This window comes from Methylobacterium terricola, assembly GCF_006151805.1.
GTDB lineage: Bacteria > Pseudomonadota > Alphaproteobacteria > Rhizobiales > Beijerinckiaceae > Methylobacterium > Methylobacterium terricola.
Genome location: NZ_VDDA01000014.1, coordinates 1 through 57,671 on the forward strand (window position 1 = coordinate 1; position 57,671 = coordinate 57,671).

A 57,671-nucleotide genomic window follows, 5' to 3' on the forward strand; every position below is an offset into this window, starting at 1 on the left:
TCCGTCAGGTCACTCGGATAGCGACGGCCGTCGTCCTTGTAGAGATCGCGATCCGCCTGCGTCCACATCGGCTCCTCCTGCCAACGACAACGCGCGACTGGCTCAATCAGTCAAACAGGCTCTGAGTTAGATGTCTGTTTGCAGAAGCGAGCGACACTGGCCATGATTGCGTCAGCGGACTTGGTCCAGACGAACGGCTTGGGATGGGCGTTGGTCTCGGCAATGTAGTCGCAGATTGCCGTCTCCAGATCCTCTGTGCTGGTGAATGCCCCACGCTCCAGCCGACGCCGGCTCAGCACCGAGAACCAGCACTCCACCAAGTTGAGCCATGACGCGCTCGTCGGTGTGAAATGAAGATGAAACCGAGGATGCTGAACCAGCCAATCGTGCACCACCGTTGTCTTGTGCGTCTTCAGGTTGTCGAGAACCAGATGCACCTCCAGATCCGGGGCAACGGATTGCTCGACCTGATCCAAGAAAGTGCGAAACTCAGCGCTGCGATGGTGGCTCGCACACCGGCCGATGATCGTGCCGGCCTTGACGTCGAGGGCGGCGAACAGGTCGAGCGTACCATGCCGACGATCGTCGTGAGTGGTCCGTTGGACTTGACCCGGCCGGAGCGGGTGGGCCGGCGCCGGACCTTGCACGGCTTGGATCTGGGGCTTCTCATCGACGCACAGCACCAGAGCGCGGTCGGGCGGATCCAGGTAGAGGCCGACCACGTCGCGAACCTTCTCGATGCAGGCGGGATCGGACGAGAGCGTGAAGGTCTCGGTCCGATGCGGTTGCCGACCGAAGGCGCGCCAGATGCGCGAGACCGCGCTCTGGCTCAGCCCGCTCCGCTGCGCCATCGCGCGGGTGCTCCAGTGCGTGGCTTGGCGCGGAGCTTCGTCCAGGGTGAGGGTGGCGAGACGCTCGACCGCGTCGTCGTCGATACGGCGAGGGGCGCCGGACCGCGGCGCGTCAACCAACCCCTCGAGCCGGCGGGCGGCGAAGCGACCGCGCCAGAGGGCCACCGTCTGGCGGCTGACACCGAGCGCCATCGCTACGCCGAGGTTGGTGGCACCCGGTTCGGCGCAGGCCAGGATGATGCGCAGGCGCTGGCCCAGCGCCTGCCCGGTCCCGTGTCGGCGCAGCAGGCGCTGACCCTCACCCTGCTCCTGCTCGCTCAGAGCGAGGGCGACTGCCTTGAGACCACGCGACGTGGCGGACCTCCATTAGGAAGTGCCCAACAATCCGCTCATCCTACAAAACTGTCAAACCTCGGCTAACTCAGATCACTAGATGGTTGCGCATCGCCTGCAAATGCCTCTCGTGCGCGGCTTCTGCGGTGCTGCGCTCGGGTACACCGGCTCTGGTCTCCTCCAGCAGCTCGATGTGCATCAGCGAGGCGAGATGGCCACGGTGGACCACGATCGTTTGCTGTTCCAGCAAGAGATTGTCGTCGTTCGGGTCCAGCGTCGCTGCCGTCCAGAACGGGCAGCCCCTCAGAAAGAGGCTCCGTGCCAGGCCTCGAATGGCGGATTCCGGCTCTCGGGGACGTGACCCACGAGGGATGGATCCAAGCAAGTCATTTATGGGGGATAATACCGTCGCACTTAAGCACTGACGCGTGTGATGGATGGGAGGTTTGCCAGGGATCGGGTGCAGCGGCTTCCGGCGCACCGCATTGACGCGAACCAGGACCGCCGTGTGTCATGAAGCGACGGCTCGGTCGACGTCGAGCAGGACGCGGGATCGTGCCGGCGTCAACGCGCGTGAAGTTAACCCGCGTGAACGCGCGCCCGCCGGAATCCGGGATGCTGGGCGGGCCATGCGCCTCCGGCTCTCGACCGAGGACCGCCGACGAGCGGCCGCGGTCCGCCGCGCATGCGCCACAACCGTGCTTCGGGAGCAGGCTCATGCTGGTGCGACGCAACGGGAGTCGCCAGGACGCGAGCGGATCGGGGGCGGCGCGTCCGGGTGCCGTACCGCAGGACGGGAGGCCCGCCCTCGACCGCCGGAGCTTCCTCCGCCGCTCCGGCCTGACGGTCGGCGGGCTCGCGGGCCTCGGCTCGTTGCGGCTCGGCGCCGTACGCCGGGCCGAGGCCGCCGGCTCCTCGGCGAACCCCGCCGAGACGGTGATCCGCAAGAACATCTGCACCCATTGCTCGGTCGGCTGCACCGTCACGGCCGAGGTGATGAACGGCGTCTGGGTCGGCCAGGAGCCGTCCTGGGAGAGCCCGATCAACCGCGGGGCGCATTGCGCCAAGGGCGCGGCGATCCGCGAGCTCGTCACCAGCGAGCGGCGCCTGAAATACCCGTTGAAGCTCGAGAACGGCGAGTGGCGGCGACTCTCCTGGGAGCAGGCGATCGAGGAGGTCGGGACCAAGCTCCTCGCCATCCGGGCCGAGTCGGGCGCGGATTCGGTCTACTGGCTCGGCTCGGCCAAGTATACCAACGAGGCGGCCTACCTGCTGCGCAAGTTCGCGGCGTTCTGGGGTACCAACAACGTCGATCATCAGGCCCGCATCTGCCACTCGACCACGGTGGCCGGCGTCGCCAACACCTGGGGCTACGGCGCCCAGACCAACTCCTACAACGACATCCGCAACGCCAAGACGATGATCATCATGGGCGGCAACCCGGCCGAGGCCCATCCGATCTCGATGCAGCACATCCTCTCGGGCAAGGAGATCAACCGGGCGAACCTGATCGTCATCGATCCGCGCTTCACCCGCACGGCGGCGCATGCGACCGAGTACATCCGCCTGCGCTCGGGCACCGACATCCCGGTGATCTGGGGCATGCTGTGGCACATCTTCCAGAACGGCTGGGAGGACAAGGCCTTCATCGATCAGCGCGTCTACGGCATGGAGGACGTGCGCAAGGAAGTGGCGAAGTGGAACCCCGACGAGGTCGAGCGGGTCTCCGGCGTGCCGGGGGCGCAGTTGCGCCACGTCGCCGAGCTGTTCGCCAAGGAGAAGCCCGCCACCCTGATCTGGTGCATGGGCGCGACCCAGCACACCGTCGGCACCGCCAACGTGCGGGCCTTCTGCATCCTGTGCCTCGCGACCGGCAATGTCGGCAAGCCGGGGACGGGGGCCAACATCTTCCGCGGCCACACCAACGTCCAGGGCGCCACCGATATGGGGCTCGATGTGACGAGCCTGCCGCTCTATTACGGCCTCGTCGAGGGCGGCTGGCGGCATTGGGCCCGGGTCTGGGACGTCGGTTACGACTGGCTGCAATCGCGCTTCGACGAGGTGCCGGCCAGCGCCGGCCGCAAGGCCCGCACGCGCAAGGAGAACATGGAGACCCCCGGGCTCACCTCGACCCGGTGGTTCGATGCCGTGACCCTGCCGGGCGACCAGGTCGACCAGCGCAGCCGGTTGCGCGCCATGATGATCTCGGGCCACGGCGGCAACACCGTGACGCGCCTGCCGGAAGCCCTCGACGGGCTCACCACGCTCGACCTCCTGGTGGTGGCCGATCCCCATCCCACCACCTTCGCGGCGCTGAACGCCCGCCGCGACAACACCTACCTCCTGCCGATCTGCACCTCGCTGGAGATGGACGGCTGCCGCACCGCCTCGAACCGCTCGCTGCAATGGGGCGAGCAGATCGTGAAGCCGGCCTTCGAATCCAAGACCGACTACGAGTTCCTGTACCTGCTGGCGCGCAAGCTCGGCTTCGCGGACGCCCTGTTCAAGGGCATCACGATCGAGAACACCGTGCCGCGGGCGGAGGACATCCTGCGGGAGATCAACCGCGGCGGCTGGTCGACGGGTTATTGCGGCCAGAGCCCGGAGCGGCTCAAAGCCCATATCCGCAACCAGCACGTCTTCGACATCGTGACCTTGCGCGCGCCGAAGGACGCGCCCGAGGTCGGCGGCGATTATTACGGCCTGCCCTGGCCGTGCTGGGGCAAGCCGGAGATCCGGCATCCCGGCAGCGCCATCTTGTACAACACCGCGCTCCACGTGAAGGATGGCGGCGGCACCTTCCGGGCCCGGTTCGGCACCGAGCGCAACGGGCGGACGCTGCTCGCCGAGGATTCGTTCTCGCTCGGCTCCGACCTGACCGACGGCTATCCCGAGTTCAGCATGGCGGTCCTGCGCAAGCTCGGCTGGGACAAGGACCTGACGGCGGAGGAACAGGCGGTCATCGCGCAGGTCGGTGGCACCGCCGTCGACGCGGTGAACTGGGCGACCGACCTGTCGGGCGGCATCCAGCGGGTCTGCCTCGACCACGGCGTCGCGCATTACGGCAACGGCAAGGCCCGGGCCAATGCCTGGAACCTGCCCGACCCGGTGCCGGTCCACCGCGAGCCGATCTACACGCCCCGGCCCGACCTGGTGGCGCAATACCCGACCCGGCCGGACGAGCGGCAGTTCCGCATACCGAATGTCGGCTTCTCGGTGCAGCAGGCGGCGGTGGAGCGCGGCATCGCCCGCGACTTCCCGATCATCCTGACCTCCGGCCGCCTCGTCGAGTACGAGGGCGGCGGCGAGGAGACCCGGTCGAATCCGTGGCTCGCCGAGCTGCAGCAGGACATGTTCGTCGAGGTCAACACCCAGGATGCCGCCGAGCGCGGCATCGAGGACGGCCAGTTCGTCTGGGTCTACGGCCCGGAGAACGCCGCCAGGACCAAGGTCAAGGCGCTCGTCACCGACCGGGTCGCCAGGGGCGTCGCCTTCATGCCGTTCCACTATTCGGGCTGGTACCAGGGCCGCGACATGCGCGCGTATTACCCGCGCGGCACCGACCCGGTGGTGCTCGGCGAGAGCGTCAACACCGTGACCACCTACGGCTTCGACCCGGTCACCGGCATGCAGGAGACGAAGGCGACGTTGTGCCAGATCCGGGCGGCGTAACGTAAGTCGGCGCGGGCGCTCCTCGCGCATCCGCTCCGCGCAGCCCCTCCCCCGCGACGGGAAGCCGAAAGTTTCGGATTAAACGCGGTGCTCGCGCGTTGACTCAGCGACGCCGTCGCGCCGAGGAGACCCTGTGAGCATCGGACTGATCGCCCTGCTGGACGACGTCGCCGCCCTCGCCAAGACGGCGGCGGCCTCCCTCGACGACATCGCCGGGCAGGCGGCCAGGGCCGGCGCGAAGGCGGCCGGCGTCGTCATCGACGATGCCGCGGTCACGCCGCGCTACGTCGTCGGCTTCGCGGCCGAGCGCGAGCTGCCGATCGTCGCCCGGATCGCCACGGGCTCGCTGCGCAACAAGCTCCTGTTCCTGCTGCCGGGCGCGCTCGCGCTCAGCGCCCTCGCGCCCTGGGCGATCACGCCGCTGCTGATGCTGGGCGGAGCCTATCTCTGCTACGAGGGCGCCGAGAAGGTCTACGAGGCCGTCTTTCCCCACAAGGCCCATGCCCACGAGGACGAGTTGCAGGCCGGCGCGGGCGACGCCCGGGCGGTCGAGGATCGCCGCGTCGCGAGCGCCATCAAGACCGACTTCATCCTCTCCGCCGAGATCATGGCGATCACCCTGGCCGCCATCCCGGAGGGGAGCTTCTGGATGCGGGCGATCATCCTGGCGATCGTGGCCGTGGGCATCACCGTGGCGGTCTACGGCGCCGTCGCGCTGATCGTGAAGGCCGACGATGCCGGCCTCGCCATGGCCGGGAGCACATCGCCTCCCCCGTTCGGGAGCCTCGTCCGCGGCATCGGGCGAGGCGTGGTCAAGGGCATGCCCGGGCTCCTCGCCGTGCTCGCGGTCGTCGGCACGGCGGCGATGATCTGGGTCGGCGGCGGCATCCTGGTCCATGGCCTGGAGGGCTACGGCCTGTCGGGGCCGGCCCACGCGATCCACGATGCGGCCGCGGGCCTCGCGGCGCGGCTGCCGGCGGGGCGCGGCCTGGTCGAGTGGCTGGTCACCGCCACGGCCTCGGGGCTCGTCGGCCTGATCGTCGGAGGTCTCCTGATCCCGCTCACGAGCAACGTTCTGGTGCCGGCGTGGCAGAGCCTCAGGCGGTGGCGGCCTCGCGCGGCGTGAGGCTCCGCCATGCGGCACTCTCCGACAGGCGCTCGACATCCTCGGCCGATTCGGCCGCCAGCCATTCGGCGATCGCGGCGACGACCGTATCGAGCGGGCGCGCCTTCGGCGCCAGCAGGGTGTGGAACCGGCCCGTGCCCAGCCGCCAGTCGGAGGCCGGCACCAGCGTCCCGGCGATCAGGGCGCTGGCGACGACGCTGACCCAGCCGAGCGCGATGCCCTCGCCGTTCAGCGCCGCCTGCAGGATGATCGCGTAGTCGGAGAATTCGTGCCAGATCCCGGGCGCACCCTTGCCCGGAGCGCCCTTGCCCGGACCGCCCTTGCCCGACCCCGCGCCCCAGAGCTTCGGCGAATGCTCGCTGAGATGCAGGAAGGCGTGCCCCTCCCGCGCGCCCTCGACCCAGGGGCCCCGCGTCCGGTGGTAGGCCGGGCTGCAGACCGGCAGGATGATCTCGGGGGCGAGATCCCAGCGATGGTACTGGCCGTCATCGGGCAGGATCCGCGTCGCCAGGTCGACGGTGTCGGGGATCGCCCGCAGGATGCCCGGAATGAGGTCGAACCGCAGGTCGACCTCCGGGAAGGTGGCGTTGAACCGGCCCAGGCGCGGCAGGAGCCAGTGCGCGACGAAGGAGCCGGAGAGCGACAGGGTGACGACCTGGCGTGACGGCCGTGTCCGCGCCCGGATCCGCAGGAGCGCCTCGCCGATCCGCTCGAGACCGTCATGCACCGCCCCGTGGAGGTCGCGGCCGTCGCCGGTGAGGGTCAGGCCGCTCGCCCGCCGCTCGAACAGGGTGACGCCGAGCGCGGCTTCGAGCTGGGCGATGTTCCGGCTCACCGAGGGCTGGCTGATGTTGAACTCGGCCGCGGCCGCCGTGAAGCTGCCCCGCCGCGCCGCCGCCTCGAAGATCAGGAGCCCCCGCGCGGAGGGAACGAGGCGGGAGAAGCCGTCCATACGCTGAGCGTATGGGCCGGGCCACGCCTTTTCAAGCTGGTGCGTCCCGGGGCGATCCCCGAAGCTGTCGGCACGACCCGCGGCCGGCCGGCGACGACCCGCCTCGCCCGAGCCTCACGACGAGCGGTGACGATGCACGAGACGGACGCGCCCTCCCCTGCCCCGCACGGCGACCCGCTGCTGGCGCCGTTCCGGCTCGGGCGGCTCCGGCTCCGCAACCGCATCGTCAGCACCAGCCACGCCTCGATGCTCGACGATGGCGGGATCCCGGGCGAGCGCTACCAGCGCTACCACGAGGTCAAGGCGCAGGGCGGCCTCGCGATGACGATGGTCGGCGGCTCGGCGATGGCCTCGCCCGATTCGAGCTGGGGCGGCGGCCAGCTCAACCTGTCGAGCGACGCCGTGATCCCGCATCTCGGCGCGCTGGCGGCGCGGATCCACCGGCACGGCGCGGCCGTGCTGTGCCAGGTCTCGCATCTCGGCCGCCGGGCGACGGCCTTCGGCGCCGATTGGCTGCCGGTCCTGGCGCCGTCGCGGATCCGCGAGACCCGAAACCGCAACTTCCCGAAGGAGATGGACCACGCCGACATCGCCCGCATCATTGCCGATTACGCGGCGGCGGCACGGCGCTGCGCGGAAGCGGGCCTCGACGGCGTCGAGACGGTCACCGGCGGCCACCTGATCGGCCAGTTCCTCTCCCCCCGCACCAACACCCGGACCGACGCCTATGGCGGATCGCTTGCGAACCGCGCCCGGTTCGGCCTGATGGTGCACCAGGCCATCCGGGCGGCGGTCGGGCCCGACTTCGTGGTGGGCATCCGGTTCGTCATCGACGAGGGCGTCGCCGACGGGTTGAGCTTCGCGGAGGCCGTCGAGGCGGCGCGCCTCTACGAGCGCGAGGGCGGCCTCGACTACATCAACTGCATCTACGGCCGGATGGATTCGGACCTCGTCCTGACCGAGGACAACATGCCGGGGATGTTCCAGCCGAGCGCGCCGTTCCTCGACCGGGTGGGGCAGTTCCGGCGCGAGACCACGCTGCCGCTGATCCACGCCGCCGGCATCCGCGATGTCGCCACCGCGCGGCACGTCATCCGCGCGGGCATCGTCGATCTCGTCGGGATGACGCGGGCGCACATCGCCGATCCGGACATCGTCGCCAGGATCGTCCGGGGCGAGGAGGAGCGGATCCGCCCCTGCGTCGGGGCCTCGTACTGCCTCTACAAGAAGGTCAATTGCATCCACAACCCGGCGAGCGGCCGCGAGACGGTGCTCGCGCACCATATCGAGCGGGCCGAACGGGCCCTGAAGGTCGTGGTCGTCGGCGGCGGGCCGGGCGGGCTCGAGGCGGCGCGGGTGGCCGCGGAGCGCGGGCACCGGGTCGTGCTGATCGAGGCCGGCGCCCGGCTCGGCGGCCAGATCCTGATCGCCGCCTCCGCCGCGGAGCGGCGCGACCTGATCGGCATCGTCGACTGGCGCGTCGGCGAACTGGCGCGGCTCGGCGTCGAGACGCGCCTCGACACGTTCGCGGAAGCCGGCGACGTCCTCGCCGAGGCGCCCGACGCGGTGATCGTCGCGACGGGCGGGGTGCCGGACCTCGACTGGCTCGACGGCGCCGAGCTGTGCGACAGCGTCTGGGACGTGCTGACCGGGTCCGTCCCGGGCAAGGACGAGGTGCTGGTCTATGACGGCACCGGCCGGCAGGCGGCCCTCTCCTGCGCGCTGCGTCTCGCGGGCGAAGGCAAGACGGTCACGGTGGCGACGCCGGACGACGCGCTGGCACTGGAGATGCCCTATGCGGACCGCACCGGCTTTCGCAAGCAGGTCGCGCAACGCGGCATCCGCTCCATCGTCGATGCGCGCCTGACCCGGGTCGTGCGCGCCGGCAACCGGCTCGTGGCGGTTTTCAGCAACGAGTATGGCGGGCACGAGATTCGCATGGAGACCGCGCAGGTGATCGTCGAGCACGGCACGGTTCCGATGGACGACCTCTACGGCAGCCTGCGCGGCCGATCCGCCAATGACGGCGTGACGCGCCTCGAGACGCTGATGCGGGGCGGGGACGTCCCTCCCCCGGCCGATGGCGGCTTCGTGCTCCACCGCATCGGCGACGCGGTGTCGAGCCGCGACATCCACTCGGCGATCCACGACGCCTATCGCATCTGCTCGGGGCTCTGACCTCCGGGGGACTTCCACGACACGTCGCTGCGGCACCGGCCGAGAGGGCTCACCATGACCGATTCCCTCGTGACCAACTGGACCCGCTCGGACGAGGCGCGCATCGAGGAGGCCATCCGCCGCGGCGCCTCGCGCCGCGACCTCTTGCGCGGGCTGGCTTTGTCCGGCGTCGCGCTCGGTGCCGGCGGGGCGATCCTCGGCCGGGCCGGGGCGGCCGTCGCCCAGACGCCGCGCTCGGGCGGCGCCCTGCGCGCGGCGGGCTGGTCGTCCTCCACCGCCGACACCCTCGATCCGGCGAAGGCGTCGCATTCGGCCGATTACGCGCGCTGCTGCGCCTTCTACAACCGCCTGACGGTGCTGGACGGCAAGGGCAACGTCCAGATGGAACTCGCCGAGAGCATCGAGAGCCGGGACGCCAAGACCTGGACATTGCGCCTGCGCAAGGGCGTCACCTTCCACGACGGCAAGGGCTTGAACGCCGCCGACGTGATCTACTCGCTCCAGCGCCACACCGACCCGCAGGTCGGCTCCAAGGTGAACGCGCTGGCCAAGCAGATGACCGGGTTTCGCGCGCTCGACGACCGCACCGTCGAGATCACGCTGGCGAACCCCAACGCCGATCTGCCGACGATCCTCGCCATGCATCATTTCATGATCGTGGCCGACGGCACGACGACTTTCGCCAAGGCGAACGGCACCGGCGCCTTCACCTGCGACGTGTTCGAGCCCGGCATACGCTCGGTCGGGCTGAAGAACCGGAACTACTGGAAGCCGGGCGCGCCACACCTCGATTCGTTCGAGTTCATCGCCATCTCGGACAACACCGCGCGGGTGAATGCGCTGCTCGCCGGCGACATCCAGCTGGCGGGTGCCATCGATCCGCGCTCGATCCGCTTCGTCGAGAGCCGGCCCGGGGTCGCCATCACGAAGAGCAACGCGGGCAACTACACCAATCTCGGCATGCGCCTCGACATGGCGCCGGGCGACAAGGCCGGTTTCGTCGAGGCCATGAAGCTCCTGATGAACCGCGAGATGATCCAGAAATCGGCCTTGCGGGGCCTCGCCGAGATCGCCAACGACCAGCCGGTTCCGCCCTCGAACAAGTACTTCAACCCGGAGGTCAAGCCGCGCCCCTTCGACCCCGAGAAGGCGAAGGCGCTCCTCGCCAAGGCCGGCCTCGCCGGCCAGACCATCCCGGTCGTCGCCTCCGACGCGGCGGCCTCCTCGGTCGACATGGCGGTGATGCTGCAGCAGGCGGCCGCCACGGCCGGGCTCACGCTCGACCTCCAGCGCATGCCCGCGGACGGCTACTGGTCGAATTACTGGCTGAAATCACCGATCTGCTTCGGCAACGTCAACCCGCGGCCGACGCCCGACATCCTGTTCTCGCTGTTCTATGCCTCGTCGGCGCCCTGGAACGAGACCCGCTACAAGTCCGAGAGGTTCGACCGCCTGCTCGTCGAGGCCCGCGGCCTGCTCGACGAGGGCAAGCGGACGCAGATCTACGGCGAGATGCAGGCGATGGTCGCGAACGAGGCCGGCAGCGGCATCCCGGTCTTCATCTCGAACGTCGATGCCCATGCGAGCAAGCTCAAGGGCCTGGGAACGAACCCGCTCGGCGCGATGATGGGCTTTGCCTTCGCCGAGCATGTCTGGCTGGAGGCCTGACCCGCGCTACGGGCTCGCCGCCGGCGCGAGAACCGGCAGCACGGCGTCGCTCGGCGCCACCCAGCCGAAGATGCCGCCCTGCGCGACGATCATCGCGAGGCCGGCCTCGTGGAAGGCCGGGATGTAGGAGCCGCAGGCATCCGACACGACGAGGCAGCGATAGCCGCGGTCGTTGGCCTCGCGCACCGTCGTATGGACGCAGACCTCGGTGGTGACCCCGCAGACGATCAGGCTGGCGATGCCCTTGTCCGCCAGCTGCGCCCCGAGATCGGTGGCGTAGAACGCCCCCTTGCCGGGCTTGTCGATCACGATCTCGCCCGGGGCCGGCGCGAGGTCGCGGACGATGCCGTGCCCGGCCTCGCCGCGGATCAGGATGCGGCCCATCGGGCCGGGCGCGCCGATCCGGGCGCTCGGCGCGCCGCGGGCGACCTTGGCGGGCGGCGCGTCGGAGAGGTCGGGCAAGTGGCCCTCGCGGGTGTGGACGATCATGAGGCCGGCGCTCCTCGCCGCCGCCAACAGCGCCCGGCAGGGCGGCACGGCTGCGGCGAGCAGCGACACGTCGTTGCCGAGACTCTCGCCGAAGCCGCCGGGCTCGAGGAAGTCGCGCTGCATGTCGATGATGACGAGCGCCGTCGCGTCGAGATCGAGCGTCAGCGGGCCGGGCTCGGCGGGAACGGTGGCGATGCGCGGCATGGCTCCCTCGGGGCATTTCGCTTCCATCATGCCGGCGGGCGCGCCGATGCGCACCCCCATTCGGCGCACGCCGCGATGCGACGTTCGTGCAGGATGCCCGTCGGAATTGACCCTGGATACCACGATATGGAGCAACCTCGCGACATGACCTAGAGGATATTCCGGCGAACCGGAGGCTGGATCGCCATCGAAAATACAGTAAAATCAATCGGATGATCAATGACCTAGGTGTGCGGCGATCAGATTGTGATATAGAGGCAGCACAACCAGCCGACGGCATGGCCAAGATTGGCATATCGGTTGCTAAGACCGCGGCGATTGTCGCAGAGGAAGCAGCCCATGTTCGCCAGGATTCTCACCGCGGCCGTTCTCGGGCTCGCCGCGCTGGCTCCGGCCGGCGCGGCCGATATCCCGAAGGAGAAGGCGCCGGTCACGGCGCCCCCGCCGGCTGACGGGCCGTTCTTCGTGTTCTCGGACACGCAGATCAGCTACCGCTACCAGTTCCCGGCCGTGACGCCCGGGATTCAGATCCTGCAAGCGGACGGGACCTTCCGCAGCCGCGAGGCTCCCAAGCAAATCCTCAACATCGCGCATGCGGATGCCTGGGCTTACGGCACGAACTTCTTCTCGCTTGATATCCTGAAGTCCGGCTCGCAATTTCCCGCCGGCACCACCAACCCGCCCGGCAGCGTCGCGGCACCGTATTTCGCCGATTACGGCAACACCGAAGCCTACGGCCTCTATCGCGGCACGCTGAGCCTCAACGCACTCACCAACAGCAAGGCCTTCGCTGTCGCCGGCCTGGTCAAGGATCTGTCGCTCTCCTTCGGCTTCGACGCCAACTCGCAGAACGATGCCTTCGGCTCGAAGAAGCGCGACGTCGTCGGCGGCCTGAACGTCTCCTTCGACGTACCGGCCGGCTTCCTCAACCTCTCGGCCCATGCCTACAAGGAGTGGAACCGCAACGGTTTCAACACGCAGCCCGATCGCGACCAGAGCTTCAACACCGTCCCGGAATTCGAGATCGTCTACAACTTCCCGCTGGCCTTCACCGGCTTGCCGCTCAGCATCGCCGGCTTCAACAACATCGTCCTGCCCAAGGGCCGCGGCATCAGCCGGGATCTCTCCGCCTACGCGTTCAACCCGCCACGCGGGGTGGAATTCCTCTCGCGCACCAACCTGGTGCTCGATGTCGGCAAGCTCGTCTACAATCAGCCCAACAAGGTCGACGTGTTCATCGGATTTCAGTATTGGCTGAACAAATTCGGCAACGTCGAGACGGCCACCTTCAAGGGGACCGAGGAAAAAAGCTTCCTGGCCGGCGTCTCGTTCCACGTGTTCTGATAGTCACGGCCGCCAACGACGACATTTGGCTCCATCCTCGAATTTTTGCCAGGTCCAAAGTCGAGGATGTCCGGACACGATGCCGAAGTCCGACGCGGATTCTCGCCTTGCGTGATCTCGGGCCTGCCCGAGATCGAGCCGATGCGCCAGAATCCTGGGGCCACCGGCATGACAAGCGCGTTCCCGTCGGCCGTCGCTTCCGGATCGGTGGCGCGTGCAACGCGGCCCTAGAGGATCGGCGTCCTAGCGACGGACGGGTGACGGGACCGGACGTTCGACGGGGAGACGCGTCTCGTCCACGGCGATGGCCCGGTTGGGCGGGACCGGCACGACGTCTCCGCTGCGGATCGCTTCCGCTTCGTTCCGCGGACCCGCAATGCCCTCGGTGCCGCCGGGGGCCGTGGCGGGGTCGCTCCCGGCTGGCGCACCGACCGACTGGGCGAGGGCCGGCGCGGCGGGAACGACGGCGGCGAGAACGGCCAGAACAGGGAAGATGCGGCGCGACATGACGATGTCCGGAGTGGGTGTCGAGGTTCGACACGAAGAACATCCCAGTCGGAGACCGGTTCCGCGCCAAGTCGCCCGCCCGCACGAGCGCGTGCGTCTCCACACATGATCGCGCTCCGCCATCAACGCCGCGCCGGATGTGCCGAAAATTCCGGCAACTCCGAGCAACTTACTGATAAGTCGTGATATTTATCGTCCCTTCGGCAGACCTAGACGTGGGGCCGGACGCTGAAGGCCGTGAAATTGAATCATTTCTGTGCGGCACCTGCCGATTGATAGGCCAATCTCGCACAACATATCTGCATCCAGGCGGGGCGTCACGGCGACGCCCGACAGCAACTGGAAGTGTCCGAATGTCCGCTTATCTGCCCCGCAAGGCCTTGCTGCCCATCACGGCCCTCCTCGTCGGGCTGTCCGGAACGGCCGCGCTCGCACAGAGCTACACCGCGCCGGCCGGGATCCCACCCGTCCTCGCGCCCGGAGGCCTCGAGGGCCGTGCGGCGGTGCCGAACATCGTCGCCTCGCAGGGCCGCGCCCGCTCTCTTGCGGCGCGCCGGGCGGACGATCTGGTGACCGGGTCGCTGCGCGGGCCGCACCACGTCCGCCGAGTTCCGCCGCGCCGGTGAGCCAGGCCGCCGCGGGGACGACGGCTTCGCGCGTGCCTCGGAACCGTGCAGGCTGGCCGAGAAAAGAGGCTTCTCACCTTGCGGCACAGAGCGCAATCCGGCGTCAGCCGTGCTGAAATTCCCAGCTTCGCCACGGCGTGACGGACGCCTAGACTTCGCTTCGCTGGAGTTTTCCGCCAGTGGAGCGCGAAGCTGTGACGAAGACTGATCTCACCCGGCGGCACCTTCTCGGCGGCGCGGCTGCCCTCGGCCTCGCCGGCCTGCCCGGACGGGTGCGGGCCGCCGGCCCCCTGACGGTCGGGTTCGTCTATGTCGGGCCGAAGGACGACTACGGCTACAACCAGGCCCATGCGGTCGCCGCCAAGGCGCTCAAGGGCCTGGCGGGCGTCGAGGTGGTCGAGGAGGAGCGCGTCCCCGAGACCAACGCCGTCGAGAAGACCATGGAGAGCATGATCAACCTCGACGGCGCGGGCCTGCTGTTCCCGACCTCGTTCGGCTACTTCAACCCCTTCGTGATCGCCGCGGCGAAAAAGTACCCGAAGGTGCAGTTCCGGCATTGTGGCGGGCTGTGGACCGAGAAAGATCCGAAGAATGCCGGCTCCTATTTCGGATACATCGCGCAAGGACAGTATCTGAACGGGATCGTCGCCGGCCACACGACCAAGTCGAAGAAGATCGGGTTCGTGGCGGCGAAGCCGATCCCGCAGGTCCTCAACAACGTCAACGCCTTCCTGCTCGGTGCGCAGAGCGTCGACCCCGCCATCACCTGCCAGGTGATCTTCACCGGTGAATGGTCGCTGGCCGTCAAGGAGGCTGAGGCAACCAACGCGCTCATCGACGGCGGCGCCGACGTGATCACCTGCCATGTCGACAGCCCAAAGGTGACGGTCGAGACCGCCGCACGTCGCGGCGCCTTCGTGTGCGGCTACCACGTCGACCAGTCGCCGCTGGCGCCCCAGAAGTACCTCACCGGAGCCGAATGGGACTGGCTGCCGATCTACAAGGGCTTCGTCGCCGACGTGCAGGCCGGGCGCAGCCCGCCGAACTTCCTGCGCGGCGGCCTCGCCGACGGCTTCGTCAAGATGAGCGCCTACGGTCCGGCGGTGAGCGACGGGGCGCGCCGCAACGCCGACGCGGTCAAGGCCGAGATGATGAAGGGCGGCTACGAGATCATCAAGGGCCCGCTCAAGGACAATGCCGGCAAGGAGGTGATCGCCGCCGGCAAGGGCCTGCCCGAGAAGGCGCTCGAGCTCGAGAGCACGAACTACCTCGTCGCCGGCGTGAGAGGGGCGGTGTGACCCCCGATCCCGGAGGTCCCGCTATGGTCGCCGATACCGCCGCATCGCGCATAGCGGTCGTCCCCCGGCGGCCCTCGGCCGCGGTCCAGGTGATGGCCTGGCTCGCCCGTCGGACCGAGGCGGTGGCGATTCCCCTCGGTGCCGTGCTGGTCGGCCTCGCGCTGTTCAGCCTGTTCCTCCTCGCCCTCGGCAAGTCGCCTGCCGCACTCGTCGATCTCGTCTGGCGCGGCGGCTTCAGCTCGGCCTTCGCGTTGCAGAACAGCCTGCAGCGCGCCGCCCCCTTGCTGTTCGCGGCGCTCTGCGTCGCCCTGCCCGCCCGGCTCGGGCTCGTGGTGATCGGCGGCGAGGGCGCGATCATGCTCGGGGGCCTCGCGGCCGCGGTGGTCGCGCCACCGCTCTCGGCCGCGCCGGCTCCCCTGGTCGTCGGTGCGATGGCGCTCGCCGCGCTGCTGGCGGGGGCGGTCTGGATCGGCGCGGTCGGGGCGCTCAAGGCCTATCGCGGCGTCGACGCGACGATCGCCAGCCTGCTGATGTCCTACATCGCGATCGCGATCGCCAACCACCTGATCGAGGGCCCGCTGCGCGATCCGACGAGCCTCAACAAGCCCTCGACCCTGCCGGTCGGTGACGCCAACATGCTGGGGCCGATGCCGGGCCTCGGCGTGCATTGGGGCCTCGGCGCCGGCGTGCTGGCCTGCTGTCTCGCCTGGCTGCTGATGGAGCGCACGACGCTGGGCTTCTCCGCCCGGATCGCCGGCGGCAACGTGCGGGCGGCGCAGATCCAGGGCCTGCCCGTCCGGCGCCTGATCGTCGGCTTCACGGCGCTCGGCGGCGCCTGCGCGGCGCTGGCCGGCTTCTTCGAGGTCGCGGCGGTGCAGGGCAATGCCAACGCGACGCTCGCCGCCGGCTACGGCTTCACCGGCATCCTGGTGGCGTTCCTCGCCCGCCACAACCCGCTGGCGATCCCGCCGGTGGCGCTGGCGCTCGGGGGGCTCGAAGCGTCGAGCGGGCTGATCCAGCGCCGGATGCAGCTCCCCGACGCGACGATCCTGGTGCTCGAAGGCCTGCTGTTCCTCTGCCTCCTCGTCGGCGAGACGGCCTACGGGCGCTTCAAGATCTTCAGCCCGCATCTCTGGGCGTCCAAGAAGGAGGCCGCCGCGTGAGCCAGGATCTCGGCCTCTGGACGGTGCCGCTCGCGGTGATCGGCGGCGCGATCCGCGTCTCGACCCCGTTCCTGTTCGTCAGCCTCGGCGAGACCATCACCGAGCGCGCCGGCCGGATCAACCTCGGCTTGGAGGGCACCCTGGTCTTCGGCGCGATGGCGGCCTACGCCACCGCCGTCGTGACCGGCTCGCCGTGGGCCGGCGTCGCGGCGGCGGGCGCGGCCGGCGCGGGGTTCGGCCTGCTGCACGGGCTGATCTGCTCGCTGCCGCGAGTCAACGACGTCGCGGTCGGCATCGCCCTGATGCTGTTCGGGATCGGCCTCGCCTTCTTCCTCGGCAAGCCGTTCATCCAGCCCTCGGCCCCTCCCCTGCCGGCGATCCCGTTCGGGTTCTGGTCGGATCTGCCACAGGTCCAGGCGGCGCTGCGGGTCAACGTGCTGTTCCTCGTCGGCGCCGCCTTGAGCGTCGCCCTGTGGTGGGCGTTCCGCCACACCAAGGCCGGCCTGGTGGTCCGGGTCGTCGGCGACAGCGCCGAGGCGGCCCGGGCGATGGGCTACTCGGTCACGCGGGTGCGGGTGCTCGCCACCATGGCCGGGGGCGTGCTCGCCGGCATCGGCGGCGCCTACCTGTCGCTGTACTATCCGGGCTCGTGGAACGAGGGCATCTCGTCGGGCCAGGGCCTGATGGCGGTGGCGCTCGTCATCTTCGCCCGCTGGAATCCGCTGGCCTGCTTCGGCGCGGCGCTCCTGTTCGGCGGCGCCGGGGCGCTCGGCCCCGCCCTGCAATCGGTCGGCGTCTCGTCGGGCTACTACCTGTTCTACGCAGCACCCTACGTCCTCACCCTCGGGCTCCTCGTCGCCACCTCCTCGCCCGACCGGGCGCTGGCGGGCGCGCCGGGCGAGCTCGGCCTGTCGCGTTGAGTTTTGGAGGAGCTTCGCATGAACGGCCTCGGCGGATTGAACAAGGCGCCGGACGGCGTCGTCATCGGCCTCGTGCAGCTGCAATTGCCGGTCGTCGCCACCCCGCAGGACCTCGCGGCCCAGACCGCGCGGATCGTCGCGCTGGTGGGGAAGGCACGGGCGAACCTCGCCGGGATGGACCTCGTGGTCTTCCCCGAATACGCCCTGCACGGTCTCTCGATGGACACCAATCCCGACATCCTCTGCCGTCTCGACGGGCCGGAAGTCGTGGCCTTCAAACAGGCCTGCGCCGAGAACAGGATCTGGGGGTGTTTCTCCATCATGGAGTACAACCCGCACGGCCAGCCTTACAATGTCGGCCTGATCATCGACGACGCGGGCGAGCTGCGGCTCTATTATCGCAAGATGCACCCCTGGGTGCCGGTCGAGCCGTGGGAACCGGGCGATCTCGGCATCCCGGTGATCGACGGGCCCAAAGGGGCCAAGCTCGCCCTCATCATCTGCCACGACGGCATGTTCCCCGAGATGGCGCGCGAATGCGCCTACAAGGGCGCCGAGATCATGCTGCGGACGGCGGGCTACACCGCGCCCATCCGGGAGGCCTGGCGCTTCACCAACCAGTCCAACGCCTTCTGCAACCTGATGGTGACCGCCAATGTCTGCATGAGCGGCTCGGACGGCACCTTCGATTCGATGGGCGAGGGCATGGTCGTCAATTTCGACGGCACGATCATCGCCCACGGCACCAGCGGCCGGCCCGACGAGATCATCACCGCCGAGGTGCGGCCCGACCTGGTGCGCGAGGCGCGCCGGCACTGGGGCGTCGAGAACAACATCTACCAGCTCGGCCACCGCGGCTACGCCGCCGTGAAGGGCGGCGCCGGCGACTGCCCCTACACCTACATGCACGACCTCGCTGCCGGCCGCTACCGGCTGCCCTGGGAGGCGGAGGTGAGGATCACCGACGGCACCTCCTGCGGCATCCCGGCGCCGACGCGGAGCTATCGACCCAGGCGGGAGCCCGGGGCGAAGGAGGCGGCGGAGTGAGCGCCCGAGACCTGCCCGCCCCCGGCACCTTCGTCGCCGCAGAGCCCTACCCCTGGCCCTTCGACGGCAGCCTCTCGCCCCGCACGACGGCGCTCGTCATCATCGACATGCAGACCGATTTCTGCGGCAAGGGCGGCTACGTCGACGCGATGGGGTACGACCTCTCCTTGACCCGCGCCCCGATCGGGCCGATCGGCCGGTTGCTCGCCGCCGCGCGGGCGAAAGGCTACGCCATCATCCACACCCGGGAGGGCCACCGGCCGGACCTCGCCGACCTGCCGGACAACAAGCGCTGGCGCTCGCGCCGGATCGGCGCCGGCATCGGCGATCCCGGCCCTTGCGGGCGGGTGCTGGTGCGGGGCGAGCCCGGCTGGGAGATCATTCCCGAACTCGCGCCGCTGCCCGGCGAGCCGGTCATCGACAAGCCCGGCAAGGGCTCGTTCTGCGCCACCGATCTCGAACTGATCCTCAACCGGCGCGGCATCCGCAACCTGATCCTCACCGGGATCACCACCGATGTCTGCGTCCACACCACCATGCGCGAGGCCAACGACCGCGGCTTCGAATGCGTCATCGTCTCGGACGCGACCGCCGCGACCGATCCCGGCAACCACGACGCGGCGCTGAAGATGGTGACGATGCAGGGCGGGGTGTTCGGGGCGGTCGCCTCCTCGGCGGCGATTCTGGCGGCGATCGGCCGATGAGCGCGCTGTCGGTCGAGACGGTCGGCATGACGAAGCGCTTCGGCGCCTTCGCGGCCCTCGACGAGGTCTCGATCCGGATCGAGGCCGGCGGGTTCCACGCGCTGCTCGGCGAGAACGGCGCCGGCAAGTCGACGCTGGTGAAATGCATGATGGGCTTCTACGCCCCGACCGCCGGCAGCCTGCTCGTCGACAACCGCGAGGTCGCGATTCCCGGCCCGAAGGCCGCGCAGGCGCACGGTCTCGGCATGGTCTACCAGCACTTCACCCTGGTGCCCTCGCTCACCGGGGCCGAGAACCTGGTGATCGCCCGGGCCGACGTGCCGCGCCTGATCGACTGGACAAGGGAGCGGGCGGCGCTCGCCGCCTTCATGGCCGGGATGCCGTTCCGCCTCGACCTCGACCGGCCGGTCTCCGCGCTCTCGGCGGGCGAGAAGCAGAAGCTCGAGATCGTCAAGCAGCTCTATCTCGAGGCGCGGTTCCTGATCCTCGACGAGCCGACCTCGGTGCTCACCCCGGCCGAGGCCGAGGAGGTGCTGGGCCTCCTGCGCGGCATGACCGATGCCGGGGCGCTGACGGTGCTGATGATCAGCCACAAGTTCCACGAGGTGGAGACCTTCGCCCGTTCGTTCAGCGTGCTGCGCCGCGGGCGGCTCGCCGGCGGCGGCGCGGTCGGGGCGGTCTCGCGCGACGACATGGCGGCGATGATGATGGGCGAGCGCCGGGTCCGCACGGTGGCGGCCCGCGCCGGCGCGCCGGATCCCGACCGCACCGTGCTGCAGATCGAGGGCGTCACCGCCACCGATCCGTCGGGCCTGCGCCACCTCGCGATCGACGACTTGCGCGTCCGGGTCCGGGAGATCGTCGGGATCGCCGGCGTGTCCGGCAACGGCCAGAAGGAGCTCGCCGACCTGCTCGGCGGCCAGATCCGCGCCACCGGCGGCCGCGTCGCGGTGGCGGGGCTGCCCTATACGGGAAGCCGGGCCGAGAGCCGGGACCGCCGGGTCCGGTTCATCCCCGAGGAGCCCCTGCGCAACGCCTGCGCGCCCCAGATGTCGGTGGCCGAGAATATCGGCTTTCGCGCCTTCGACCGGCGGGCCGACGGACGCACAGGCCTCTGGCTCGACAAGGGCGGCTTGCGCCGGCGCGCCCACGACCTCATCGCCCGGTTCGGGGTCAAGACCGCCTCGGCCGAGGCGCCGATCGCCACCCTGTCCGGCGGCAACGTGCAGCGCGCGGTGCTCGCCCGCGAGCTGACCGATCCGGTCGATCTCCTGATCGTGGTCAATCCCTGCTTCGGCCTCGACTTCGCGGCCGTATCGGACATCCGCTCGCAGATCGTGGCGGCGCGCAACGGCGGCACCGCGGTGCTGCTGATCAGCGAGGACCTCGACGAGATCCTCGAGCTCTCCGACCGCATCCTGGTGATGTCGGAAGGGCGCCTCGTCTACGAGACCGCGGCGGCCGAGGCCGAGGTCGGGACGATCGGCCGGCATATGGCCGGGCATCATTGAGGCCGGCGTCGGACGACGAGGCCTGACGCCGCCTTGCGGCAGTCATGAGGGAAGCGGTGTTCGGACGATCCTCCCGGACACGGCTTCATCGGCCCCGCGCGGCGCAGGAACGAGGCCGCTCTCCGCCTCGCGCTCCGGCGGTGCGCCGGTCCCGGCCGGAGGACCTCGCACGGTCGGGCCGGCGGGAGACCCGCTCGTCCGCGACGATCGCTTTGACAGCCGCGGCGCCGTGTGAGACCGCTCGACGCCGCGGAGCCGGCCGGCTCGCGTCCCGCCCGTCCGAGACCGGGCCGATCGATCCACCCCGTCCGAGGCGCCTCGCGTGACCACCGAAATGTCACAGAGGAGGCGCTGATGGGACGGGAGCAGATTCTGCGCCGGGCGGGCTCAGCCGCGGGAGGGGCGACCGAATGCGCCGCCGACACCCCGTGAAGCAGGGACAGGACGTCATGCACGGCAGACCCGATGCCACTCTCCGCGTCCCGGCCTTCCTCGCCGACGGCAGCGCGATGGGCGCCCGCATGCGCGGGCATGCGTGGGACGCCTCGCCGCTCGGCGATCCCGCCACCTGGCCGCCCTCCCTGGCGACGCTCGTCGGCGTGATGCTCGCCTCGCCCCAGCCGGCCTTCCTGATCTGGGGGCCCGGACGGACGCTCCTCTACAACGACCGCTACGCCGGCATCCTCGGCGACCGGCATCCGGCGGCGCTCGGTCGCGACTACCTCGAGGTCTGGTCCGATCTGAGGGCCGATCTCGGCCCGCTCACGCAGGAGGCCTATGCGGGCCGCCCGGTCCGGACCGCCGACGCCGTGCACGTCCTCGACCGGGGAAGCGGGCCTGACGCGACGCACGACGACGCGGCAAGGCCGGAGGAGGCGCGGTTCGCGCTCTTCTACGCGCCGGTCCGCGACGCCTCAGGCCATGTCGAGGGTCTCTCCGGCGCCTGCATCGAGACCGTGGACCCGTCCCTCGTCACCCGCCGCCGGCGGGAATCGGAGGCGCTGCTGCGCGACAACGAGGAGCGGCAATCCTTCCTCCTCGACCTCAGCGACGCGCTGCGGCTGCTGACCTCGCCGGCCGACATCGCCGAACTCGCCGCCCGGCGCCTCGGGGAGCGGGTCGGGGCGAGCCGGGTCTTCTACGCCGAGATCGGCGGCAGCCTGATGACGGTCGAGCGCGACTACGCCCGGGGCGTCGCGTCGATCGTCGGGCGGCACTCGCTCGCGGCGTTCGGGCCGGACCTGCTCGCTGCCTACCGCGACAACGCCGTCGTCGCGGTCGAGGACGTGGCGGCGGATCCCCGGTTCGGCGACGAGGCGCGCGACGGTCTGGCATCGCGCCGGGTCGCGGCCTATGTCGACGTCATCCTGTTCCGGGAGGAGCAGTGGGTCGGCCTCCTGGCGGTGCAGAGCGCGACCCCGCGGGCCTGGACCCGGGCCGAGGAGAACCTGATCCGGGAGGTGGGCGAGCGCGTCAAGGTGGCGATCGAGCGGGGCCGCGCCGAGACGGCGCTCAGCGAGAGCGAGTCGCACCTCGCGGCGATCTTCGCCGGCGCCTCCGTCGGCCTGTCCGAGGTGAGCCCCGAAGGCCGCTTCCTGCGGGTGAACACCGAATTGTGCCGCATCCTCGGACGGCCGGCGGAGGCGCTGCTGCGGCTCGACCTCGCCGCGGTCACCGAGCCCGACGACCTCCCGCCGACCCTGGCGGTGATCGCGGCGGTGATCGCCAGCGGACGCAGCACGTCGCTCGACAAGCGGTACCGGCGCCCGGACGGCACGGCGATCTGGGCCAACAGCAGCATCAAGCGCCTCGACGACGCCGATGGCCGGCCCCCGAACCTTCTGGTCGTGACGGCGGATCTCACGCAGCGCAAGGAGGCCGAGCAGCGCCTGGCCGAGAGCGAGCGCCGCCTGCAGGAGCTCAACGAGACCCTGGAGCAGCAGGTCTCCGAGCGCACGGCCGAGCGCAACCTGTTCGCCACCATCGTCGAGCGCACCGACATCATGGTGATGGCGGCCGACCTCGACTACACCATCCTGGCCATCAACAAGGCCAATGCCGACGAGTTCGAGCGCATCTACGGCGTGCGACCAGCGGTGGGCGACAACATGCTCGCCCTGCTGGCCGACCAGCCCGAGCACCAGGCCCAGGTGCGGGCCGGCTGGGGCCGGGGCCTGTCCGGCGAGGAGATCACCGTGGTGGAGGAGTTCGGCGACGCGAACCGCGCCCGCGCCTGCTACGAGATCAGCTTCCGCACCCTGCGCAACGCGGCGGGCGAGCGCACCGGCTGCTACCAGTTCGTGATGGACGTGACCGCGCGGCTGCGCGGCCAGGCCGAGCTGGCCCAGGCCCAGGAGGCCCTGCGCCAGTCGCAGAAGCTCGAGGCGGTCGGGCAGCTCACCGGCGGCGTCGCCCACGACTTCAACAACCTCCTGACCATCATCCGCTCCTCGGTCGACTTCCTGCGCCGGCCCGACCTGCCGGAGGCGCGCAAGCGCCGCTATCTCGACGCGGTGTCGGACACCGTCGAGCGGGCGGCCAAGCTCACCGGCCAGCTGCTCGCCTTCGCCCGTCGCCAGGCCCTCAAGCCGGAGGTCTTCGACATCGGCCAGAAGGTGCGGGGCATCGCCGACATGCTCGACACCCTGACCGGCGCGCGGGTGCGCGTCGTCACCGAGGTGCCGGGGGCGCCCTGCCTCGTCCGGGCGGATCTGAGCCAGTTCGAGACCGCCCTCGTCAACATGGCGGTCAATGCCCGCGACGCCATGGACGGCGAGGGCACGCTGACCCTGCGGGTGTCCTGCGGCGCGGCGCTGCCGCCGATCCGCGGCCATGCCGGGTCCCGGAATCGCTTCGCCGCGGTGACGCTGGTCGATACCGGCACGGGCATCCCGCCGGAGCAGATCGGCCGGATCTTCGAGCCGTTCTTCACCACCAAGGAGGTCGGCAAGGGCACGGGGCTGGGCCTGTCCCAGGTCTTCGGCTTCGCCAAGCAGTCGGGCGGCGACGTCGACGTGCGCAGCACCCTCGGGCAGGGGACCACCTTCACGCTCTACCTGCCGGAGATGCGCGCCGACGAGCGGAGCGTCGCCGAGCGTCCGCAGGATGACGGGCTGGCGCCCCTCGGCACCGGTCAGCGGATCCTCGTGGTCGAGGACAATGTCGGCGTCGGCCAGTTCGCGACGCAGATCCTGGAAGACCTCGGCTACCGGCCGGTCTGGGCCGCCAATGCCGAGGAGGCGCTGGCGGAGCTCGGCCGCGACGGGAACCGGTTCGACCTGGTGTTCTCCGACGTCGTGATGCCGGGCATGGGCGGCGTCGCCCTGGCGCGCGAGCTGCAGACGCGCTCGCCGCACCTGCCCGTGGTGCTGACCTCGGGCTACAGCCACGTGCTCGCGCAATCGGACGCGCACGGGTTCGAGCTGTTGCACAAGCCGTACTCGGCCGAGCAGCTCGGCCGGATCCTGCATCAGGCGCTCGGCCCGCGACCGGCCTTCGGAGCGATCAAGGACGGATCGCGTCCGAGACCGGCCCCGGCGGAGGCCGGCCTCTCGGTCGCGGGGCCCTGACCCGGTCCGGGAGGTCCGGACGGGTCAGGGGGTCACCAGCACGGCCGCCTTCCGGCGCTTCGTCCGCGCGACGGCGGGCGTCTCCTCGCCGAGGAGCCTGCGCAGCATCGCCGCCGCGTCGTCGATGTCGCGCCGCAGGGCCCGCCTGGCCTGGGCGGGGTCGCGGGCGGCGATGGCGGCGCGCATGACCCGGTGGTGGTCGTTCGAGGCGCCCCAGGCGTCGCTCGCGCTGAGGAGATTGAAGAACGGGCCGATCTGCAACCAGAGCGATTCGATGATCGACAGCAGCGTGTCCGATCCCGACGCCCGGTAGATCGCGAAGTGGAAGGCCCGGTTGGCCGGGACGTAGCGGGCGCGGTCGTCCTGCTCCCGCGCTTCGTCCATCTCGCGGATGAGGTCGTCGAGGAGACCGAGTTCGTCCGGCGGCATGGCCTCGGCCGCCCAGCCGATCGCCGTGCCCTCCACCTCGATCCGGACCCGCTGGAGGTCGTCCAGGCGTTCGGGCGACAGGAACGGGATGCCGACCGAGCGCCCGGCGACGTTCGTCAGCGCCTTCTCGGCGACGAGGCGCTGCATCGCCTCGCGCACCGGCATGGCGCTGACCCCGAAGGCCTCGGCGAGGCTCTGCACCGTCACGGTGCGGCCCGGCTCGATCCCCCCGGTGAGGATGAGCTCGCGCATCCGGAGATAGACGTGATCCTGGATCGTCGCCCGCGACACGGGCGAATACGAAAGCTCTTGCTGCGCGCGCGGGGGCGCCATGTCGGATCCGCTCGTCTGGCTCGGTGGATGTCGGGCCGACCTTAACCCGAGGCCTGGTCCCGAAAAAAGGGCTTGTCGCGATTTTCGATGTATGATCTTTGATCAAAAAACGGCGCATGACGCCCATATCGGGAGGGGACCCCATGGTCAGGACGCTGCTGGCGGCCGGAGCGGCCGCTTTCTGCCTCGCGGGCGGGCCGGTGCAGACCGCCCAGGCTCAGGAGAAGGCCCAGGACAAAGCCAAAGTCTTCCTGAGCATGAGCTTCATCGGGAACGACTGGCAGGCCGAGGCCGCCAACATGATCAAGGCCATGGCGGCGAGCCCCGCCGTGGCGTCCCGGATCGACCTCCAGGTCCAGGTCGCGGGGCCGAGCGCGCAGAAGCAGATCCAGCAGATCAACGCGATGGTCCAGGCCGGCGCCAAGGCGATCCTGGTCTTTCCGATCTCGCCCACCGCCCTCAACCAGGTCGTCAAGAACGCCTGTTCCAAGGGCGTGATGGTGATCGCCTATGACGGCCAGATCACCGAGCCCTGCGCCTACAACGTCCATATCGACCAGGGCGAGGCCGGCCGGGTGACGGCCGAGTGGCTCGCCGGCAAGCTCGGCGGCAAGGGCACCATCGTGGCGATCACCGGCGTGCCCGGGACCTCGGTCGACAGCGGCCGGACCGAGGCCGCCAAGGCCGTCTTCGCCAAGCATCCGGGCCTCAAGATCGTCGCCGAGGCGCCGGGGATGTGGAGCCAGGCGGTGGCCCGGACGGAGCTGTCCAAGATCCTCGCCACCCAGGGCTGGGACAAGATCGACGGGCTGTGGATGCAGGTCGGCTGCTTCACCGCCAACCAGATGCAGCTCGAGGCCGGGATCCCCGCCGACAAGCTGAAGCCCTGCGCCGGCGAGGGCTCGAATGGCGGCCGCATCCAGATGCTGCCGAAGGGCACCGCCGTGGAGGGCGCGAACGGCGCCTACGCGCCGATGGGCGCGCCGCGCATCTCCTACGCCTCGCCGCCCTATTCGGGCGCCTACGCCCTCAAGCTCGTGCTGGCCAAGCTCGACGGCAAGGAGGTCCAGCGCGAGACGATCCTGCCGCTGCCGGTGGTGACGAACGAGACCGTGAAGCTCTGCAGGACCGGCACCTGGCAGGAGATGTCCGAGGGCTGCAACGCGTTCCAGCCCGCCGCGGTGCCGAATCCCGGCTGGTTCGCCTCGATCTTCTCGGCACAGACCCCGGAGGTCGGCCTCAAGGCGGCGCTGAACGCGGAGCCCGAGCCGGCGCGCTGAGGGACGCCACCGGCATCCCATCCGCCCCCTGCGGGAGCCGGGCCATGATGGCGGAAGCCAGACCATGACAGCGAAAGCCAGGCCATGACCGGCAGCTTCGACGCGCTTCGGCTCGACCAGGTCGTCAGGACCTACGGCGCGACCGTGGCCCTCGGCGGCGCGACGATCGCCGTCGCCACCGGCGAGGTCCACGCGCTCCTCGGCGAGAACGGGGCCGGCAAGTCGACCACCGTCAAGCTGCTGTCGGGCCTGATCCGCCCGAGCGCCGGCACGATCCGGGTCTTCGGGCAGGACGTGGCGATGACGCGCCCGGCCGATGCGCATCGGCTCGGCATCCAGACGGCGTTCCAGGAGATCAGCCTGGTGCCCGACCTCACGGTCGCCGAGACCATGCTCCTGCCCGACGGGCCGCGCAGCCGCCTCGGCCTCCTGCGCCGGCGCGAGGGCGAGGCGCAGGTCCGCGCCCATCTGGACCGGATCGGGCTCGCGGCGATCGACACCCGCACCGAGGTCCGCGCCCTCGACCTGCCGCAGCGCCAGAAGATCGAGATCGCCCGGGCGGTGTTCCGCCGGCCGCGCATCCTCCTCCTCGACGAGCCGACCTCGGCCCTGTCGGGCGGCGACATCGACTGGCTCGGCGGCCTCATCGCCGGGCTGAAGGCCGGCGGCGTGACGACGATCTTCATCTCGCACCGCATGGCCGAGGTGCGCCGGTTCTGCGACCGCCTCACCGTGCTGCGCAACGGCAAGGATGCCGGCACCGCGCGGGTGGGCGAGGTCGACGACGACACGGTGATCCGGATGATCATCGGGCGCTCGCTCGAGGCCACCTTCCCGCCGCGGCCCGCGCCCGCGCCCCGGCCGCCGGAGGCGGTCCCGGTCCTGGCCGGGGACGGCCTCAGCACGGCCGGCAAGTTGCGCCAGGCGAGCTTCTCGCTCTGGCCGGGCGAGATCCTGGGCATCGCGGGCCTGCAGGGGATGGGCCAGCAGGACCTGTTCCACGCCTGCTTCGGGCTGGTCCCGCTCACCGCCGGGACCCTCTCGGTCGACGGCCGCGCCATCACCCTGCGCTCGCCGAAGGACGCGATCCTGCCGCAGGTCGGCCTCTCGCTGGTGCCGGAGGAGCGCAAGACCGAGGGGCTGTTCCTCACCCGCGACGGCGGCTTCAACGTCTCGCTGCCGGTGATCGACCGCTATTCGCGCTTCGGGCTCGTCGACCGGGCGGCCGAGAGCCGGGACGTGGCGGCGGCGCTGGCGCAGGTCGACATCCATCCGCGCGCCATCTTCACCCCGGCCGGCGCGTTCAGCGGCGGCAACCAGCAGAAGATCGCCATCGCCAAGTGGCTGATCACCGGCGGCCGCGTGCTGCTGATGTTCGACCCCACCCGCGGCATCGACATCGGCACCAAGCACCAGCTCTACGTCCTGATGCGGGATTTCGCGGCGGCGGGCGGCGCGGTGCTGCTCTACTCGACGGAGATCACCGAATTGGTGCACCTCTGCGACCGGGTGCTCGTCCTGTATGGCGGCACGGTCGTGGACGAGGTGCAGGGCGAGGCGATCGACGAGGAACGGATCATGCGCGGGGCCCTCGGCGGGACCGGGATTGCCCGCCACGGAGCGCCAGCATGACGAGCCTCGCCGCGATACCCGTCCGGGCCGCCGCCCCGGCGTCACGCTCCGGCGCCTGGCGGTCCGCCCTGGCGCGGCACCGGGGGGCGCTGATCGCGCTCGCGGTCTTTGCCATCCTGTTGACCACCGTCGTCCTGATCTCGGGCTTCAACTACTTCCAGTTCAGCTTCATCTCCTCCGGCGGGGCGGCGCTGGCGCTCGCGTCCGTCGGGCAGACCGTCGTGGTGCTCACCGGCGGGTTCGACCTGTCGGCCGGGGCCGTGGTGTCCCTCGTCAACGTCGTGCTGGGGACCGGGATGGGGCCGGGCCTCGGCTCCCAGGTCCTGTTCGGCCTCGCGGCGCTCGGCATCGGGGCGGTGGTGGGTGCATTCAACGGCGTCTTCGTCGCCTATGTCCGGATGCAGCCGATCGTCGTGACCCTGTCGACGATGTTCATCGTCCAGGGCGTGACGCTGCTGATCAGCGACAAGCCGGGCGGCAGCATCGCGCCCGAATTCGTGAGCGCCTTCACCGGCGACGCGATTCCCGGGATCCTGCCGGCGCCGGTGCTCGTCGTCGCCGCCGCCGCCGCCCTGTGGCTCCTCGTCAAGGCGACGCGGTTCGGGATCGGCCTCTACGCCGTCGGCAGCGACGAGGGTGCGGCCTTCGCCTCCGGCCTCGACACCCGCTTCGTCACCTTCCGGGCCTACGTGCTGGCCGGCCTCTTCTACGGCGCCGCCGGCGCCTTCGTGTCGGCGCAGACCGGGTCGGCGGATCCGCTGGTCGGCAATGCCATGCTGCTGCAGATCTTCACCGCGGTGGCGCTGGGGGGGACTCTGCTCGGCGGCGGGCGCGGCGGCGCCATCGGCTCGATCATCGGCGCCTACACGCTGATGATCGCCGTCAACATCCTGCTCGCCCTCGACGTCCCGGCCTTCTACGCGTCGGTGGCCGAGGGCACGCTGCTCATCCTCGCCGTGGTGGGCGGCTCGTTCGGCCGGCACGCGCCGCTCGCGAACGCCCTCCGGCTCGGGCTCCTCACGGTGAAGGCGCGCCGGGACGGGACGCTCGCCTCGTCCCGCCGCCCGCACCGCCCGGCGCTCGTCCTGCCGCCGGTGGCCGGCCGGAGCCACCCGCCCGCCGCCTCCGGCTGGCTCGTGCGCCACCGGGAGGCGCTGAAATACACGCTGCCGGCCTATGCCGGCCTGGTCCTGGTGCTGGGGGCGACGCAAGCGCTCAACGGCAACGCGATGACCAATCCCGGCTTCTTCAACGCGCTCGTCGTGCTGTCGTCCTTCCTGGCGATCCTGGCCCTGGGCCAGGGGACGGCGATCCTGACCGGCGGCCTCGACCTGTCGCTGCCGTGGATGATCTCCCTCGTCGGCATCGTGGTGGCGGGCCTCGTCAGCGGCTCGGACCAGGCGGCCCTCTGGGCGGTGCCGCTGGGGCTCTGCCTCGGGGCGGCGCTCGGGGCGGTCAACGGGATCGGCATCGTGCTGTTCGGCCTGCCGCCGATCGTCATGACGCTCGCGATGAACGGCATCCTTCAGGGGGCGGCTCTGGTCTATAGCGGCGGCACCCCGTCCGGCTTCGCCTCGCCGGGGATGCGCTGGGTCATGACCGGCCAGCTCCTCGGCGCCACGCCGGTGGTGTGGGGCGTCGCGGCCTTCGCGCTCGCCGCCACGCTCCTGCTCGGCCGCACGGTGTTCGGGCGCCGGGTCTACGCCGTCGGCAACAGCCCGCTCGCCGCCCGCTTCAGCGGCGTCGGCGTCGGCGGCACGCTGATCGGGGTCTACGCCCTGTCGGGCTTCTGCGCGGCCCTGGTCGGCGTCCTGCTCGCCTCGTTCAGCGGCCAGGCCAGCCTCGGCATGGGCGACGAGTACCTGTTGCCGTCGATCGCCGCGGTGGTGGTCGGCGGGAGCCTGATCACCGGCGGCCGGGGCCGCTATCCCGGCATGCTCGGGGGCGTGCTGCTGCTCACCGCGCTCTCGACGCTGCTCGCCGGCACCATGCTGCCCCATGCGGTGCGCGACATCATCTTCGGCCTCGTCGTGCTCGGGGCCGTGCTCGCCCTGCGCGACTGAGCGCGGGCGACGGGGGGCATCGACGACCAGACGTCGACACGGGAGGATTCCATGCGCATCGAGATCCTGGCGGACGTCAAGACGACCCTCGGCGAGGGCCCGCTCTGGGACGTCGACGAGCAGCGCCTCTACTGGATCGACAGCTTCGACGGACGGGTGTTCCGCTGCACCGCGGACGGACGCGAGATCCGCGCCTGGGACGTGCCGCAGAAGATCGGCTCGATGGCCCTGCGCCGCACCGGCGGGGCGATCGTGTCGCTGCAACGCGGCTTCCACGCCCTCGACTTCGAGACCGGCGAGGTCACGCTGATCCACGACCCCGAGCCCGACCGGCCGGCGAACCGGCTCAACGACGGCAAGGTCGACCGGCAGGGCCGCTTCGTCGCCGGCTCGATGGACACGATGGAGGAAGGCGCCAACGGCGCGCTCTACCGCCTCGACCCCGACTTGAGCGTGCACCGGCTCGACTCCGGCATCATCTGCTCGAACGGCCCGTGCTGGAGCCCGGACGGCACCACCTTCTACTTCAACGACACGTGGTCGGGCGAGATCTGGGCCTACGACTACGACACGGCGACGGGGGCCGTCTCGAACCGGCGCACCTTCGCGGCGGTCGAGACGGCGAATGGCGGCGCGGCCGACGGGTCGACGGTCGACGCGGAAGGCTGCCTGTGGAACGCGCTCGTCTATGACGGCAAGCTCGTCCGCTACCGGCCGGACGGCACGGTCGACCGGGTCGTCGAGATGCCGGTCAAGAAGGTGACCAGCGTGATGTTCGGCGACCCGGATCTCGACGTCCTCTACGTGACCTCGATGGCCAAGCCCCCGCTGCCGCGCTTCCCCGGCGACGGCCCCCTGCGCGGCAGCCTGTTCGCCATCCACGATCTCGGGGTGCGCGGCGTGCCCGAGATGCGCTTCGCCGGGTGACGAAACGAGCCCGGCGGATCCGGCGCGAGGCGGCGGGCCGCCGTCGCCATCGCGGCGGTGGCGTCCTGGATCGAGCCGCGAGGCGCGATGCCCTCCGTGCCCCCGTCGAGACCGGTGACGACGCCCATGGGTGGCTCCGGCATCGACACTTTGGCGCAGGATGACGGACGTCGCGCACGGCGACCGGCGCAGCCGCCCGAACGGCAGGTGGGCGACCACGCCCGGCTGCCGGTCCCGGGTAGCCATCGGCCCGGGCCGGCGGCATCGTCGCGCGCGAGGCGTACCACCGAAGACCCGAGCCCAAGACCATGAACCCGCTCCGGCGCATGCTGCCGTCCAACCACGCCCTGTTCGTGTTCGAGGCGGTGGCGCGCAACCGGGGCTTCACCCGGGCGGCGGCCGAGCTGAACGTGACGCAGCCGGCGGTCAGCAAGGCGATGGCGCAGCTCGAGCGCCATCTCGGCGTGCGCCTCGTCGACCGCTCGGGCGACGGCATCGCGCTGACCGAGGACGGCGCCATCCTCTATCGCCGGGTGGCGGACGGCTTCCGGGGCATCGAGGCGGCGCTCCGCGAGATCGACATCCGCCGCACCGGCATCGACACGGTCACGCTCTCCCTGTCCTCGGCCTTCACCACCCACTGGCTGATGCCGCGCATCAACACCCTGCAGGAGGCGTTCCCGTCGGTCGATTTCCGGTTCCAGCTCATCCCCGGGGCGCTCGCCGGCCCGGTCGACGACGTCGATCTCGGCATGCGCTTCGTCGAGGGGCCCGATCTCGACCACGAGGCCCTGTTCCTGATGAACGAGGTGATGCTGCCGGTCTGCAGCCCGGCCTACCGGGCCGGCCGCGAGGCCGATCCCGACGGCCGCACCACCTTCGTGAACCTCACCGCCACCTCGCCGATGTGGATCGGCGGGGTCGATCCGGGGCCCGACTGGAACGGCTCGCGGGCCTCGCTCAACTTCTCCGACTATGCCGTGGTGCTGCAGGCCGCCCTGCTGGGCCAGGGCGTCGCGCTGGGCTGGGCCAGCGTGGTCTCGCACTGGCTCGCGACCGGCGACCTCGTGCCGGCGGCCTCCCGCCTCACCCGCACGGCGCGGATGTGCCAGCTCATCCACCTGCGCTCGCGGCCGCTGCGCCGCTCGGTCGTCGCCGTGCGCGACTGGATCGTCGCCGAGATGCGGGCCGACGTGGCGAAGGTCGACCGGCTCTATCCGGAGCTGGGCTTGGGCCGGGCCTGCTTCGACGCGTCATAACCTGGAGTTATGTCCCTGCGGATTTTTTCGACATTGAACCGGGGCGCCGCTTTTGTGAGCTTTCCGTCGGTCGGCAGCACCGGACGCGAAGGCGGCACCCCACGATGGCGGCAGCGGGTTCGAACTCGGGCGTGAAACACGGGCCGCTCGCCGGCGGCAGCGTCGGGGTGTCGATCCGCAACGCGACCCGGCGCTACGGCGCCTTCACGGCCCTCGACGACGTCTCCCTCGACGTCGCGCCCGGCGAGTTCCTGTCCCTCCTCGGACCGTCGGGCTCGGGCAAGACCACGCTGCTCGGCATCCTCGGCGGCTTCACCGTGCCGTCCTCCGGCAGCGTGCATTTCGGCGCGACCGACGTGACCTTCCTGCCGCCGCACAAGCGCGACATCGGCGTGGTGTTCCAGAACTACGCCCTGTTCCCGCATCTGAGCGTGGGCGAGAACGTCGCCTTCCCGCTGCGGGCCCGGCGCGAGCCCAAGGCCTCCTGGGGAAAGCGGGTGGCCGAGGCCCTCGCGATGGTGGAGCTCACCGGCTACGAGGACCGGGCGATCTCGCAGCTCTCCGGCGGCCAGCGCCAGCGCGTGGCGCTCGCCCGCGCCATCGTGTTCCGGCCGCGGCTGATCCTGATGGACGAGCCGCTCTCGGCCCTCGACAAGCACCTGCGCGAGACGATGCAGATCGAGCTGCGGCGCCTGCACCGGCAGCTCGAAGCGACCATCATCTACGTCACCCACGACCAGCGCGAGGCGCTGACGATGAGCGACCGCATCGCGATCCTGCGCGGCGGGCGCCTCGCCCAGGTCGACACGCCCGAGCGCCTGCACGACCGGCCGTCGAGCGCCTTCGTGGCGAGCTTCATCGGCGAATCGACCCTGGTGCCGGTGACCCGCACCGGCCCCGACGCCATCGCGCTCGGGTCGACGACCCTGCGCAGCGCCCGGCCCCTGCCGGCGGGCGAGGCCCTGCTGCTCGCGATCCAGACCGAGAAGCTGATCGTCGCGAGCGAGACGTCGGCCGACGGCTACAACCGCCTGACCGGCCGGGTGACCGACATCGTCTACCAGGGCGAAAGCCTGCGGGTGTTCGTCGCCCTCGATCACGGGCCGGAGATCTCCCTGCGCCAGCCGGCTCACCATGCCGGGCGCCTCGCGATTCCCGCCCCCGGCGGCGTCCTCACCGCCCTCCTTCACCCGCAGGACACCATCGTGGTGCCGGCGGAATCCGCCTGACCTGTCCTTGTACTCTTGGAAGGATCGCCCATGCCCGCTGCCACCCTCGACACCTTCAAGGTCCTCACCTTCGACGTCGTCGGCACCCTGATCGACTTCGAGAAGGGCATTCTCGACCAGCTGCGCGCCGTCTCGGGCCGCAGCCCGGAGAGCTTGAGCGACGCGACGCTCTTCGCCTCCTACCTCAAGGGCCGCGAGCTCAACTACGAGCGGTCGAGCGAAGTCTTCGCCGACGTCTACCGCCACGTCGCGCGTGAGTTCGGCTTCCCGAACTCGGACGCCGATGCCGACGCGTTCCAGCTCTCGGTGCTGCGCTGGCCTGCCTTCTCCGATTCGGTGGCGGCGCTCAAGCGCCTGCGCAAGCATTACCGCCTCGTCGCGATGACGAATGCCGACCGCTCGGCCTTCTCGTTCTATTCCCACACCCTCGGGAGCCCGTTCCACGACAGCGTGACCTACGACGATACCGGCGTCGCCAAGCCGAATCCGCAGTTCTTCGCCTTCAACCGCGGCCGGCAATCGGCTCTCGGCTACAAGCAGAGCGACATGCTCCATGTCGCCCAGAGCCAGTACCACGACATCGGCGTCGCCCGGGACCTCGGCTACACCGTCTGCTGGATCGAGCGCCGCCAGGGCCTCGAAGGGTTCGGCGGCACGCCAGAGCCCGAGCGGCTGACCACCCCCGACTATCATTTCCCGACCCTGGAGAAGCTCGCCGACGCCGCCGACGCGGCCTTCGCGGCGGCCGCCCGGCAGGCGGCCTGACGATGGATGCCTTCCCGAAGCCTCCGGCCGCCTCGCTCTGGGCCGCCGACGCGGCGCCGGCCGGACGCTTCGGGCCCCTCGACCGCGACGTCCAGGCGGACGTCGCGATCATCGGCGGCGGCTATACCGGGCTCTCCGCGGCCTTGGCCCTGGCCGAACGCGGCGAAAGGGCGGTGGTGCTGGAGGCCAACGCGATCGGCTGGGGTGCCAGCGGGCGCAACGGCGGCGTCGTCTCGGCGAAGTTCCGGCCGTCCTTCCAGGCGATCGCGAGCCGGCACGGCCTCGCGGTGGCCAAGCGCATGCACGCCATCGCGTACGACTCGGTCGGGACCCTGGAGCGGCTGATCGCCGAGCACGGCATCGTGGAGGCGAACTACGCCCGGGTCGGCCAGCTCAAATGCGCCCACACACCCACCACCCTGGCGGGGGCGATCGCCGACGGCGAGTGGATGCGCCGGGAGATGGGCGACGGCTCGGTCTCGGTCCTGTCCGCCGAGGAGGTGGCGGCGGAGACCGGCTCGCAGGATTTCGTCGGCGGCGTGCTCTCGGCGAAGGCCGGCGGCCTGCATCCGCTCAACTATGCCCGTGGCCTCGCCCGGGCGGTCGCGGACAAGGGCATCGCGATCCACGAGGCGAGCCCGGCGTTGCGCGTCCACCGGGAGGCGGGCGGCATCCGGGTCGAGACGCCGGGCGGCGCGGTGCGGGCGCGCCAGGTGATCGTGGCGACGAACGGCTACACCGATCTCACCGGGGCGGCCGCGCCCTTGCGCACCCGCCTGATTCCGTTCCGCAGCGCGATCCTCGCCACCGAGCCGCTGTCGGACAACCTGCGCGCCGCGATCCTGCCGAGCCGGCGGATCTACGTCGAGACCCGGCGGATGATGCGCTGGTTCCGCATGGTCGATGACCGGATGGTGTTCGGCGGCCGCGGCGCCTTCGGGCGCTCCGATTCCGAAGCCGCCTTCGCGACCTTGCGCCAGGCGATGGTGCGCACCTTCCCGGCACTCGCCGACACGGCGATCGCCTATCGCTGGTCGGGCCTCGTCGGGATGACGCTCGACGCGCTGCCGCATGTCGGGCGGCTCGACGACCGGGTCAGCTTCGCTATGGGCTACAACGGCGCCGGGGTCGCGATGTCGAGCCATCTCGGCGGCCTCGCGGCGTCGTTCGCCCTCGGCGAGGACCCGGACGTGGCGCTCCTCGGCGCCGGCGGCTTCCAGCCCGTCCCGTTCTACGGCTTGCGCGAGCCGGTGATCCGGCTCGTCGCCGGCTGGTACCAGTTCCTGGACTCGATCGGCCGCTGAGACGGCGTGGTCAAACAGAGGGGAAGTCGAGATGGCGTCACTGCTTCGTTGGACCGTGCTTCGTTCGACCGTGCTTCGTTCGACCGTCCTGGCCTGCCTCGCCGGCGCGGCCGGTCCGGCTCTCGCCGCCGAGCAGATCACCTTCGTGTCGCAGGGCGGCGCCTACCAGCAGGCCCAGACCAAGGCGATCCTCGATCCGGCCGCCAAGGCGCTCGGCATCACCATCAACCAGGACAGCGCCCCCGACGCCTGGCCGGTGATCCGCACGCAGGGCGCGACCGGCAAGCCGACCTGGGACGTGGTCGACACCCCGACCCAGGATTGCGTGCGCGGCGGCAAGGCCGGGCTGATCGAGAAGCTCGATTTCGCGAAGATCCCGAACGCCGCGGCGATCCCGGCGGAGTACAAGACCGAGTACTCCGTCCCCTACGAGTTCTATTCGAGCGTTCTGGCCTACAACAAGAGCAAGTACGGCAAGAATCCGCCGCAGAGCTGGGCCGATTTCTGGGACGTGAAGAAATTCCCGGGCGCCCGGGCGCTGCGCAACCACCCGTTCGCGACGCTGGAGGCCGCGCTGATGGCCGACGGCGTCGCGCCCGACAAGCTCTACCCCCTCGACGTCGACCGCGCCTTCCGCAAGCTCGAACAGATCAAGCCGCATATCGCGGTCTGGTGGACCTCCGGCGGCCAGTCGGCCCTGCTGATCCAGGGCGGCGAGGTCGACATGGAGATGATCTGGAACGGCCGCGTCTCGGCGGTGATGGAGGCCGGCGCGGATGCCGACTACACCTTCAACCAGGGTGTCCTGCAGAACACCTCGCTCTGCATCCTGAAGAACGCCCCGAATCTCGCGACCGCCGTGAGGTTCGTGAACGAGGCGATCGACCCGAAGCTCCAGGCCAACCTGCCGCTCAACATCCCGTACGGCCCCGGCAACCCGGCCGCCTTCGACACCGGCATCATCCCGGCCTCCCTCGCCGCCAAGCTGCCGAGCGCGCCGGAGAACGCCAAGAAGCAGGCGGTGCTCTCGGCCGAGTGGTGGACTTCGGAGGCCGGCGACGCGGCGCTGAAGCGCTGGGCGGATTTCGTGCAGAAGAAGTGAGGGGGCGCGACGCGCCCTGACCCCTCCCCCCCTCTGCGGGGGAGGGTGGCGAACGCAGTGAGCCGGGAGAGGGGCAGCGCGACGCTGATCCAGGCGGCACCCGTCACCACGGTCGCGACATCTCCGGAAGCGGCGTCCCCTCTCCCGCCCCGCATTCGCGGGGCACCCTTCCCCGCAGAGGGGGGAGGGTTCGCGGCGGCACGGTCCTGAACTGTCCGTCACCCAGCCGAGTCCATGCCCTCCGGACACACCGCCATGACCCACCCCAGCCCCGCCCTGCGGCGGCACGAGCGGCGCGAGCGGCTCCTCGTCCTCGCCCTGCTGAGCCCCGCCCTCGCGGTCGTCGCGGCCCTGCTCGTGGTGCCGCTCGCCTGGCTCGCCGTGCAGTCGGTCACCACCGACGGGGCCTTCACCCTCGAGCACTATCGCCGGTTCCTCACCGAGGACATCTACTGGCGCAGCTTCCTGCTCACCTTCCGGATCGCGTTCACCGTCACGGTGCTGGCGTTGCTCCTCGGCTATCCCGTCGCCTACGCCGCCGCGACCCTGCCGCGGCGCTGGAGCGTCGTGGTGCTCGGCCTGGTGATCCTGCCGTTCTGGACCAGCGTGCTGGTGCGCGCCTATGCCTGGATGGTGCTGCTGCAGCGCCGCGGCCTGGTGAACGGGATGCTCCAGGGGCTCGGCCTCACCGACCAGCCGATCGCGCTGATCAACAACGAGTTCGGCACGGTGCTGGCCACCCTGCACATCCTCCTGCCCTTCATGGTGCTGCCGCTCGCCGCCACGATGCAGCGCATCCCCCGCGACCTGATGCTCGCCGGCGCCAGCCTCGGCGGCGGCCCCTTCCACGTCTTCCTGCGGGTGTTCCTGCCGCTCTCGATGCCGGGCGTCGTCGCCGGCACGGTGCTGGTCTTCGTGCTGGCGCTCGGCTTCTACATCACGCCGGAGCTGCTCGGCGGCGGGCGCACCTTCATGGTGTCGATGCTGGTGAGCCGCAACGTCGAGATCTACAACCAGTGGGGCGCGGCGAGCGCCATCGGGGTCGTGCTGCTGGTCTGCGTCGCCGCCCTGTTCTGGCTCGCCTCCCGGGTGGTCCCCCTCGAGCGCATCATGGGAGCGCGCTGATGCCGGCCTCGCTCCCCGCCCGCCTCGCGCTCGGCCTCGTCGTCGGCCTGGTGCTGCTGTTCCTGGTGCTGCCGATCCTGATCGTGGTGCCGATGTCGTTCTCGAACGCGCGGTTCCTCACCTTCCCGCCACCGGGCTATTCCGTCCGCTGGTACGAGGCGTTCTTCGGCAACCCGGCCTGGATGCAGGCGGCGCGGGTCAGCCTCGGCGTCGCCCTCGCCACCGCGCTCGGCGCGACCCTGATCGGGACGGCGGCGGCCTACGCGCTCAGCATGAGCGGCGGGCGCCTCGCCCGCAGCCTGACCGTGATCCTGCTCCTGCCGCTGGTCGTGCCGATCGTGATCACGGCGATCGGGGTGTTCTTCGTCTTCGCGAAGACCGGGCTGCTCGCCACCCTGCCGGGGCTGGTGCTCGCCAACGTGATGCTGGCCACCCCCTACGTCGTCACCGCGGTGCTGGCGGGCCTGCGCGGCTTCGATCCGGCGCAGGAGATGGTGGCGCGCAGCCTCGGCATGAACCGCCTGCGCGCCTTCCTCGCCGTCACCTTGCCGCAGATCCGCCCGAGCGTGGTCTCGGGCGCTCTGTTCGCCTTCATCTCGGCCCTCGACGAGACGGTGGTGGCGATCTTCATCGCCGGCGGCCAGAACCAGACCCTGACGAAGCGGATGTTCACGGCGCTCCGCGACGAGATCGATCCGACCATCGCGGCGATCTCCTCGCTCCTCACCGCCGCCTCGCTGATCGTGGTGGTGCTGGCGAGCCTGAGCGCCCGCAAGGCCCGCACCGGCGCATGACCGCGATCCTGATCCTCGGCGGCGGCTCGGCCGGCTGCGTCCTCGCCGCGCGTCTCTCCGAGGAGCCGTCGTTCCGCGTCACGCTGGTGGAGGCGGGCGACGACCTGACCGAAGCGGGGATGCCTCCGGAGATCCGCAGCCGCTACCCGGGCCGGGCCTATCTCGACCCGCGCAACATCTGGCCGGCGCTGACCGCCCGGATGGGCGCACCTGCCGGCAACCGCACGGAATCACCGCCGCCGCGGGCTTACGAGCAGGCACGGCGCCTCGGCGGCGGCTCGGCGATCAACGCCATGATGGCCAATCGCGGCGCGCCGGGCGACTACGACGAGTGGGGCGCGCTCGGCGCGGAAGGCTGGTCGTGGGAGGCGTGCCTGCCCTATTTCCGCAAGCTCGAATCCGACCGCGATTGCGGCGGGGAGTTGCACGGCCGGGACGGCCCCCTGCCGATCCGCCGCGCCACCCCGGACCAGCTCTCCCCCTTCGTCGCCGCCACGATGCGGGCGCTCGCGGCGCAAGGGCACCCGGCCGGCGCCGACCAGAACGGGCCCTGGCGCGACGGGGTCTATATCGGCACCACCGCGATCTCGGATGCCGGCGAGCGGGTGCCGGTCTCGGTGGCCTACCTGACGCCCGCGGTGCGGGCGCGCGAGAACCTGACCGTGCGCACCGGCTTCCTCGCCGAGCGCATCCTGTTCGAGGGCCGGCGCGCGGTCGGCGCGATGGTGGCGCCGCTCGCCGGCGGAAACCCTGAGACGATTCCCGCCGACCACGTCGTGGTGGCGGCGGGCGCGATCCACAGCCCGGCCCTCCTCATGCGCAGCGGCGTCGGACCGGGGGCGATGCTGCGCCGGCACGGCCTGCCGGTGATCGCCGACCGGCCGGGCATCGGCCGCAACCTGATGGAGCATCCCTCGATCGCGGTCTCGGCCTACCTGACCCGGGCCGGCCGGGTCCGCGACCGGGGCGAGCACCACGAGCAGGCGATCCTGCGCTATTCCTCAGGCCTGCCCGGCACGCCGCACGGAGACATGCACGGCGCGATCCTGTCGCGGACGGGCTGGCACAGCTTAGGCTGCCGGATCGGCGGGATCTTCTTCTGGGTCAACAAGTCGTATTCGCGCGGCGAGGTGGTCCTGGCCTCGCCCGACCCGCGGACCGAGCCGGTGGTCGATTTCCGCATGCTGTCCGATCCCCGCGACCGCACCCGGCTGGCGGACGCAGTCCGCCGGGGCGCCCGGGCCCTGTGCGATCCGTCGCTCGCGGCTCTTCGCGGCCCGGTCTTCCCGGCGAGCTATTCGCCCCGCGTCGCCCGGGCGGCGGCGCCGAGGCCCTGGCCGGCGGCGCAGCGCGGGATCCTGTCGGGGCTCCTCGACTGCGCCGGCCCGGCCCGGGCGGCGCTGATCCACGGCCTCGTGACCCAGGGCGTCACCCTTGGCCAGCTGCTCGCCGACGAGCGGGCGCTCGACGCCTTCGTGGCCGCCGAGGTCGGCGGTACCTGGCACCCGTCCGGCACCTGCCGCATGGGGGCGGCCGACGACCCGATGAGCGTCTGCGACGGGTTCGCCCGGGTGCGCGGCGTCGAATCGTTGCGCGTCTGCGACGCCTCCCTGATGCCGACGATCCCGCGGGCCAACACCAACATCCCGACCGTGATGATGGCCGAGCGCGTCGCCGACCTGATCCGGCGGGACGGGGATGCGCCGTCAGGCGAGTAGCCTCCGCCCCTCACTCCACCGTGTTCGGCGCCACCACGTTGCCGGTGCCGTTGTCGCGGTTGTCGACGCTGCTGCCGAAGGGATAGCCGGCATCCTCGCCGCAGGTCAGGCGCCAGCCGTTGCGGGAATTGACCACGATCGGTGCGGCCTGGAAGAACCCGCTGGTGCGGAAGACGTTGCCGGTGACGACGTTGTCCGAGGGGGTCTGGTGGCGCACCGTGCCGCCCTCGCCGCAATTGCGGTAGAGGCGCACGCCGCCCTGGCCGCGCAGGGTGAAGCGGTTGCCGGTGATGCGGTTGCGGGCCGAGCCGTCGACCGCGACCAGCTCGCGGCCGGTCTCGGTCTCGATGTCGTTGTCCTCGATGCGGTTCTCGGCGCTCTCGGCGTCGAGGTAGAAAGCCGTCGAGACCGAGCGGCCGGCGAGCCGCGAGCCCCGCAGGGTGACCCGGGTGACGCCGGGCCCGAGATAGAGCGGGATCGGCCCGGCCGCCGTGATCGTGGTGCCGGTGATGGTCACGTCGGTCGGCGCGGCGGCTTGCGCCCGCTCGGTATGGCCGAGGCTGTGCGACGACTCGCGCACCAGCGGCCCCTGGCCGTTCTCGCCCAGGCCCCAGATCCGGATGTGGCCGAACACCGTGCAGTCGCGGATGCGGATGCCGGACGGGCGATCCCATGGGCCACCCGGCCGGGCGGGGGGACGGGAGCGGATCGCGATCGTGTAGGCGCCGAGATGCGCCGGCTCGCCCGGCACGCCGAGGGTGGCCCCGGCGCAGTCGAGGGTGAGGTTGGACGCCGCCGACCCCTCGATCACCAGGCGCTTGAGCACCCGGTCGCCCGGCGCGAGGCGCAAGGAACAGGTGAGCGGGATCTCCGCCTCGCCCGCTTCCGGCGGCGCGAGCAGGCGGGCGCGGACGGCCGCGTCGCAGGGCGCGGCTGCCAACCGCCGCACCAGGGCGGGCGGCTCAGGCGGCATCATGAGCGCGATCGGCATTACGCCGCACGCGCGAAGACGGACGGAGCGCGGAGGGCTCCGTCCGTCTTCGACATCACGAGGGGTGGGATCGCCGGAAGCATGGCCCGGCGACGAGCACCTACCAGCGTCCGGTGCCCGCGGAGTGCATGCTGCGCTCGACGGCGGCGAGCGCGCTGGCCTCGGCCTTGGCCTCCGTCGGATGCGGGCGGTCGGACCGCTCGATCAGCTTGCCGTTCCGGCGGATCGCCCACTGGAACTGCCCGGCCGGCTTGGTGATCGGGGAAATTTCGATGGTGTAGGGAGTGGAAGTGTTGTCTGCCATGACGCCCATATAGGCGCGGAACGGATTCATTTCCACCCGGGGGAGCCGCATGGTGTCGCGGCCGCGCCGAGCCCTGCCGACAGGAGGCCTGGAATCGCGATCGACCTCTCCCCGCGGCGGCTGGCCGCTCCGGGCGGCGCCCGTCCCGGCGAGCCGGGCCCTCGTCGCGCGGCGGCCCCGTTCCGCGCCCGCTTCTGGCTGGTGGCGCCGACCATCGGCGCCCTGGCGGGCCTGCTCTACGGCGCCGTCCTCGGCGTCGAACCCACCGTCTCGGTGATCCGGGGCGTGTTCATCGGCGCACCGCTGATGCTCTACGAGCGCGGCCTGCTCCTTCCGCGCTGGCGCACCCTGACGCGCCGGGCCGCGACGCCGGTCTTCGCGGTCGCGACGCTGGCGACCTACGTGGCGATGATCGTCCTGGGCAATGCGGTCGCCGGCACGATCCTGCATCGCGGCTTCGGCTTCATGCCGGATGCCCGCACCGCCATGACGATGTCGGAGGCCGGCTTCGCCTACGCGCTCGGGATCTCGGCGCTCGCGACCTTCGTGTTCCGGGTCCGCGACCTGATGGGCCCGCGGGTGTTCACGAGCCTGCTGGTCGGCCGCTATCACCGCCCGATCACCGAGGAGCGGATCTTCCTCTTCCTCGACGTGGCGGGCTCGACGCGCTTCGCCGAGGAGCACGGCGACCTCGCCGCCCAGAGCTGGCTCGGGGCGATCTTCGCCGCCCTCGCCCTGCCGGTGCGCCGGGCCCGCGGCTCGATCGACGACTATGTCGGCGACATGGCCCTGGTGAGCTGGTCGATGGAGCGGGGCACCCGGGACGCGGCCTGCCTGGCTTGCGTATTCGACGTCATCCGCACCATCGAGGCGGAGCCGGACTACTGGATCACCCGGTTCGGCGCCGTCCCGCGCCTGCGCGCCGCTTTGCATTGCGGCCCGGTGGTGACCGCCGAGATCGGCCTCGAGCGGCGCAAGATCGCGTATTTCGGCGATGCCTTGAACACGACGAGCCGGCTCGAGGGGCTGGCCAAGGAACTCGACGTCGCGGTCATCGTCTCGGGCGACCTCCTCGAGCGCCTCGGGCCGCTGCCCGACGACCTCCGCGTGGCGGATCTCGGCGAACGGGCCTTGCGCGGCCGCAAGGAGCCGCTGCGCATCGCGGCGATCCACCGCCGCCCTGCCGAGACGCAGCCCTCTTCCAAAAGGACAATCCCGTGAGCCTCGACATCGCCCAGCTCCGGTCCGAGACCCCGGGGGTCGCGCACCGCGTCCACCTCAACAATGCCGGCGCCGGCCTGATGCCGCGCCCGGTGCTCGACGCGATGCTCGGCCACCTGACCCGGGAGGCCGAGATCGGCGGGTACGAGGCCGCCGGCGAGGCGGCGGCCGTCCTCGACGGCGTCTACGACAGCGTGGCACGCCTCCTCGGCGCCGGGCGTGACGAGATCGCCCTGACCGAGAACGCCACGGTCGCCTGGCAGCTGGCCTTCTACGCCCTGTCCTTCCGCCCGGGCGACCGGATCCTCACGACGCGGGCCGAATACGCGGCCAACTACGTCGCCTTCCTGCAGGTGGCGCGGCGCACCGGCGCGGTCGTCGAGGTGATCCCCGACGACGCCGAAGGGGTGCTCGACCCGGAAGCCCTGGCGCGGATGATCGACGGGCGGGTGAAGCTCGTCGCGATCACCTGGGTCCCGACCAATGGCGGCCTGCGCAATCCCGCCGCGGCGGTCGGGCGGATCACGCGGGCGCACGGCGTCACCTACCTGCTCGACGCCTGCCAGGCGGTCGGCCAGATGCCGACCCGGGTCGACGAGATCGGCTGCGACATCCTCTCGGCCACCGGCCGCAAGTTCCTGCGCGGCCCCCGCGGCACCGGCTTCCTCTACATCCGGCGCGATCTCCTGCGGCGGCTGGAGCCGCCGATGATCGACCATTTCGCCGCGTCCTGGGTCGCGCCCGACCGCTACGAGATGCGGCCGGATGCCCGTCGCTTCGAGACCTGGGAGAACAACTACGCCGCCCGCCTCGGCCTCGGGCGCGCGGTCGATTACGCGCTCGGCCTCGGCCTCGAGGCGATCGAGGCGCGCTGCCGCGCCCTCTCGGGGCGCCTGCGCGACGGCCTCCGGGACCTCCCCGGCGTCACGATCCACGACCTCGGCCCCGATCCCGCGGCCATCGTGACGCTCTCGGTCGGCGACCGCGATCCGGACAGGCTGAAGGCGGCCCTCACCCGGTCGGGCTTCAACGTCAGCGTCTCGCAGCCGTCAAGCACCCTGCTCGACGCGCGGGCGCGGCAGCTGCCGGCCCTGCTGCGGGCCTCGCCCCACTGCTACAACACCGAGGACGAGATCGACCGGTTCGTCGCCGCGTTCGCCGTCCTGTCGCGCCGGGACTGAACCCGCGATCACGCCCGCCGCTCGGCGGCCGAGACCACCAGGGCGGCGAGCCCGAGGGCGGCGGCATCCTCGGCGAGGCCCCGGACGCGTCCGGCCGCGGTGCGAGAATCCGGCCCCCGCGCGGCGCGGCCGATCAGCGTCCCGGCGACGGCGCCGGCAAGCCCGGCGAGCGCCGCGGCGTTCGGCGCGGCGTCATGCCCGGCGAGCGCCCAACCGCCGACGGCGCCGATGGCGAGGCGGGCCGCGAAGGAGGGCGGAATGCGCCTGTCCGGCGCGAACGGCATCTTGTCGCCGGCCATCTCGGCGACGGCCGCCGCGGCGGTCAGACCTCGCGCCGCCGGGGTCCCCGGGATGAATCCGCCCTGCGTTCGTCCCCGCGAGGCCGCGACGGTGAGCGCGGCGCAGGCCGTCATGCTGCGCAGGCCGGCGACGAACCCGATGCCGAACGATGCGCCGTATCCCTGCATGGTGCCCTGCCCTCCCGACGCGACGCGCGGGGGTCAAGGCCTGACGGCGACGGGTGTTCCCGGCAGGGATCGGGCTGTGTCGGACGGGGCGGAGCCCCTGTCCGATCCCCAGGTCGTTGCATCCGGGCAACAATCCCGAGATTTCACCGGCCGACCTCCGTCGCGCGGCACGCCGAACCCAACCCCCGCGGGAATTATTTCCGGCAGAAACACAAAGGCTTACACTGGGGCATGGCGCACAGTTTAGAACCATATGAAATAAGATGAAGACTTGACCTTTCATGCCCTGCTTGTGCAATCGTATCCGGGATGTTTTCCTGATCAAGGGAGAGTTGAGACAGGTCCGGAGTTGGGTCATGCAGCCAATCTCGATCGATGCGCTGCATCGGGGCGACGGCGTGAAGCTGCGGCGCTTCCTGACGCGACGGCTCGGGAACCCGGCGGACGCGGCGGACGCGCATCAGGAGACCTATCTGCTGATGCTGGCGGCGCTCTCCCGGACGACGATCGAGCAGCCCTCCGCCTTCCTGTTCCAGATCGCCAGCAACGTGGCCCGCCGGATGCGCAACCGGCAGCGGCTCGAAGGCACGATCTTCCAGTCGGTCGGCGACGACGACTGGGCCGGCCTCGCCGACGGGCACGCCCTGCCCGAGCGCCAGGCGATGGCGCGCCAGGAGCTGCGGCGGCTCGCGGCGGCGATCGACGACTTGCCGCCGCGCTGCCGCGAGGCGTTCCTGCTCGCGCGGATCGACGGGCTGCCGAACGGCGAGGTCGCCGCCCGGCTCGGGATCAGCCGCAACATGGTCGAGAAGCACCTGATCAAGGCGCTCCTCCATTGCCGGCGCCGCTGCGGCGATCTTTTCTAAACAACGGACGTCAGGAATCCGGCCGCTCGGCGATCATGGTCGGTGGGGCTTGCATCCACGGACCGTCCGGGCCTTGGTGGGACCCGGGGGGCCTGGCCGTGGCGATCAGAGACGGGACCGACGCGCAGGACCGGGACGGTCCGGACCCGAGCGGGCCGGAGCCTCGCGACGAGGACCCGGTCGAGGCGGAGGCGGCGGCCTGGGTCGTGCGCCTGTCCTCGTCCGACGCGACCGAGGCCGACCGCACGGCCTTCGCGGCCTGGCTCGCCGCGGATCCGGCCCATGCGGCGGCGCATGCCGAGATGGAGGAATTCTGGCACCGGCTCGGCCACGTGCCGGATGCCCGGCGGCACCGCACAGCCCAAGGGCAGGCCGAGGGACAGACCAAAGGCAAGGGACAGGCCACGGGCAAGGGACAGGCCAAGGGGCCAGCCGGGCTGGCGGCCGTCCTGGTGCTCGGCACCACCCTGGCCTGGCAGGCGGGCCTCGCCGACTGGCTGCGGGCCGACCTGTGGAGCGGCGTCGGCGCCATCACGCACGCCACCCTCAGCGACGGCAGCCGCGTCGACCTGAATACCGGCACGGCGATCGCGCTGCGCTTCTCCGGGGCGGAGCGCCGGGTCGCGCTCCTGCGCGGCGAGGCGGTGTTCGACGTGGCGCGCGATCCCGGCCGGCCCTTCGTCGTCGAGGGCGGCGGCGTGAGCGTCCGGGCGGTCGGCACGGTCTTCGTGGTGCGCGCCGACGAGGCCATGCGGCCGGTCGGCGTCGCCGAGGGCCGGGTCGATGTCGGGATCGCGGGCCGGCACCTCCCCGTCTCGGCCGGCGAAGCGGTGATCGCGCCGGACGGGGCCGCCGCCAGCGTCGTGAAGGCGGATGTCGGCCGGGCCATGGCCTGGCGCGACGGGCGCCTGACCGTCTCGGGCGAGCCCCTGTCCGACGTGCTGGCCACCCTCGGGCGCTACCGCCGCGGGCGCATCGTCCTCCTCGACGCCAAGGCCGGCGCGCGGCGCGTCACCGGCGCCTTCGACCTGCGCGACACCGACGAGGCGCTCGATGCCATCGCGGCGAGCCTGTCGCTGCGCGTCGCCCGGGTCACCCCGCTGCTGGTCCTGGTCGGGTCGCCGCTCTGACGATTTTTTCGAAAAATCGCGCGAACCGACGTCAGGAGATCGCGGCCTCGTTGATCTCAAGCGGGTAAGGGGGACGAGAGCGCACCAACGCGCCGCCCCCCTGCGAGCAGACGGACGGGGTGGTCGGAATGGCGGCGCGGGAGCGTGGGGTTGCATGTGGACGGCTGGCGGGGCTTGCCCTGGCCGGCGTGTCGCTGCTGGCACTGGGACTCGGCACGGCCCAGGCTCAGGCTCAGGCGACGTCGCGCGGCGTCCCGAAACGGACCGAGGCGACGCCCGTCGCCGCCCCCGCCGACGCCGTCGCCCTGTCGATCCCGGACGGGCCGCTCGAACCGGCGCTGGTGCGCTTCACCGAGCAGGCCAAGGTCAAGCTGGTCTACGGCACCGACCTGACGCAGTCCCTGACGACGACCGGCCTCGAAGGCACGTTCCCGCCGCTGGAGGCGCTCGGCCGGCTCCTCGACGGGACGGGCCTGAGCTATCGCCGGGTGAGCCCGTCGACCCTCACCCTGGTCAACCCGCGCTACGCCCAGCTCGGCGGCAGACCCGAGGAGACGGTGCGCCTCGACGAGATCGTCGTCGAGGGCCGGCCCGCCACGGCCCGCGCCGCCGGCCTGCCGCCGCCGACCGGCACGGTGGGGCAGCCGCCGCCGCCCTTCGCGGGCGGCCAGGTCGCGACCGGCACCCGCGTCGGCTTCCTCGGCAACCGCTCGGTCCTGACGACGCCGTTCAACGTGACCGGCTTCACCGAGAAGCTGATCGCCGACCAGCAGGCGCGCACCCTCGCCGACGTGGTGCTGAACGACGCCTCGGTGCGCAACGACGCGCCGGCCTTCAGCGAGCGCGACTCGTTCTTCATCCGCGGCTTCTCGGTCGTGAACCTGGACGTCGGCTTCGACGGCCTGTTCTATCTCGCCAATCCGCGGCGGGTGTTCACCGAGGGGATCGAGCGGGTCGAGATCCTGAAGGGGCCGACCGCGCTGCTCAACGGCGGCACCGGCCGCGTCGGCGGCACGATCAACCTGATCCCCAAGCGCGCTTATGACGAGCCGCTGACCCGCCTGACCACGACCTATCTCAGCGACTCGCAGGTCTGGACCCACGCCGATCTCGGCCGCCGCTTCGGCCCGAACGGGGAATGGGGCGCGCGGGCCAACCTGTCCTATCGCAACGGCAACACGGCGCTCGACAAGAACGCCATCGAGGTCGGCGTCGCGACGCTCGGTCTCGATTACCGCGGCGAGCGCTTGCGCGCCTCGCTCGACCTCGTCCACAACACCCAGAACATCACGGCGCCGACCTCGCTGTTCAACTCGGTCGCCGCCAACATTCCGGTGCCGCGGGCGCCGAACCCGCGGCTCAACACCGCGAGCTCCCTCGAATACATCGACACCCGCCAGAACATGGCGGCGGGCCGAATCGAATACGACATCCTGCCCGACACGACACTCTACGCCGCGGGTGGGGTCAGCCGCTACAACGAGGACTTCCTCACCTCGTTCTACCAAGTGACAAGCCTGACCGGCCGGGCGACCAACACCCTCGCCATCCAGCCCCAGGAGATCCAGGGGCTCACCGGCGAGGTCGGCCTGCGCTCGAAGTTCCAGACCGGATTCCTCGGCCACTTCCTCACCGTCTCGGCGGTCGAGGCGAACAACCGGAACTACCGCGGCGGCTTCGTCGCGCCGACCCTGCCGGTCTTCCAGACCAACATCTACGATCCGGTCCATCTGCCCCGCGGCTCGGTGAATACCGCCCTGCTGCCGCGCTCCAACGACCGGCCCCTGTTCACGGAGCTCAGCGCGCGCAGCGTCGGCATCGCCGATACCCTGTCGCTCGGCGAGGACCGCTTCCTGCTGACCCTCGGCGGACGGTTCCAGGAGATAGACCAGCAGAGCTATAATACCCGCCCCGGGCCGACCCTGGGCGCCCTGGCCTCGACCTACGAACGCGGCCGGTTCAGTCCCGCCATCGCGGCCGTGTTCCGGCCGACCGAGGCACTCTCGTTCTACGGCAACTACATCGAGGCGCTCGAGCCTGGGCCGACCGCGCCGGTCGCCGCAATCAACGCCAACGAGGTGTTCGCCCCGATCGTGAGCCGGCAGCAGGAGATCGGCGCCAAGTACGATTTCGGCACCGTCGCGGTCACGGCGTCGCTGTTCGAGATCGAGCAGCCCAACGCCTTCACCGACAACGCCACGCGGCGGTTCTCGGTGAGCGGCCTGCAGCGCAACCGCGGCCTCGAACTCTCGGCGTTCGGGGAGCCGCTGCCGGGGGTGCGGCTCCTCGGCGGCGTCACCTTCCTCGACGGGCGGCTGGTCAGGACTCCAGGCGGCACGTTCGACGGCAACCGCGCGCCCGGCGTCCCGGACGTGGCGTTCAACCTCTACGGCGAGGTCGACCTGCCGCCGTGGCTCGCCCCCGGCCTGACGCTGACCGGCCGTGCCATCTACACGAGCGGCCAGTTCTACAACCAGGCCAACACGCAGAGCGTGCCCGACTGGACCCGCTTCGATGCCGGGCTTCGCTACACGTTCAGGGGCGCAACGGACAAGCCGGTGACGATCCGGGCGGTGGTCGAGAACGTGTTCGACAACGCCTACTGGGCCTCGGCGGCCCGCGGCTTCCTGGCGGTGGGGGCGCCCCGCACGGTCATCGTCTCGGCGACGATGGACTTTTGAGACAGGGATAGGCCCGGGAAGGAATGGCATGGGTCCCCCTTCGCCCGCGTGGGGGAGGGGCCCGGACATCGACGATCCCGCGTGCGGGCGGCGCGCGTCAGGAGGGAACCGTGGCCGTCGTGCTGGCAGGTCGATACGCCGTGCGTCATCCTGCACCGTCTCCACCCGGCGCGGTCTTCGATCGCCCTTACCCCCTCTCTCCAAGCGAGACCGGGCGAGCCCGGCATCGCCTGGAAAGGGGATTCCGCGTCTTGTGCGGACACGATCGCTGTCGCGGCTCTCCGCACCGATCGACAACCGTCCCAACACCGCCGCCGTGATCAAAGCAGCATAACAGCCCCGCCTTCGCCGACTAACCGGATCGTATCGACCGCCATACCCTCGAGAAATCCGCCATATCTGTTTTTCGAATAGTTAAAATATACGCGCGCATGCGCGGTATTTCGGCATGTTGTCTTGACTCTTGCCCACCATACGGGCGATAGACGCAGGACTAACGGAGGCCGAGGCGCGCCCCCTGCGCTCTCATCACGCCCGGCCGATCCCGCGCCCCGCGCGGCCATGGGATCTGCGCCGCGCTCGGGCCGGCGCCCACCCGGAGGCCAGAACAAGGTTTGGTCGTCATGCCCCCATCGTCCCAAGGCGTCGCCGAGGCGGCGGCGTTCCGCAGCTTCGCCAACGGCTACCGGCGCGAGATCGATGCCGGGATCCCGGTGCGCCACGCGCTCGCCGACGGGCCGCCGGCCCCTTGCGTCGAATGGAACCTGCGCAGCCAGCGGGTCGCGATCCGGGCCGAGATCGTCGCGCCCTCTCTCTGCGGTGCGCAAGGGTTCGGCCGGCTCTGGACGCGCCACCTGCACGAGCCGCGCTGGCGCGCCGTCGCGCCGATGCGGGCCCTCCAGGACCTGCTCGGCGAGGCCTATGCGCGCTGCGACGAGGGCGGGGGCGACGGGGCGCGGGAGCGCGAGCTCGACCTGCTCGGGCGGGTGCTCGACAGCTACCGCGAGACCGCCCGCCAGCTCGATCTCACCCCGCCCGGGGACGGCCACTTCATCGAGGCCGAGCGCGCCCTGGTCTTCGGCCACTGGCTGCACCCGACGCCGAAGAGCCGGCAGGGCCTGACGCCCTGGCAGGCCAAGGCCTACGGGCCGGAGGAAGGCGGGGAATTCCGCCTCGTCGCCTTCGCGGCGGAGGCCACGCGGGTGCGGCACGATTCGGCCATCGCCCGCTCGGCGCCCGAGATCGCCCTCGACCTCCTCGGCACCGATGCCGCGCGGCTTGGCCTGCGCCCCGGCGAGATCGCCCTGCCGATGCACCCGCTCCAGGCCGAGGCGCTGCTGCTCTCTCCCGACATCGCCGCGATGGTCGAGGCCGGGACCCTCCGTCCGCTCGGACCCGTCGGCCCCCGCTTCACCGCGACCTCGTCGCTGCGCACCGTCTACGCGCCGGACGGCGACTGGATGGCGAAGTTCTCGCTGCCGGTGACGCTCACCAACTCGCTGCGGGTCAACCGGATGGCCGAGCTGCAGGCCGGGGTCGCGGTGGCCCGGCTCCTCGCCCGCAGCGGCGAGGCCGGGCAGCCCGGCTTCCGGATCCTCGCCGACCCGGCCTACCTGACGCTCGTCTGCCCCGGCCGGCAGGAGAGCGGCTTCGAGGAAAGCGGCTTCGAGACGGTGTTCCGCGAAAACCCCTTCCGGGGCGAGGCGGCGCGCGGCATCGCCACGGTCGCGGCGCTCACCGCCGAGCCGGTGCCGGGCCGTCCCTCGCGGCTGGACCTGCTGCTGCGCCGGGTCGGCGGCGCCGATCGCGCGCACGCGGCGCGGACCTGGTTCAGCCTCTACCTCGACTGCATGGTCGTGCCGGTGATCGCGCTCTACGACCGGCATGGCATCGCGCTCGAGGCGCACCAGCAGAACGCCCTCCTCGACGTCGCCGAGGGCTGGCCGCGGCGCGGCTTCTACCGCGACAACCAGGGCTTCTACCTGTCGCAGGCCGCTCGACCCCGGATCGAGCGACTGGTGCCGGAGACCGGCGCCATCGCGGCTTTGTTCTTCGACGACCGCGAGATCCGCCGCCGCCTCGCCTATTACCTCGTGGTCAACCAGGTCTTCTCGGTGATCGCCCGGATGGGCTATGACGGGCACGTCCGCGAGGAGGTGCTCCTCGACGACCTCGCCCGCCGGCTGGAGACGATCGCGCGGCGCATGACCGGATTGGGCCGGGCCTTCGCCCGCTCGGTCCTCGACGAGCCGGCGCTCTGCACCAAGGCCAACCTGCGCGTGCGCCTGGCCGACCGCGACGAGCTGGCCGACGGCGAGAATGCCGGCACCTACATCGACATGCCGAACCCGCTCGCCGCGCGGCGCGGCGTCCGGGCCAGCTCGGGCCGTGTCCTTGCCTCCTGAACCCGCCGAGGCGCCGGAGGACCGCGTGCTGCGGCAGCTCGCCGAGGCCGTCCTGTTCGAGGGCCTGGCCTCGGAGAGCGCGGTGCCGGGCGGCGGGCGGCTGCATGGGCGGCTGCATGGGCGGCTCGGCACCCGCCTGTTCCGCGCCCTCGGCAGGCTCGGCCCGTTCGGCCGCCCCCGCCTCGTGCCGGGCACGGTCGAGATGGCGGACGCGGCGGGGGAGTGGCGCGCCGCATCCCTCGACGCTCTGGTCGAGGCCCTGCCGGCCGCATCCGAGCCGCGCGAACGCCTGCTGGCCGAGCTTCGGCAGACCGTCGCGCTTTGTCATTGGAACACCGATCACCTGCCGGCACCGGAGCGCCGGGCGCTTCCCTTCGCGGTGCTCGACGGGGCGTTGTGGGAGGGCCACCCCTACCACCCCTGCTTCAAGGCGCGCACCGGCTTCACCCTCGACGACCAGGCGGCCTACGGGCCGGAAGCCGCGCGGCCGTTCCGCCTCGACTGGCTCGCCCTGCCCCGCGGTACGGTCGCCCTGGCGCTGCCGGGCTGCGAGGACGCGTTCTGGCGCGCGGCTCTCGGCGCCGATTGGGACCGGCTGATGCATCGCCTCGGCGAGGCCGGCCATTCCCCGGCGACGCATGCGATCCTGCCGGTGCACCCGTGGCAGCTGCGCCACCTCGCAGGGCGGGAGCCGTTGCGCGCCCGGCTGGCGGCGGGCGAGGCGGTCGCCCTCGGGCGGGCCGGGCCGCGCTACCGCGCGAGCCAATCCCTGCGCACCCTGCACGACGCCGACGATCCGCGCCGGGCGAGCGTGAAGCTCAGCATGAGCGTCGTCAGCACGTCGAGCCTGCGGATCCTCGATCCGCATTTCGTCCTGACCGCACCCGCCCTCTCGGACTGGCTCGCGGGCATCGTCGCCGGCGATCCGGCGCTCGCGCGGATGGCGCTGCTGCGCGAATGCGCCGCCGTGCTCGCCGACCGGGACGGCCCCCTGGCGGGCCGGCTCGCGGCGATCTGGCGCGAGAGCCCGGACCTCGCGCCCGGCGAGGCGGCGGTGCCGTTCAACGCGCTCGGCCTCTGCGAGCCGGACGGCGCGACCTTCGCGGCGCCCTGGCTGGCGCGCCACGGCCTTCACGCCTGGCTCGACCGGTTGGTCGAGGTCGCGGTGCTGCCGGTCTGGCACCTGCTGGTGGCGCACGGGGTCGCGCTCGAGGCGCATGGCCAGAACATGATCCTGGTGCACCGCGACGGCTGGCCCGAGCGGGTGATCCTGCGCGACTTCCACGAGAGCGCCGAATACGCCCCGGACTTCCTACGCGACGTGCCCCCCGTCCCGGATCTCGGCGCCATCGACCCGGCCCATGCCGGCCCGCCCGACGACCGCTTCCACGCCATGCGCTCGGCGGCTGTGCTCGCCGAGCTGGTGACCGACAGCCTGTTCGTCTTCAACCTCGCCGAGATTACGACCCTGCTCTCCCGCCGGCACGGGCTCGACGAGGCCGGCTTCTGGCGCCGCCTCGGCCAACGCCTGCGCCGCCACGCGGCCGAGCACGGGCTGTCGGACAGGCTCGAGGCCCTGGGCGTCGAGGCTCCCACCCTGCGGGTCGAGGCGCTGCTGGCGCGCAAGCTCGGGCTCGCGGAGTCGCAGGGCAGCGTTGCGGTGCCGAACGCCCTGTTCCCCTCCCCCCTCACCCTCCTGCGGACAGGCTCATGATCGAGATCGACGGACGCATTCTCGCGGCGGACGAGATGGAGGCGGCACTCTCCCATTTCACCGCGCGGGCCGGCCTGGGGGCCAACAGCGGCGAGCGCATCGCGGCGCGGTTCCGGGACAACGCCTCGAGCCTCGCCTTCATCCTGGCCGCCCGCCGGGCCGGCGCGACGCTGCTGCCGATCCACCCGGCCCTGCCGAACGACGGCGCGCGGCGGCTGGCCGTACGGGCCGGCTGCCACCGGGTCTTCCTCGACGACCTGGTGGCCGAGCCGCTGGACGGGGCCCCGCCGCCGGTGCCGGGCGAGGGCCACCTGCTCCAGATGAGTTCCGGCACCACCGGCGAGCCGAAATGCATCGCCCGGCCCTGGAGCGCGGTGGCGCGCGAGATCGAGAGCTACGTCGCGGCCTTCCCGGAGCCCGCCGGAATGACGCCGGTGATCGCCTGCCCGATCACCCATTCCTACGGGCTGATCTGCGGCCTCCTCGTCGGCTTGGCCCGCGGCCGGGCGCCGGTGGTGCTCGACACCGCCAACCCGAAATACCTGCTGCGGCGCCTGCGCGAGATCGAGCGCCCGCTGCTCTACACCTCGCCCGCCATGCTGCACACGCTCGCCCGGCTGATGCCGGAGGGCGAGCGCATCCATGCGGCGATGACCTCGGGCACGCTGCTGCCGGCGCCGTGGTTCTCCGCCATCCGCGCCCGGGTCGCGCACCTCTTCCAGCAATATGGCTGCTCGGAGACCGGCTGCATCGCGGTCAATCCGGACCTCGACCGCGCCGACGCGATCGGCCGCCCGCTGCCGCATCACCGCGTCCGGGCCGGCACGAGCGCGGACGACCCGGCGGAGATCGTCGTCGAGGGCGAGGCCGGCACGGTGCGGACCGGCGATCTCGGCTATCTCCGGCCCGACGGGATGCTGGTCTTCGTGGCGCGCCAGAGCGACACGATCAACGTCTCGGGCCTCAACGTCTATCCGGGCGAGGTCGAGGACGTGGTGATGGCGATGCCCGGCATCACCGATGCCGTCGCCTTCGCGAAGGCCGACGCCTTCGCGGGCGAGCGGGTGACGCTGCTGTTCAGCGCAGCAGTGCCGGTCGCGCCCCGCGACCTCCAGGATTGGTGCCGCCGGTACCTCGCCGGCCATCAGGTGCCGGTCGAGGCCGTGCAGGTGGCGGCGATCCCGCGCCAGGCCAACGGCAAGATCTCCCGCCGCGAGGCCGCCGCCCTCCATCGCAGCGGCGCCCTGGAGGCCGCGCAATGACGGTCGCCATCACCCGGGACGAGGCGGTCGCGGCCATCGGCACGATTTTGCGCGGGGAGATGAACCACCCGCATCTCGATCGGTTCGGGCCGGGGGCGCGGCTCAACGAGGATCTCTATCTCGATTCGGTGCAGGTGCTGCAGCTCGTCCTGTCGCTTGAGATGAACCTGGGATTGTCGATCCCCGAGGAGGCGATCGCCGGCCGCGACCTCTCGACCGTCGGCGACCTCGCCGGGCTGCTGGCGCGCGAGCCCGCCGCCGCGCCGGCCCCGCCCGCCGCCGCTCCCGAGGGCGTCCACGGCGACCTGGCCTACGACCTGAAGATCCACTGCTTCGTCAGCTGCGTCTGCGACGGGCTGAAGGCGCGCGGCATCGACCACCGGCCGTTCTACGCCCTGATCTGGGACGCGGAATTCGCCATCACCGACGAGTTCCGCCTCGCCTACCACTCGGACGCCATGGACCACGAGGCGTTCCGCTACTGGTTCACGCGGCTCTACGGCGTGCCGCTCCACGCCTGGTACGACCATTCGCGCCCGAAGGACGAGAACGTCGCGACCCTGCTCGACCTGCTGGCTCGCCGTGAGCCGGACGAGTGCGTGATGGTGATGCTCGACATGTTCCACCTGCCGGAGCGGGAGAACAAGTTCAACCAGAACCCCTTCCCGCACTACCTGCTGGTCTCGCTCACCGACGACCCCGACACCTGGCAGGTGCGCGATCCGGACTTCCGCTGGGAGGGCACCATCGCGCGCGACCGGATGCTGAACGCGATCCGCCAGCCGAGCGTCGCCGGCGGCTACCGGTTCGACCCGTCGCGCGCCCGCCCGCCGGCGCAGGCCGACCTCGCGGCGTTCTTCGAGGCCTGCTTCGTCCTGGATTCGAACCCGCTGATCGACGCGGTGCGGGCGATCGTGGCAGCCCATGACGAGGGGCGCGGCGGGCTGACGCTCGCCGGTCTCGACGGCGCGTTGCGCGAATTGCCGGTGATCACGATCCGCAAATGGGCCTACGAGCACGGCTTCGCCTTCTTCTGGCGCGCCCTGCACTGGCCCGACGCCGAGTTCCAGCGGATCTGCGACGAGATCGAGGCCCTGGTGAACGGCCTCACCGCCCTGCACTATGCCGTGCTCAAGCTCGCCCGGACGGAAGATGCGGCGCAGGTCGCCGACATCATGGCGAAGCTCGACGCGCTCGACGCGATCGAGGCCTCGCTCAAGCGCCGGCTCGGCGCGGCCTACCGGGCCTGGCAGGCCGCGTCCTCGCCGAGGGACCCGACACCGGGCCTCAGGACGCGCGGAGTGCCGGCCGCCGCCCTCCACCATCTCATCGAGGAAGATCCCTGCGAGGAAGGATGCCTGTCATGATCCAGTCCCACGCCGTCGTCGGCACCCCGCACGCGAGCCGCTACCTGCAGCAGCTCGCCAAGCACTGGGCGCACAAGTTCGAGACCACCTTCGATCCGCATTCCGCCCGGATCGCCCTGCCCCTCGGGGAGGCCCGGCTCGCCGCCACCGACGAGGCCCTGACGATCGACCTCTCGACGGACGACGCCGCCAAGCTGCCGGATTTCCAGGCCGTGCTGGTGCGCCATGTCGAGCGCTTCGCGTTCCGCGAGACGCTGCACTTCGACTGGACCTGACCGGATGGACATCACCCTGCGCGCCATGCGCGACTCCGACCTGCCGGACCTGGTCGAGCTCTACAACCAGCCGGCCTTCCGCGACGGGACCCTGGCGCTGCCCTACGAATCCATCGATGCGATCAAGGCCTGGGCGGCGCCGCGCTCGCCGCGGGACCTGCACCTCGTGGCCGAAGCCGAGGGGCACGCGGTCGGCGCCGCGGCCCTGCGCCCATTCTACGGGAGGCGTGCCCATGCCGGCGAGTTCTGGCTCGGCGTGAACGAACGGTTCGCCGGGCGCGGCATCGGCTCCCGGCTGCTCGCGGCGATCATCGATACCGCCGAGAACTGGCTCAACGTCACCCGGATCGAGATGACGGTGTTCGTCGACAACGCCCGGGCGATCGCGCTCTACGAGCGGTTCGGGTTCGAGATCGAGGGCACGCACCGGGCCGCGAGCTTCCGCAACGGCGCGTTCGCCGACGTGCATTGCATGGCGCGGCTGCGACCGGGGGGTGTGCGGTGAGGCGTCTGCGGCGTCGTTGACCGTCCGGGGCGGAACTCGCACCCTCCGGGTCATTCCGGAACCCCGCTGCGCGACCACGGGATGACCCCGAGGGTGTCGGTCCCGACAGAGAAAAGCCAAACGGACTTTGAAGACCATCCGAACCTATTCTCCCTGGAGATCCACGGTGCCGTCACTCCCGAAGAACCGGCGCCGGGTGGCGGCCCTGCTGCTGACTCTCCTCGCCGCCGCCCTGGCCGCGCCCGCCGCCGCCGCTGCCGCCGCCGCCGAGATCACCATCCAGCATGCCAGCGGCCAGACGGTCGTGCCGTCCCCGCCGAAGAAGATCGTGGTCTTCGATCTGGCCGCCCTCGACACGCTCGACGCCCTCGGCGTTCCCGTCTTCGGGGTAGCGGGCGGGGCCAAGCCGCCCTCCCTCGCGCCGTACAACGAGCCCCGCTACCGCCGGATGGGCACGCTGTGGGAGCCCGATTACGAGGCGATCAACGAAGCCGAGCCCGATCTGGTCATCGTCGGCGGGCGCTCGGGCCCGCGCTACGCCGCCCTGTCGAAGCTGGCACCGACCATCGACCTGTCGAGCGACCCCACCGATCCCCTCGGCAGCGAGCTGCGCAACATCCGCAGCCTCGCCCGGCTGTTCGGCAAGGAGGCGGAGGCGGACACCCGGATCGCCCGGATCCAGGCCGGCATCGCGGCGGTGCACGCCAAGGCCGGGCAGGCCGGCAGCGCCCTGTTCATCCTCTCGACCGGGGGCCGCCTGAGCGCCTTCGGCCGCGGCTCGCGCTTCGGGCTCCTGCACGGCGCCCTCGGCTTCCGGCCGGCGGCGCCCGACCTCGATGCCGGCATCCACGGCCAGCCGGTCTCGTTCGAGTTCATCGCCAGGACCGATCCCGACTGGCTGTTCGTGCTCGACCGCGACGCGGCGATCGGTGCCCGCGGCCAGCCGGCGCGCCAGCTCCTCGACAATGCGCTGGTGCGGCAGACGAAGGCCTGGCGCAAGGGACAGGTCGTCTACGTCGATGCCGGCAGCTGGTACCTCGCCGCGGGGGGCCTGCGGGCGCTCCAGGCCACCGTCGACCAGATCGCCGCCGCCCTCGACGGCGCGCGCTGACGATGGGATGGCCTCTGCGCAGCGCGATCCTGTCGGGCCTCGCGCTCCTGGCGCTCGCCGCCGCGAGCC

46 protein-coding genes (1 of these 46 running past the window's edge) are annotated in these 57,671 nt (G+C 71.2%); 38 read left to right on the forward strand and 8 right to left on the reverse strand.

What is annotated here, in order from left to right; all coding sequences use genetic code 11:
- Positions 1-110: 110 nt before the first annotated feature.
- Positions 111-1,172, reverse strand: a complete 1,062-nt coding sequence (locus FF100_RS24005; RefSeq protein WP_139038297.1) for an IS630 family transposase — start codon at positions 1,170-1,172, stop codon at positions 111-113.
- A gap of 100 nt (positions 1,173-1,272) precedes the next feature.
- On the reverse strand, positions 1,273-1,434 hold the full coding sequence (locus FF100_RS37260; protein ID WP_171070308.1) for a hypothetical protein: 162 nt from the start codon (positions 1,432-1,434) through the stop codon (positions 1,273-1,275).
- 467 nt (positions 1,435-1,901) lie between these two features.
- Here FF100_RS37260 and FF100_RS24010 point away from each other — a divergent pair, with 467 nt between their 5' ends.
- Both FF100_RS24010 and FF100_RS24015 read left to right on the forward strand, forming a co-directional pair.
- Positions 1,902-4,856 (forward strand): formate dehydrogenase subunit alpha, encoded by a 2,955-nt coding sequence (locus FF100_RS24010; RefSeq protein WP_139038298.1) that lies wholly within the window; start codon positions 1,902-1,904, stop codon positions 4,854-4,856.
- A 133-nt stretch (positions 4,857-4,989) separates the two neighbouring features.
- Entirely contained in the window at positions 4,990-5,982 is a 993-nt protein-coding gene (locus tag FF100_RS24015) for a DUF808 domain-containing protein (RefSeq protein ID WP_139038299.1), read from the forward strand.
- Here FF100_RS24015 and FF100_RS24020 read toward each other — a convergent pair.
- Complete coding sequence (locus FF100_RS24020) at positions 5,954-6,934, reverse strand: LysR family transcriptional regulator (protein WP_139038300.1); 981 nt, start codon at positions 6,932-6,934, stop codon at positions 5,954-5,956. The genes FF100_RS24015 and FF100_RS24020 overlap by 29 nt on opposite strands.
- Positions 6,935-7,066: 132 nt before the next feature.
- On the opposite strand from FF100_RS24020, the gene FF100_RS24025 reads away from it, so the two are divergent.
- Both FF100_RS24025 and FF100_RS24030 read left to right on the forward strand, forming a co-directional pair.
- The gene (locus tag FF100_RS24025; RefSeq protein WP_139038301.1) at positions 7,067-9,112 is read left to right on the forward strand and encodes an oxidoreductase; all 2,046 of its coding nucleotides are present in this window, start codon (positions 7,067-7,069) and stop codon (positions 9,110-9,112) included.
- Positions 9,113-9,166: 54 nt separating this feature from the next.
- A complete protein-coding gene (locus FF100_RS24030) occupies positions 9,167-10,780 on the forward strand; it encodes an ABC transporter substrate-binding protein (protein WP_139038302.1) in 1,614 nt (537 codons plus the stop codon).
- Positions 10,781-10,786: 6 nt separating this feature from the next.
- Here FF100_RS24030 and FF100_RS24035 read toward each other — a convergent pair whose 3' ends face one another.
- On the reverse strand, positions 10,787-11,473 hold the full coding sequence (locus FF100_RS24035) for a cysteine hydrolase family protein (RefSeq protein ID WP_139038303.1): 687 nt from the start codon (positions 11,471-11,473) through the stop codon (positions 10,787-10,789).
- Positions 11,474-11,812: 339 nt separating this feature from the next.
- On the opposite strand from FF100_RS24035, the gene FF100_RS24040 reads away from it, so the two are divergent.
- The 9 genes from FF100_RS24040 to FF100_RS24085 all read left to right on the forward strand — a co-directional run bounded on the left by FF100_RS24040 (position 11,813) and on the right by FF100_RS24085 (position 24,162).
- A complete protein-coding gene (locus tag FF100_RS24040) occupies positions 11,813-12,817 on the forward strand; it encodes a hypothetical protein (protein WP_139038304.1) in 1,005 nt (334 codons plus the stop codon).
- Positions 12,818-13,677: 860 nt separating this feature from the next.
- Positions 13,678-13,950 (forward strand): hypothetical protein, encoded by a 273-nt coding sequence (locus FF100_RS24050; RefSeq protein ID WP_139038305.1) that lies wholly within the window; start codon positions 13,678-13,680, stop codon positions 13,948-13,950.
- A gap of 194 nt (positions 13,951-14,144) precedes the next feature.
- Positions 14,145-15,248 carry a BMP family ABC transporter substrate-binding protein gene (locus FF100_RS24055; RefSeq protein WP_139038306.1) on the forward strand — a complete coding sequence of 368 codons (1,104 nt, stop codon included), beginning with the start codon at positions 14,145-14,147 and terminating at the stop codon, positions 15,246-15,248.
- A gap of 23 nt (positions 15,249-15,271) precedes the next feature.
- Positions 15,272-16,411 (forward strand): ABC transporter permease, encoded by a 1,140-nt coding sequence (locus FF100_RS24060; RefSeq protein WP_139038307.1) that lies wholly within the window; start codon positions 15,272-15,274, stop codon positions 16,409-16,411.
- The gene (locus tag FF100_RS24065; RefSeq protein ID WP_139038308.1) at positions 16,408-17,331 is read left to right on the forward strand and encodes an ABC transporter permease; all 924 of its coding nucleotides are present in this window, start codon (positions 16,408-16,410) and stop codon (positions 17,329-17,331) included. The genes FF100_RS24060 and FF100_RS24065 overlap by 4 nt, the downstream gene beginning before the upstream one ends.
- 18 nt (positions 17,332-17,349) lie before the next feature.
- On the forward strand, positions 17,350-18,378 hold the full coding sequence (locus FF100_RS24070; RefSeq protein ID WP_139038309.1) for a formamidase: 1,029 nt from the start codon (positions 17,350-17,352) through the stop codon (positions 18,376-18,378).
- Positions 18,375-19,082 carry a biuret amidohydrolase gene (biuH, locus tag FF100_RS24075; RefSeq protein ID WP_139038310.1) on the forward strand — a complete coding sequence of 236 codons (708 nt, stop codon included), beginning with the start codon at positions 18,375-18,377 and terminating at the stop codon, positions 19,080-19,082. Before FF100_RS24070 ends, biuH begins: the two co-directional genes overlap by 4 nt.
- On the forward strand, positions 19,079-20,593 hold the full coding sequence (locus FF100_RS24080) for an ABC transporter ATP-binding protein (protein ID WP_139038311.1): 1,515 nt from the start codon (positions 19,079-19,081) through the stop codon (positions 20,591-20,593). Before biuH ends, FF100_RS24080 begins: the two co-directional genes overlap by 4 nt.
- 449 nt (positions 20,594-21,042) lie before the next feature.
- Positions 21,043-24,162 (forward strand): PAS domain-containing protein, encoded by a 3,120-nt coding sequence (locus FF100_RS24085; RefSeq protein WP_139038312.1) that lies wholly within the window; start codon positions 21,043-21,045, stop codon positions 24,160-24,162.
- 24 nt (positions 24,163-24,186) lie between these two features.
- Here FF100_RS24085 and FF100_RS24090 read toward each other — a convergent pair whose 3' ends face one another.
- Complete coding sequence (locus FF100_RS24090; RefSeq protein WP_139038313.1) at positions 24,187-24,924, reverse strand: GntR family transcriptional regulator; 738 nt, start codon at positions 24,922-24,924, stop codon at positions 24,187-24,189.
- 143 nt (positions 24,925-25,067) lie between these two features.
- On the opposite strand from FF100_RS24090, the gene FF100_RS24095 reads away from it, so the two are divergent.
- The 12 genes from FF100_RS24095 (at position 25,068) to FF100_RS24150 (ending at position 40,122) form a co-directional block, all read left to right on the forward strand.
- A complete protein-coding gene (locus FF100_RS24095) occupies positions 25,068-26,204 on the forward strand; it encodes a sugar ABC transporter substrate-binding protein (protein ID WP_139038314.1) in 1,137 nt (378 codons plus the stop codon).
- Between the two features lie 84 nt (positions 26,205-26,288).
- A complete protein-coding gene (locus tag FF100_RS24100) occupies positions 26,289-27,836 on the forward strand; it encodes a sugar ABC transporter ATP-binding protein (protein WP_139038315.1) in 1,548 nt (515 codons plus the stop codon).
- Positions 27,833-29,899, forward strand: coding sequence for an ABC transporter permease (locus tag FF100_RS24105; protein WP_139038316.1), 2,067 nt, complete (start codon positions 27,833-27,835; stop codon positions 29,897-29,899). The genes FF100_RS24100 and FF100_RS24105 overlap by 4 nt, the downstream gene beginning before the upstream one ends.
- Positions 29,900-29,950: 51 nt before the next feature.
- Positions 29,951-30,826, forward strand: a complete 876-nt coding sequence (locus FF100_RS24110) for an SMP-30/gluconolactonase/LRE family protein (protein WP_139038317.1) — start codon at positions 29,951-29,953, stop codon at positions 30,824-30,826.
- A 308-nt stretch (positions 30,827-31,134) separates the two neighbouring features.
- Complete coding sequence (locus FF100_RS24115) at positions 31,135-32,085, forward strand: LysR family transcriptional regulator (protein ID WP_139038318.1); 951 nt, start codon at positions 31,135-31,137, stop codon at positions 32,083-32,085.
- A 104-nt stretch (positions 32,086-32,189) separates the two neighbouring features.
- Positions 32,190-33,314 (forward strand): ABC transporter ATP-binding protein, encoded by a 1,125-nt coding sequence (locus FF100_RS24120; RefSeq protein ID WP_139038319.1) that lies wholly within the window; start codon positions 32,190-32,192, stop codon positions 33,312-33,314.
- A 30-nt stretch (positions 33,315-33,344) separates the two neighbouring features.
- The gene (locus FF100_RS24125) at positions 33,345-34,079 is read left to right on the forward strand and encodes an HAD-IA family hydrolase (RefSeq protein ID WP_139038320.1); all 735 of its coding nucleotides are present in this window, start codon (positions 33,345-33,347) and stop codon (positions 34,077-34,079) included.
- A 2-nt stretch (positions 34,080-34,081) separates the two neighbouring features.
- Positions 34,082-35,383, forward strand: a complete 1,302-nt coding sequence (locus FF100_RS24130) for an NAD(P)/FAD-dependent oxidoreductase (protein WP_139038321.1) — start codon at positions 34,082-34,084, stop codon at positions 35,381-35,383.
- Positions 35,384-35,414: 31 nt separating this feature from the next.
- Positions 35,415-36,485, forward strand: coding sequence for an ABC transporter substrate-binding protein (locus FF100_RS24135; protein WP_139038322.1), 1,071 nt, complete (start codon positions 35,415-35,417; stop codon positions 36,483-36,485).
- A gap of 255 nt (positions 36,486-36,740) precedes the next feature.
- Positions 36,741-37,610: an ABC transporter permease gene (locus FF100_RS24140; protein WP_139038323.1), complete on the forward strand. Its 870-nt coding sequence runs from the start codon at positions 36,741-36,743 to the stop codon at positions 37,608-37,610.
- Positions 37,610-38,404 (forward strand): ABC transporter permease, encoded by a 795-nt coding sequence (locus FF100_RS24145; RefSeq protein ID WP_139038324.1) that lies wholly within the window; start codon positions 37,610-37,612, stop codon positions 38,402-38,404. The genes FF100_RS24140 and FF100_RS24145 overlap by 1 nt, the downstream gene beginning before the upstream one ends.
- Positions 38,401-40,122: a GMC family oxidoreductase gene (locus FF100_RS24150; RefSeq protein ID WP_139038325.1), complete on the forward strand. Its 1,722-nt coding sequence runs from the start codon at positions 38,401-38,403 to the stop codon at positions 40,120-40,122. The genes FF100_RS24145 and FF100_RS24150 overlap by 4 nt, the downstream gene beginning before the upstream one ends.
- Positions 40,123-40,132: 10 nt before the next feature.
- On the opposite strand, the gene FF100_RS24155 is transcribed toward FF100_RS24150, so the two are convergent.
- Complete coding sequence (locus tag FF100_RS24155; RefSeq protein WP_171070309.1) at positions 40,133-41,098, reverse strand: right-handed parallel beta-helix repeat-containing protein; 966 nt, start codon at positions 41,096-41,098, stop codon at positions 40,133-40,135.
- Positions 41,099-41,213: 115 nt separating this feature from the next.
- Positions 41,214-41,468, reverse strand: a complete 255-nt coding sequence (locus FF100_RS24160) for a hypothetical protein (protein ID WP_425463346.1) — start codon at positions 41,466-41,468, stop codon at positions 41,214-41,216.
- 150 nt (positions 41,469-41,618) lie between these two features.
- On the opposite strand from FF100_RS24160, the gene FF100_RS24165 reads away from it, so the two are divergent.
- The gene (locus FF100_RS24165) at positions 41,619-42,638 is read left to right on the forward strand and encodes an adenylate/guanylate cyclase domain-containing protein (protein ID WP_246102302.1); all 1,020 of its coding nucleotides are present in this window, start codon (positions 41,619-41,621) and stop codon (positions 42,636-42,638) included.
- Positions 42,635-43,819 carry an aminotransferase class V-fold PLP-dependent enzyme gene (locus tag FF100_RS24170; RefSeq protein ID WP_139038328.1) on the forward strand — a complete coding sequence of 395 codons (1,185 nt, stop codon included), beginning with the start codon at positions 42,635-42,637 and terminating at the stop codon, positions 43,817-43,819. The genes FF100_RS24165 and FF100_RS24170 overlap by 4 nt, the downstream gene beginning before the upstream one ends.
- Before the next feature lie 8 nt (positions 43,820-43,827).
- On the opposite strand, the gene FF100_RS24175 is transcribed toward FF100_RS24170, so the two are convergent.
- Positions 43,828-44,286: a hypothetical protein gene (locus FF100_RS24175; protein ID WP_139038329.1), complete on the reverse strand. Its 459-nt coding sequence runs from the start codon at positions 44,284-44,286 to the stop codon at positions 43,828-43,830.
- A gap of 356 nt (positions 44,287-44,642) precedes the next feature.
- On the opposite strand from FF100_RS24175, the gene FF100_RS24180 reads away from it, so the two are divergent.
- From FF100_RS24180 to FF100_RS24225, 11 genes are all read left to right on the forward strand, one after another.
- Positions 44,643-45,152, forward strand: a complete 510-nt coding sequence (locus FF100_RS24180; RefSeq protein ID WP_139038330.1) for an RNA polymerase sigma factor — start codon at positions 44,643-44,645, stop codon at positions 45,150-45,152.
- A gap of 98 nt (positions 45,153-45,250) precedes the next feature.
- Positions 45,251-46,282, forward strand: coding sequence for a FecR family protein (locus tag FF100_RS24185; protein WP_139038331.1), 1,032 nt, complete (start codon positions 45,251-45,253; stop codon positions 46,280-46,282).
- A gap of 128 nt (positions 46,283-46,410) precedes the next feature.
- Positions 46,411-48,963: a TonB-dependent receptor gene (locus FF100_RS24190; RefSeq protein ID WP_139038332.1), complete on the forward strand. Its 2,553-nt coding sequence runs from the start codon at positions 46,411-46,413 to the stop codon at positions 48,961-48,963.
- A gap of 623 nt (positions 48,964-49,586) precedes the next feature.
- On the forward strand, positions 49,587-51,368 hold the full coding sequence (locus tag FF100_RS24195; RefSeq protein ID WP_139038333.1) for an IucA/IucC family protein: 1,782 nt from the start codon (positions 49,587-49,589) through the stop codon (positions 51,366-51,368).
- Positions 51,369-51,393: 25 nt separating this feature from the next.
- Positions 51,394-53,082: an IucA/IucC family protein gene (locus FF100_RS37965; protein ID WP_171070310.1), complete on the forward strand. Its 1,689-nt coding sequence runs from the start codon at positions 51,394-51,396 to the stop codon at positions 53,080-53,082.
- Positions 53,079-54,344, forward strand: a complete 1,266-nt coding sequence (locus tag FF100_RS37970) for an AMP-binding protein (protein ID WP_171070311.1) — start codon at positions 53,079-53,081, stop codon at positions 54,342-54,344. Before FF100_RS37965 ends, FF100_RS37970 begins: the two co-directional genes overlap by 4 nt.
- Positions 54,341-55,711 (forward strand): DUF6005 family protein, encoded by a 1,371-nt coding sequence (locus FF100_RS24205; protein ID WP_425463347.1) that lies wholly within the window; start codon positions 54,341-54,343, stop codon positions 55,709-55,711. The genes FF100_RS37970 and FF100_RS24205 overlap by 4 nt, the downstream gene beginning before the upstream one ends.
- Positions 55,708-55,986, forward strand: coding sequence for a DUF2218 domain-containing protein (locus tag FF100_RS24210; RefSeq protein ID WP_139038334.1), 279 nt, complete (start codon positions 55,708-55,710; stop codon positions 55,984-55,986). The genes FF100_RS24205 and FF100_RS24210 overlap by 4 nt, the downstream gene beginning before the upstream one ends.
- 4 nt (positions 55,987-55,990) lie before the next feature.
- A complete protein-coding gene (locus FF100_RS24215) occupies positions 55,991-56,491 on the forward strand; it encodes a GNAT family N-acetyltransferase (protein WP_139038335.1) in 501 nt (166 codons plus the stop codon).
- 166 nt (positions 56,492-56,657) lie between these two features.
- The gene (locus FF100_RS24220; protein ID WP_246102304.1) at positions 56,658-57,602 is read left to right on the forward strand and encodes a siderophore ABC transporter substrate-binding protein; all 945 of its coding nucleotides are present in this window, start codon (positions 56,658-56,660) and stop codon (positions 57,600-57,602) included.
- 29 nt (positions 57,603-57,631) lie between these two features.
- A protein-coding gene (locus tag FF100_RS24225) for an ABC transporter permease (protein WP_425463349.1) crosses the window boundary here: on the forward strand, positions 57,632-57,671 show its beginning. 872 nt of this gene lie beyond the right edge of the window; 40 of the gene's 912 nt are visible here — the first part of the coding sequence; the start codon lies at positions 57,632-57,634; the stop codon falls past the right edge of the window.

Excerpts from the sequence above, each read along its gene's own strand:
- FF100_RS24010 (WP_139038298.1), top strand. The coding sequence starts at position 1,902 with ATGCTGGTGCGACGCAACGGGAGTCGCCAGGACGCGAGCGGATCGGGG.
- FF100_RS24020 (WP_139038300.1), bottom strand. The coding sequence starts at position 6,934 with ATGGACGGCTTCTCCCGCCTCGTTCCCTCCGCGCGGGGGCTCCTGATC.
- FF100_RS24025 (WP_139038301.1), top strand. The coding sequence starts at position 7,067 with ATGCACGAGACGGACGCGCCCTCCCCTGCCCCGCACGGCGACCCGCTG.
- FF100_RS24030 (WP_139038302.1), top strand. The coding sequence starts at position 9,167 with ATGACCGATTCCCTCGTGACCAACTGGACCCGCTCGGACGAGGCGCGC.
- FF100_RS24035 (WP_139038303.1), bottom strand. The coding sequence starts at position 11,473 with ATGCCGCGCATCGCCACCGTTCCCGCCGAGCCCGGCCCGCTGACGCTC.
- FF100_RS24040 (WP_139038304.1), top strand. The coding sequence starts at position 11,813 with ATGTTCGCCAGGATTCTCACCGCGGCCGTTCTCGGGCTCGCCGCGCTG.
- FF100_RS24050 (WP_139038305.1), top strand. The coding sequence starts at position 13,678 with ATGTCCGCTTATCTGCCCCGCAAGGCCTTGCTGCCCATCACGGCCCTC.
- FF100_RS24060 (WP_139038307.1), top strand. The coding sequence starts at position 15,272 with ATGGTCGCCGATACCGCCGCATCGCGCATAGCGGTCGTCCCCCGGCGG.
- FF100_RS24070 (WP_139038309.1), top strand. The coding sequence starts at position 17,350 with ATGAACGGCCTCGGCGGATTGAACAAGGCGCCGGACGGCGTCGTCATC.
- FF100_RS24080 (WP_139038311.1), top strand. The coding sequence starts at position 19,079 with ATGAGCGCGCTGTCGGTCGAGACGGTCGGCATGACGAAGCGCTTCGGC.
- FF100_RS24085 (WP_139038312.1), top strand. The coding sequence starts at position 21,043 with ATGCACGGCAGACCCGATGCCACTCTCCGCGTCCCGGCCTTCCTCGCC.
- FF100_RS24090 (WP_139038313.1), bottom strand. The coding sequence starts at position 24,924 with ATGGCGCCCCCGCGCGCGCAGCAAGAGCTTTCGTATTCGCCCGTGTCG.
- FF100_RS24095 (WP_139038314.1), top strand. The coding sequence starts at position 25,068 with ATGGTCAGGACGCTGCTGGCGGCCGGAGCGGCCGCTTTCTGCCTCGCG.
- FF100_RS24100 (WP_139038315.1), top strand. The coding sequence starts at position 26,289 with ATGACCGGCAGCTTCGACGCGCTTCGGCTCGACCAGGTCGTCAGGACC.
- FF100_RS24105 (WP_139038316.1), top strand. The coding sequence starts at position 27,833 with ATGACGAGCCTCGCCGCGATACCCGTCCGGGCCGCCGCCCCGGCGTCA.
- FF100_RS24110 (WP_139038317.1), top strand. The coding sequence starts at position 29,951 with ATGCGCATCGAGATCCTGGCGGACGTCAAGACGACCCTCGGCGAGGGC.
- FF100_RS24115 (WP_139038318.1), top strand. The coding sequence starts at position 31,135 with ATGAACCCGCTCCGGCGCATGCTGCCGTCCAACCACGCCCTGTTCGTG.
- FF100_RS24120 (WP_139038319.1), top strand. The coding sequence starts at position 32,190 with ATGGCGGCAGCGGGTTCGAACTCGGGCGTGAAACACGGGCCGCTCGCC.
- FF100_RS24125 (WP_139038320.1), top strand. The coding sequence starts at position 33,345 with ATGCCCGCTGCCACCCTCGACACCTTCAAGGTCCTCACCTTCGACGTC.
- FF100_RS24130 (WP_139038321.1), top strand. The coding sequence starts at position 34,082 with ATGGATGCCTTCCCGAAGCCTCCGGCCGCCTCGCTCTGGGCCGCCGAC.
- FF100_RS24135 (WP_139038322.1), top strand. The coding sequence starts at position 35,415 with ATGGCGTCACTGCTTCGTTGGACCGTGCTTCGTTCGACCGTGCTTCGT.
- FF100_RS24140 (WP_139038323.1), top strand. The coding sequence starts at position 36,741 with ATGACCCACCCCAGCCCCGCCCTGCGGCGGCACGAGCGGCGCGAGCGG.
- FF100_RS24145 (WP_139038324.1), top strand. The coding sequence starts at position 37,610 with ATGCCGGCCTCGCTCCCCGCCCGCCTCGCGCTCGGCCTCGTCGTCGGC.
- FF100_RS24150 (WP_139038325.1), top strand. The coding sequence starts at position 38,401 with ATGACCGCGATCCTGATCCTCGGCGGCGGCTCGGCCGGCTGCGTCCTC.
- FF100_RS24155 (WP_171070309.1), bottom strand. The coding sequence starts at position 41,098 with ATGATGCCGCCTGAGCCGCCCGCCCTGGTGCGGCGGTTGGCAGCCGCG.
- FF100_RS24160 (WP_425463346.1), bottom strand. The coding sequence starts at position 41,468 with ATGCGGCTCCCCCGGGTGGAAATGAATCCGTTCCGCGCCTATATGGGC.
- FF100_RS24175 (WP_139038329.1), bottom strand. The coding sequence starts at position 44,286 with ATGCAGGGATACGGCGCATCGTTCGGCATCGGGTTCGTCGCCGGCCTG.
- FF100_RS24180 (WP_139038330.1), top strand. The coding sequence starts at position 44,643 with ATGCAGCCAATCTCGATCGATGCGCTGCATCGGGGCGACGGCGTGAAG.
- FF100_RS24190 (WP_139038332.1), top strand. The coding sequence starts at position 46,411 with ATGGCGGCGCGGGAGCGTGGGGTTGCATGTGGACGGCTGGCGGGGCTT.
- FF100_RS24195 (WP_139038333.1), top strand. The coding sequence starts at position 49,587 with ATGCCCCCATCGTCCCAAGGCGTCGCCGAGGCGGCGGCGTTCCGCAGC.
- FF100_RS37970 (WP_171070311.1), top strand. The coding sequence starts at position 53,079 with ATGATCGAGATCGACGGACGCATTCTCGCGGCGGACGAGATGGAGGCG.
- FF100_RS24205 (WP_425463347.1), top strand. The coding sequence starts at position 54,341 with ATGACGGTCGCCATCACCCGGGACGAGGCGGTCGCGGCCATCGGCACG.
- FF100_RS24210 (WP_139038334.1), top strand. The coding sequence starts at position 55,708 with ATGATCCAGTCCCACGCCGTCGTCGGCACCCCGCACGCGAGCCGCTAC.
- FF100_RS24215 (WP_139038335.1), top strand. The coding sequence starts at position 55,991 with ATGGACATCACCCTGCGCGCCATGCGCGACTCCGACCTGCCGGACCTG.